The sequence below is a fragment of the Aurantibrevibacter litoralis genome (assembly GCF_034651555.1).
In the GTDB taxonomy this organism is placed as follows: Bacteria; Bacteroidota; Bacteroidia; order Flavobacteriales; family Flavobacteriaceae; genus Aurantibrevibacter; species Aurantibrevibacter litoralis.
Genome location: NZ_JAYEEQ010000009.1, coordinates 1 through 57,671 on the forward strand (window position 1 = coordinate 1; position 57,671 = coordinate 57,671).

Below are 57,671 nucleotides of genomic sequence, written 5' to 3' on the forward strand. Positions count from 1 at the left end.
CAACCTAATGCAGAGGATGGTGCAGGCACAACCTTGTTATATCAAAAATATTAGTAATTAAATGCCTAAGTCAATAAATAAAATAGACGAATTTTGTAAAGGGATTATTTTCTGAACTATTGGCGAAAGTGAACCCGAAAAGATACCTAAAAAGAATTTTTATGAGTTTTCTTACATTTGGAGAGATTATGCTGAGGTTGACGCCACAAGAAAAAAGTATAAAATTGGGAGATACCGATCAATTTTTAGCGGGTTATGCGGGCTCAGAATCTAATGTAGCCAGTTCGTTGGCTATCTTGGGAAATACAGTAGATTTTATAACCAAACTACCGAACAATGCGTTAGGTAACGCTGCAATTAAATCCTTACTCCAGTACGGAATTGGCATAGAGGGCATTGCAAGAGGTGGCCAACGTATAGGCACCTATTTTATTGAGTTGGGCCATTCTATACGGCCTTCGAGCGTACTGTACGATCGTGCTCATTCGGCGATCAGCAACATAAAAATGGGGGAATTTCATTGGGATACGCTGCTAAAAGATACATCCTGGGTTTTTGTTTCCGGCATTACGCCAGCCCTTTCCAATAGTTGTGCAGAGGAAACCATTCTATTGGTAGAAACCGCTAAAAAACTGGGTGTAAACGTAAGTTTCGATTTTAATTTCAGAAGGTCTTTATGGACAAGTACCGTGAAGGCAAGAAAGATTTTCGATCAAATTTTAGCTTCTACAGATCTATTATTTGCCAATACGGGTGCATTGTCAGACGTGTACGGTTACACCTATAAAGTCGCAAACACTACCGACCAAACCATGGAAGCCATCGATAAAATTAAAGCCGATTACGGCGTTAAAAATATGGCATTTACCATACGAGATCATACCTCGGCTACGCATAATACGCTAAGTGCCGTTTACCAAACCGAAAATAATCGGGAAATAGCTTCTTCTTATTCGGTAACAGTTTTAGATCGGTTTGGTACCGGAGATGCTTTTGCAGCCGCATTTTTACATGGATTAGAAAAGAAGTGGCCTCCGAAAAAAATAATCGATTTTGCCACTGCGGCGTTTGCATTAAAGCATACCGTAAAAGGAGATCAACATACAAGCAGTGAAACCGAAATTTTATCCATAATGGATGGGCATACATCCGGACACGTCATACGATGAGAACAGCAATTGTAACACGCATAACGCAGGCAAAACTAATCGGTATTATTCGGCTATCCGATCGTGCCAAAATAGAAGGCATACTACACACCTTGTTTCACGCCGGAATTAAGGTGTTGGAAATAACGAGCAATACACCTCAATATGCGGAAGAAATAACGAAGGCACGAAAGCGTCTGCCGGATGCCCTTATAGGTGCCGGAACCATTATAAACGAGGATATGGCTCGGGAAGCTATCCAATCCGGGGCTCAATTTTTAGTATCCCCGAACGTGAATTTAAACGTTATTTTGGCAGCGCACCAAGCAAATATTCCCGTTTTAACCGGAGCGTTAACGCCTACAGAAATTGCGACAGCCCTAATCTACAAAGCCGATATCATAAAACTTTTTCCCGCAGGAACAATGGGTATCAACTATTTAAAATTGATTAAAGGACCCTTTGACACCGTTCCTTTTTTTGCCGTTGGTGGTATTAGCGATCACAATGCAGCGGAGTGGCTTAATGCAGGAGCCGCAGGAATTGGTATTGGCGGAGCCTTAACTAAAGGCAGCTTGAGTGAGATTAAATTCCTAGCCGAGAAATTGGTGAAATTAGTAGCAACCGAAAAATGAATAATTTAGCTACGACTGTCGTCTATTATCATTTATCTTATCATTTGAACCTAAAAAAAAACCCTTAAACCTGTAGTTTAAGGGCTGCTTTCAAAAAAAGTATAGGATTATGTCTTCATTAAATCCGATCTAATATGCCATTAAAACTGCTGCTAGGACGCATGGCATTTTTAAGAAGGTTGGGGTCGGGGCTATAGTAGCCACCAAGATCCTGAGCATGTCCTTGCGTTGCATCGATTTCTGAAAGAATGACAGCCTCTTTTTCTGCAAGTTCTTGATATACTCTAGAAAATTGCGATTTTAAGCTGGCATCTTCATCCTGTTCTGAAATACCTTGCGCCCAATATAAGGCAAGGTAAAAATGGCTTCCTCTCACATCAAGTTCGCCAACTTTTCTAGATGGAGATTTATTGTTGTCTAAAAATTTCTCTGTGGCTTTGTCAAGCGCATCAGCTAATATTAAAGCCTTTTTATTATTGTTTTTTTCAGCATAAAATTCTAAAGAAACACCTAACGCCAGAAATTCACCAAGGGAATCCCAACGTAAATGCCCCTCTTCTACAAATTGCTCTACGTGTTTTGGGGCAGAGCCTCCTGCGCCGGTTTCAAACAATCCCCCACCATTCATAAGAGGTACTATGGACAACATTTTTGCACTAGTACCAACTTCCAGAATGGGAAATAAATCCGTTAAATAATCGCGTAAGACATTACCCGTTACAGAAATGGTATCTTGACCCTCCTTCAATCGTTTTAAAGTGAATACCGTGGCGTCTGATGGCGATAAGATTTGTATATCGAGGCCTTTTGTATCATACGAGGGGAGATACATTTGTACCTTTTTGATAATTTCTCGATCGTGTGCTCTATTTTCATCCAACCAAAACAGGGTAGGGGTTTCTGTTGCTTTTGCTCTTAAAACGGCAAGTTTGATCCAATCTTGTATGGCGGCATCCTTTACCTGACACATTCTCCAAATATCGCCTTGTGCTACAGGATGTGCTAACAACACCTCGTTGGTATCGGTATCTACAACTTTAACGGTTCCGGCAGCTTGCAGTTCAAAAGTTTTATCATGAGAGCCGTATTCTTCCGCTTTCTGAGCCATAAGCCCTACGTTGGGTACCGTACCCATTGTTTTTGGATCGAATGCGCCATGAGTTTTGCAAAAATCGATGGTAGCCTGATATACGCTAGCGTAACTGCTATCGGGAAGAATAGCCTTTGTGTCTCTTGAAACACCAAATTTATCCCACATTTGACCCGAATTGCGAATCATTGCAGGCATGGAAGCATCTACAATAATATCGCTTGGCACATGAAGATTCGTAATCCCTTTGTCCGAGTTTACCATGGCCAAGTCCGGACCATTGGAAATAATGTCTTCAATTTCCTTTTCTATTTCCTTGCGCGTTACCTCCGGTAATTCTTGAAGTTTGGTAAACAAATTTTCTAACCCATCATTAGGACTTACGCCCAAGGTTTCAAAAGTGAGTTTGTGATTTTTAAACAACCTTTCAAAATACACTTCTACCGCATGTCCAAAAATAATAGGATCGGAAACCTTCATCATGGTTGCTTTTAGGTGAAGTGAGAACAACACCCCTTGTTTTTTGGCATCCTCTATTTCCTCCTTTAAAAATGCAATCAATGCCTTTTTGCTCATTACGGTTGCATCGATAATTTCACCGGCTTGTACACTTATTTTTTCTTTCAGTACTTCCGATGTTCCATCGGTTTTTTCTAGTACGATACGCACTTGAGTTGCCGCCGAAACGGTTACCGATTTTTCATTGGATCTAAAATCGCCATGGCGCATGGTAGCCACATGGGTTTTGGAATTGGACGACCAAGCCCCCATGGAATGCGGATTTTTTTTGGCGTAATTCTTTACTGCACGGGGTGCCCGGCGATCCGAATTTCCCTCTCGCAACACCGGATTTACGGCGCTTCCTTTAATTTTGTCGTATTTCGATTTAATTTCCTTTTCTGCTTCCGTCGCAGGTTCATCAGGGTAATTTGGCAATGCATAGCCCTTGGCCTGCAATTCTTTTATAGCCTCTTTTAATTGTGGAATAGAAGCACTGATATTGGGTAATTTTATGATATTGGCTTCCGGAGTTACGGCCAATTTTCCTAAAAGCGTAAGATCGTCTTCTACGCGCTGATTGGCGCTTAAAAATTCCGGGAATGTAGCTATAATTCTTCCGGCAAGTGAAATGTCCTTCGTTTCAATTGCAATACCAGAACTCTTGGTGAACGCCTCAACAATAGGCAGGAAAGATTGGGTGGCTAAAGCGGGTGCTTCGTCAGTTTTGGTGTAATAAATTTTTGGCATTCGTTGTTATATTTAAATGAGCGCTGCAAATATACGATTTTATGCGTCCTACGAAAACTTAGGTAATCATCTCCAGACGTTACCTAAAAAAAGCATATTTTTTTTACAACGCATTTTTGAGACTTTGTCGTAAAGAGGAAGCCCGCATTTCTAATTTTACGATTCTTTTCTGAAAACACGTATAACTTGATACAAGACGGCTTTAAAAAAGATTCTTATTTTAAAGATACCACAACGCCTAGATAGGGGAGTAGCGTGAGTTCCGATTCGCTTTGTGTGAGTTTGGGATAATTATTCATAAGAACCGTTTGAATATTAGAAGCTTCTGCAAGGGAAATACGCGATTTTTTATCGGTAAAATTAAGGACAATGAGCATTTTTGAATCCCCTAATGTTCTGGTATACGCGTAAATGTCGTGGTGTTCGGCTTGCAACAGGGCATAATCGCCATAGATTAAAACGGGATTATTCTTGCGGAGTGCTACCATGGATCTAAAATGATTGAGTACCGAATTTGGATCGGAATCTTGGCGTGCTACATTAATGGTTTTAAAGTTTTCGTTTACAGGAATCCATGGTGTTCCGGTGCTAAAATTGGCGTTTTCGGAAGCATCCCATTGCATGGGGGTTCGGCCATTATCTCGGGAAGAAAATTTGAGATCCGACATATATTTTTCCAAATCTCCGCCGGAATTCAAAACTTTTTTATATCCATTAATGGCGGCAATATCTTGGTATTCTTCAATGGTTTCAAAACCGATATTGGTCATGCCTAACTCATCACCGTAATAACAGTAGGGCGTACCTCGCATACTTAAGATAAAGGTGTTTAGCATTTTGGCCGAGGAACTCCGAAATTCGGGAGAATCATTTCCCCAGCGGCTTACCATACGTGCTTGGTCGTGATTAGACAGGAAAATAGACAGCCAGCCTTTTTTAGAAAATTCGGCATCCCAACGCGAAAAAACTTCTTTAAAGTGTAAAATATCGTACCCCTCGGGTTTGGCAATGTCTACGCCTTCAAAGGCATAGGCCATATTGAGTTCTTCTCGGTCTTCATCTACTAAATTATGAGCATCCTCAAAATTATTTCCTGCACCTTCGGCTACACTCATTACCGGATACTTGCTAAAAACCTCCCTGTGCATTTCTCGTAAGTAGTCATGCAAATCCCCTTGTACGGAGTAATACTGATTAAAATCTTTTTCCCAGCCTTCCGGATACGCTGGGAAGGTTGTGTCTTTAGCGGCAAATTGGAAGGCATCCAATCGAAAACCGTCTACCCCTTTTTCTGCCCAAAATTTCATAATATCATGTACTTCTTTGCGCACCTTCGGGTTTTCCCAATTCAGATCGGGCTGCTTTTTAGAAAAATAATGGAGGTAATAGGCATCGGTAAGGGAATCGTATTGCCAAGCATCGCCTTTTTCATCAAAAAGACTGTAACGGTAATTGGGTTTCCCTTTTTCGGCAGGCCACCAATGATAATAATTGCGATAGGGGTTATCTCGTGCGCTTCTGGATTGTTGAAACCATTCGTGTTCGTCACTACTGTGATTTACCACAATGTCCATAATTAACTTTATCCCTCTTTCATGCATACCTTGTAGCATGGTATCAAAATCTTCCATAATGCCAAAGTCTTGCATGATGTTTCTGTAATCGCTGACATCATACCCATTGTCATCATTTGGCGAACTGTAAATGGGGTTTAACCAAACCGCAGTTACCCCCAAACTTGAAATATAATCTAACTGCGAAATAATTCCTTTTAGATCGCCAATACCATCGCCATCAGAATCTTTGAAACTACGAGGGTATATTTGGTAGATTATAAGTTCTTTCCACCATTTTCCTCCAGGAATGGGTGTTGTTTTTTGAACTTCCTTTGGATTCGTGCAAGCGGCTATGATAAGGCTTAACATTACGATTAGGATTTTGTTCATGTGGTTGGTTTTAATTTATTCATAAGAAGGTAAAAGGCCATTTCCTTGGCAGTATCACATTTCGTTAAAATAATTTCAAAATAGAAATTCTAATTTAAAGGTGCAACATCTCGTCAACGCATTTTAACAATCACTCAAGTATACTCCAACAGCCAACCCTCCGGTAGACGTTTCTTTGTATTTTGTACTCATGTCCTTGGCTGTTTCCCACATGGTGTGTACCACATGATCTAAAGACACTTTGGCATTAGCAGGATTAGCATCCATAGCCAGTTCTGCAGCATTGATGGCTTTAATGGCACCCATAGAATTTCTTTCTATACAGGGAACTTGCACAAGTCCACCAATAGGATCGCAAGTAAGTCCCAAATGATGTTCCATGGCTATTTCGGCAGCCATGAGTGCCTGCGCAGGCGTGCCACCCATAAGTTCGGTAAGGGCTCCGGCTGCCATGGCAGAAGAAACCCCAATTTCGGCTTGGCATCCGCCCATAGCGGCAGAAATGGTGGCACCTTTTTTAAAGATACTGCCTATTTCACCGGCTACGAGCAGAAACTTTTTAATGTGGTTAAAATTGGCTTTATGATTCTCTATAACCAAATAATACATGAGCACTGCAGGGATAACCCCGGCACTTCCGTTGGTGGGTGCGGTTACAACGCGCCCTAGAGAGGCATTTACCTCATTTACAGAAAGGGCAAAACAACTGACCCATTTTAGAATTTCGCGAAATTTTACCTCGGTTTTTCGTATGGTTTCTAGCCATTCTTGTGGTGTGTAATAGGGAATGTTGCCTTTTAGTTGCAAATGCGTATCATATGATCTTCGCCGTACATTAAGACCTCCCGGTAAATTACCTTCGGTATGGCACCCGGTGTACATGCATTCTAACATGGTATCCCAAATACGTTTTAGGCCCTGGTCTATTTCGGATTCGGAACGCAAAGCGCATTCGTTTTTCCAAACAATTTCCGAAATGCTTTTATTCTCTTGCTTGCAAAAATTAAGGAGTTGTGCGCCATTTTCTACAGGAAAAGGGAAATTACAAAATACCTCCAAATTTCGTTTTGCACGTTTTCGTTCTTCTTTTACCACAAAGCCACCGCCGATAGAATAATAAGTGGAAGCCACCTTTTTAGTGGAATTTAAGGTAGCGATAAAACGAATCCCATTGGCATGAAAAGGCAAAAAGGTCTTTTGAAACACAATATGCTGCTCGGGGTCAAAAAATAATTTTTGTTCGTTGTTTACGCTGAGGGTTTTCGTCTTTTTAATGTGAGCTACAAGGCGATGTATGTTCGCTATAGGAACATATTCCGGATCTTCCCCGCTTAGCCCCAACAAAATGGCGTAGTCGGTAGCATGTCCCTTTCCTGTTAGGGACAAAGAGCCAAAGAGATGCACCTCAATGGTTGTTACATGCATAAAAAGCTGTTCTTCCTTTAATTCTGCGATCCACTGCAGCGCAGCACGCCAAGGCCCCAAGGTGTGAGAACTAGATGGGCCGACACCTATTTTTAGCATATCAAATACACTGATACATTCCATGGTTGCAGTTCCTTATGCGATCCTATAAATATAGGATAATATTCCGTATAGTATCCTAATGGCACCCATAACTACTTTTTTGATAGAAGCCGCTTATTTTTTTTGAAACTGCCACCTTGTCATATTTTAGTTCATGGCACAATCATTGAAATCTACAGAAAAAATTAAAAAGAATTTCAATTTTATAAAACCATTAAAATGAGTAAGATTATAGGTATAGATTTAGGAACTACCAACTCTTGTGTTTCCGTAATGGAAGGTAATGAGCCCGTGGTGATCCCAAATGCAGAAGGTAAAAGAACTACCCCTTCCGTTATTGCGTTTGTGGAAGGTGGCGAAATAAAGGTGGGCGATCCGGCCAAAAGACAAGCCGTAACGAATCCGCACAAAACCATTTATTCCATAAAACGTTTTATGGGGAATAAATATTCGGAGTCTTCCAAAGAGGTAGGTAGAGTTCCTTATAAAGTAGTAAAAGGAGATAATGATACTTCGCGTGTAGATATTGACGGTCGTTTGTACTCTCCGCAAGAATTGTCTGCCATGATTCTTCAGAAAATGAAGAAAACCGCAGAGGATTATTTGGGACAAACCGTTACACGTGCCGTAATAACCGTACCTGCCTACTTTAACGATGCACAGCGACAGGCTACCAAAGAAGCCGGAGAAATTGCGGGCCTAACAGTAGAGCGTATTATAAACGAACCTACGGCAGCCTCCTTGGCTTACGGATTGGATAAAAAACAGAAAGATCAAAAAATAGTTGTTTTCGATTTTGGTGGTGGTACGCATGATGTTTCCATTTTAGAGTTAGGGGATGGTGTTTTTGAAGTATTGTCTACCGATGGGGATACGCATTTGGGTGGAGACGATGTAGATCAAAAAATCATCGATTGGTTGGCAGATGAGTTCAATAAAGAAGAAAGTATTGATTTACGCAAAGACGCCATGGCATTGCAGCGTTTAAGAGAAGCCGCCGAAAAAGCGAAAATAGAATTGTCTTCTTCCGCGCAAACCGAAATTAACTTGCCTTATGTAACGGCTACTGCGACAGGACCCAAGCATTTGGTGCGCAGCTTAACGCGAGCCAAATTTGAGCAATTAATAGAGGATTTGGTAAAGCGCACGATTGCGCCTTGTCAAAACGCATTGAAAGCTGCGGGACTTTCCAAAAGTGATATTGATGAAATTATTTTAGTGGGAGGATCTACTAGAATTCCGGCCGTACAAGAGGCTGTAGAGCAATTTTTCGGTAAAAAACCATCTAAAGGTGTAAATCCGGATGAAGTAGTTGCTGTAGGAGCCGCAATTCAAGGTGGTGTACTTACCGGAGATGTAAAAGATGTATTGTTGTTAGATGTAACTCCACTATCTCTAGGTATAGAAACTATGGGTGGGGTAATGACCAAATTAATAGAAGCAAATACAACCATTCCGACTAAAAAATCACAAGTATTTTCCACAGCGGCAGACAATCAACCCTCAGTAGAAATTCATGTGCTTCAAGGGGAAAGACCCATGGCAACAGATAACAAAACCATTGGTCGCTTCCACTTAGACGGTATTCCACCTGCACAAAGAGGCACACCACAGATAGAGGTTACTTTTGACATTGATGCCAACGGAATCATTAAGGTATCTGCAACAGACAAAGCAACGAATAAATCGCAAGACATCCGTATAGAAGCATCATCGGGCCTCACCGAAGAAGAAATTAAACGTATGAAAGCTGAGGCCGAGGCCAACGCCGAAGCGGATAAAAAAGCAAAGGAAACCGCAGATAAATTGAATGAGGCAGACAGTATGATTTTTCAAACAGAAAAACAATTAAAAGAGTTTGGTGAAAAATTGTCTGCCGACAAGAAAAAACCTATTGAAGAGGCTTTAGAACAACTAAAAACGGCTCATGCTAGTAAAGATTTGGCTGCCATTACTGTAGCATTAGACAAAATAAACGAAGCATGGAAATTGGCTTCTGAAGAAATGTATAAGGCTCAGGCCGAAGGCCAACAGGGTGCCCCGCAAGAGGGTGCAGATACGGCTTCTTCTGGAGGAACCAAAGAAGGTGATAACGTTGAAGATGTTGATTTTGAAGAGGTAAAATAACCTTTTAGAAATCTTTTGATACCAAAAAAGGGCAGAAATTTCTGCCCTTTTTGATGTTCTACATCCAAATTATTTCAATTTTGAGGCAATATAACGTAATTTTGAACTTTGATGGCCTCTCAAAGAGGGCACGTACAAGTGACCCTTTTTTGTGAACTCGATTCGGGAGAAAAAAAACCAAAAAATGGTGCTCATACGATTTTTACAAACGGTAAACGACCTGAAATTAAATTTTTAACTTAAACTTCTTGGAGTGAATAGGATTCCTATATGTTTGCCGCTTACCTCTTTTATAGCGATCCTGTGTTCGGTATCTATGGTATGGACGCAAGAGGCGCCACGAATTTTTACGATTGCCGATTTTGATTTGGCGGGTGCTGTAAAATCGTGCCTTGTGCGTACAAATTACGGCAAGGAAACGTACGATTTCAACGAAAAAGGGGTCTTAACCAAAGCGGTTACACGCTTTAATGATGCAGATTACGATATTACCTATTACAAATACGCGCACGGAGAACTTTCTGAAAAAAGAGTAGAGAATTACCGAGATAACATATTTGACAGAGCCACTTCGTACGCCAATATCTATGCCTTAGACACCCTTTCTGGAAAAAAGGTTTCGGAACAAATTATTTCGTACAGTAAGGAGTTTTTAGGGCAGAACGAATATCATTTTGATGACCAAGGAAATCTCGTCCTAATTCGGCATGCAGATAATGAAGGTATAGACGAAATACGACTAGAATATACCACTTATAAAGGCGAGTCTACAGTGACTTACCTGAGAGATGAGGTGGTACAAAAAACCATTCGGACATCGCAAAAGAAAGGAAAAGCGAACAGCCTTCACGAGGTGCGTCTCACCAAGGAGTTTATCAATGGAGAACCAAGCAAAGCCTTAGAACAAGTGTATAATGAGGAGGGTCATCTAATTTCTGAAATAAAATTCAAAGCTGCCGATAAAACCAAAAAATTTCAGCCCGAAGAAGAGGTGTCTTATACGTACGATGCCTTGGGGCATGTTATAGAAATGCGCACTAAAAAGCAAGACAAGGTGGTGGTGAAAAAGTATATCTACCAGTTTGATGATGGCGATGCAGGGAATTGGATTAAACAAATTGTGACCCCGGATAATACTTATATCAGTCGGACTATTAGCTATTATCCAAATCCGGAAAAAGCGGAGTAAGAAGGTGTATACATATGTTGCTATGCTACACTATTTTCCCATTCGCTTCGCAATACGCCATAACAACAGGTATTTCTCTTAAAACCATCGGGCAAATACACATTTTGGCGTAAGATACCTTCTAACTGTGCCCCTAATTTTTCTACAGCCTTTCGTGAGCGTATATTACGCTCATCGATTCTAAATTCCACTTTTTCAAACCCTAAAACCGCAAAAGCATAGTGGAGCATAAGTTGTTTCACGGCACTATTAAGACCACTACCCTGAAAGTCGGTTCCGATCCAAGTAGATCCAATTTCGAGTACTTTATGATGCCAGTCGATATTCATAAAACGCGTACTTCCGGCATAGCGCGCTACCCGCTTATCAAAAATAATAAATGGAATTGCAGTATTATTTTTGTGGTTTTCCAGCGCGGTTTCTACATAATTTTTAAGCGCAACGGGGGTAGCAATATCCGACGGAGAATACTGTACCAATTTGGGTTCAGAAGCCACGGAAAGCAGGTTTTGGTAATTGTTTAACCCCAGTTCCGAGAGTCTTACACTATTATTTTCGAGGGTAGGAATGGGTATTGGCATGTTTTTATCATACGGTTTAACAGAAATGAAATTGAATTTCAGCAACGGTTTTGTGTTGGTAATGATTATTTTTACCAAAAATAACGGTTATGGATGATGTGAAGGAAAAAATCCTAAAAATATGCAATGAAACGTGTAAAGGGACGCTCATGGAAACCTTGGATATCGAATATGTTGGGGTAGGCGAAAACTTTTTAGTGGGGCGTATGCCTGTGACCTCAAGAGTGTACCAACCCGATGGAGTACTGCACGGCGGCGCAACCGTGGCACTGGCCGAAAGTGTAGGCAGTGCGGCCTCGTATATTTTTCTAAACGCTCAGGAATTTGCGATTAGGGGTATAGAAATTTCTGCCAATCACGTGAAAAGTATAAGCGAAGGGTTTGTGTATGCCAAGGCTACCATAGTTCACAAAGGGAGAACCACTCAATTGTGGGAAATACGCATTACCAATGAGCAAGAACAGTTAATTTCGTTATGTAAACTTACTACCATTGCCTTATCCAAAAAATAAAGAAGGGTCTCAGTTTTGGGATATCGTAAAAGCGCAGCATCAAAAAGAGCTTCCTTTTGTAGTGTACAGAAAGCCTAACGAGGATCAACTCTATTTTATGGGTCAGCACTGCGATACCCTCGTGCAAACCACTCAATATACGGAAATAGGCTTTGTTTTTGCGCCCTTTAAACCCGGAACCCCGGCTGTCCTATTGCCTCCGGATATTGTTGCCAAGACAAATTTTATTGCTCAAAATAAGACGTCCACAACGCTGCCAACCCAAGCAGCACCTGTGCCGCGTGCCAAAGAAAAGCACCTCCAATTAATAGCTAAAGGAATAGACCACATTCGTTCGGGCGGATTGACTAAAGTAGTGCTCGCCAGAACCATAACACAGCCTTTTTCTGGCGATGTATTTCTATTGTTTCAGCGAATAGCAAGTAGATACCCTTCTGCCTTATGTTACCTTTGGTATCATCCAAAGGTTGGCCTTTGGCTGGGAGCCACCCCCGAACTTTTGCTAAAACTCAATGGCCATACGTTTACCACCATGTCATTGGCAGGCACCAAAAATTATATGATGGGTACACTACCGAGTTGGGGGCAGAAGGAATTGCAGGAGCAGGCTTTAGTTACAGACTATATTTTGGAACGCCTAAAATCTGAAGTCACCGATGTGGTTGCAGGTTCTTTGGAATCTGTTAGAGCAGGCAATTTATGGCATTTACAGACGATTCTGAAAGGCAACTTAAAATCGAATAAAATCGAAGAAGTACTAGCAGCACTGCATCCAACTCCGGCTATTTGCGGGGTACCCAAAGCAGCGGCACTACATTTTATTTTAGAACAAGAACCTTACGATAGGGCATTTTATGCAGGGTTTTTAGGAGAGCTTAATTTTCCGTCTACTAAAGGGAACAAAACCGCACTTTATGTAAACCTAAGATGCCTGCAACTACAGAATGAGGAAGCCTTACTCTATGTAGGAGGTGGCATTACCAAAGATTCGATACCCGAAAAAGAATGGGAGGAAACAGTTGCCAAAAGTAAAACGCTTTTGCAAGTTCTTGCCAACCCAGCGTAATTTTAGAAAAAAAGTAAGGCAAAGCGATGCTTCCGTTGTATTTTTGAGGCCTTGAAACCAGTGTTGATAGGGTAGTTTAAGCAATCCTACGATAAGTAAGTAAAATGAAATTCGACAGTAAAAAGGACGTATTGTTCACAATGATCATGCTCGGAATAAATGCATTTCTGATTGGAATCACTATTACAGGGATTTGGAATGGAGAAATGGTAAAAGATGAATATTGGGCGCTAATTCCGGTTTTGGCACTTGTTGGGCTGCTCCTTTGGTTGTATTTTGGCACCGGTTATGAATTATCCAAAGAAAACGGCTTGGTATACAAAAGCGGGCCTTTTAATGGAAAAATTAAGGTGGAACGAATAACCGAAATTATCAAGGGAAAAACGCTTTGGGTTGGCTTTAGGCCGGCTACTTCAAGAAAAGGACTGATTATAAAATACGACAGGTACAACGATCTTTACATTAGTCCAAAAACAAACGAATCGTTTATTGAGAAAATATTGGAACTAAATGCAGATATAAAAATTACGGAATGATAAGAATACCCAAAACATACTGCAATCGCAATGATGATAGATTACACTATATTTTGCTTTTAGTGGAGGCAATTTAAGCAACCATATAAGGCGATGCTTCCAACTTTGCAAAATTAAAAAAGTACAAACCTCACAATTTAAAAAATTGACATATCAACTATTAATCTCGCCAATGTGTATTTTGTATTGGAGGGATTTTTTTACGCAGGATAACTGAGTTTGTAATCTATGAAAAAAGTTTTTAAATCTTTATGAAATATTCAACTATTCCGGCAGCACAATCTGTTGTAGATCATTGTAAGGCCAATGCACTTACCAACATTGTAATTTCGCCCGGATCGCGCAACGCTCCTTTGATCATCGCATTTACCGAAGATCCGTATTTTAATTGCTTTAGTATTGTTGATGAGCGCTGTGCTGCTTTTTTTGCGCTGGGAATCGCCCAACAACAGCGAAAACCCGTGGCCTTGGTTTGTACATCGGGTAGTGCAGTGGTAAATTACTACCCAGCAGTTACCGAAGCCTTTTATAGTGATATTCCCCTAGTGATTTTGTCTGCGGACAGGCCCTTTTATATGGTTGATATAGGAGATGGACAAACCATACGTCAAAATGGAGTATTTAATACGCATATAGGATATGCTACGCATTTAAAGTTAGATGCGATACATGCCACCGATAAAATTAAAGCATACGCACCCCAACTATTGTCATCCGGAACGCCAGAAGCATGTCAGGCAGCGATACAGCAGTATAACGATACAGAATTAAACAGGGCCTTCCGGGTACTCAGGGATACAGAGCAACCCGTACATATCAATATCCCTTTTGAAGAGCCGTTATATAACATACAGCGTACAAAAACCGTTCATACATCCATTGAAATTGGTTGTAAAAAGCCAATAGAAACGAATGAATCGCTTGCCGAGTTTTCGACTATTTGGAACACATCTGCCAAAAAAATGGTGCTTATAGGCACCTTAAATCCCGATAGTATAGAAGCACATTATTTAGAAAAACTTGGCGGAGATCCTTCTGTATTGGTGTTTACAGAGACGACGTCGAACGTGCACCACCCTCATTTTTTTCCTAGTATAGACAGTATTATAGCTCCCATAGAGAAATCTACCGAAAAAGAGGAATTATTTAAAAAACTGCAACCCGAGGTGTTGCTCACTTTTGGTGGACTTATTGTTTCAAAAAAAATTAAGGCCTTTTTGAGGCAGTATCAACCCAAAGCACATTGGCATGTGCATGAGTACCGAGCAAACGACACCTTTTTTTCGCTAACCAAACATTTTAAAAGAAATATCAATTCATTTCTCTCAGATTTTTTAAAGGGCGTGGAGGACTATGAATCCACCTACTTTTCTTATTGGAACAAGGTTAAACTAGATTATGAGCAAAAACGTAAGCATTATGTAGCCACGATTCCTTTTTCAGACATGTCCGTTTTTAATAGTGTATTGCAAAGTATTCCTGATGCATATCAACTGCAATTGGCCAATAGTTCCACCGTGCGCTATTCGCAATTATTTCCCATAGCACCATCGGTTCAAGTGTATTGCAACAGAGGTACCAGTGGTATAGACGGAAGTACATCAACGGCTATTGGCAGTGCTTGGTATGCTAAAACGCCAACCCTATTCATTACAGGTGATCTAAGTTTTTTCTACGATAGCAATGGTTTATGGAACAGGTATATACGATCAGATTTTAGAATTATACTCATTAATAATCAAGGCGGCGGTATCTTTCGTATTCTACCAGGAAAAGAAGACACCGCGCGTTTTGAAACCTTTTTTGAAACAACGCACACCCTTGACGCCTCTCAGCTTTGCGCTATGCATAAAATAGCCTATTACCGTGCAGATAATAGCACAGAATTATCCTCCATATTAGATGTGTTTTACACGGAATCTGGGCAACCTAAGTTGCTCGAAATACATACACCTCGATTAATAAATAATAAAATTTTGCTCGGTTATTTTGATTTTATATCTTAGACCACATAACTTTAAAGAAAACCTTTCATTATGAGTAAAAGAGATGAACTTATCGAGAAGTATGCTTCGGAAATCCAAAGTAAATTTGGAGAAAAAGCGGATTTAGATTTATTGACCAAAGTAACCATTGGTCTAGGGCCTTCTATTTACAATGCGGATTCTTCCAAAGTGTCCGGCAGTGATGACAAGGAACTGGCAACCGTAAAAAACAATTTTTTAATTAAAAAGTTGGGTTTAAGCGATGGACCGCAGTTAGACGAAGCCATACATGCCGTCATAACTCAGTATGGAACTTCAGAGAAAAACAAGTACAGAGCCATAGTGTATTACTTTTTGGTAAAACATTTTAAAAAGGAATCTGTGTACAATTAATTTTGGGTTCTAACTCTTTAAGCCGATCTTTTTTAGAACGGCTTTTTTTTTGCGGTTTTTTTAAATGTACTTTTGTGCTATGATTGCATTAGGAAAATACAATGAGTTAGAAATACTCCGAGATACGAGTGTGGGTCTTTTTTTGGGCGACGATGAAAATAATGACATCTTATTGCCCAATAAATATGTGCCGGAAATCTTTGAAATAGGGGATAAAATTAGGGTGTTCTGCTATTTAGACCACGATGAGCGCCCGGTGGCAACGACATTAACCCCTTATATTACCGCCGATGATTTTCACCTGTTACGAGTAGAAGAAGTGAATGATTTTGGGGCTTTTTTAGATTGGGGGTTAGAAAAGCATCTTTTAGTTCCTTTTCGAGAACAAAGATCCAAAATGATTGAAAACCAATGGTATGTAGTGCATTGTTATGTAGATGAGAAGACGAACAGACTGGTAGGATCTAATAAATTAGACAAATTTTTAAGCAATGAAAATGTAACACTCAAGGCCTTAGATGAAGTGCATATTCTGGTAACCAGAGCAACGGATTTAGGGTGGGAAGTTATCGTTAATAACAAGCACAAAGGCCTGATCTACGCCAACGAAGTGTATAAAAAGATAGCCGTTGGCGATAAAATGAAGGCGTATGTAAAGACCGTAAGACCAGATCATAAAATCGATATCTCTTTACAGCCTTTGGGGGTTAAAAGTCTAGAGCCTGCCGCACAAATTATTTATGAGAAACTGCTTGCTTCAAATGGATATCTCAATGTACATGATAAATCGGATCCCGAGGCCATAAGAGAAATTTTTCAGATGAGTAAAAAGGTATTTAAAAAAGGAATAGGCAGTTTGTATAAAGAACGGAAAATTGAAATTAAAGAAGACGGAATTTATCTGATCAAGTAAAACATTGCCTAGAGACCTTCAATACGATGTAAATCAACCAAATAAACATCAAAAACTCCGTTTTTGTTTTTTAAATCGCTTTATATCTGCTACTTTTGCGTTTTGTAGCAGGTTAGGTTGCACATTAGTACCTTTTTTTTAACTTTAACTGTAAAAACTTCCTAAAAACACATATATGCCATTTATTGAAGAAAGTGATTTGCTGGAATTGCATAAGGATATTGATAAAGCTCAAATTATTAATGAACGGCTTTTAGATCAGATAAAATTCAAAAATAAAGAGTTAAAACGCAGTAAAGTGCAGCGCAATATACTTGCTGGGGTAACTGGGTTATTCTTGATTGGAACACTCGCTATTATTTCATTTACAGCAGGTTTAAGTCGATCTTCTAGTTTTGATAAGCACGATAATTTGTTGGTTTCTATAGATAGCTTAGAAGCAATTAAAGGACGTATCGACAATCTTAAAAAGCAAAATGAAGAATTGAGTTTGGTAAAAGAATTTTATTTGGCCAAGAACTTTTTGGAAAAAGAAACGATTTACTCTGTCCAGATAAAATCGTTTGTAGACAATAACTTAACCCTTTCCGCAGAAGCACTCAACAATACATTATTTGTAAAAACTAATCCGTTTTACTCTTATTCACTGGGAAATTTTCAAACCCTATCTGAAGCACAATCATTTCGTTATCAATTAGTAAAAATGGGGTTTGATGATGCTTTCGTAGCCTCCTATAAAGATGGAAAACGAATTAAAATAGAGGATCCCTATTAATTTTGACAAAATTCAAGGCTTGGATTAGTGCAGCTCGTTTACGCACCTTACCACTTTCTCTTTCAGGGATAATTACCGGAACCGCTATGGCTAATTTTTGGGGTTATGAAAATAACATCCTTTTTTTTCTAGCATTACTAACTACCGTCGGTTTTCAAATTACCTCCAATTTCGCCAACGATTATGGCGATGGTATTAAGGGTACCGATAATGAACATAGAATTGGGCCTAAAAGAGCATTTCAAAGTGGCGCTTTATCTCGAATAGAGCTCAAATGGGGAATTGCCTCAAGTATCGCACTAAGTTTAGTATTGGCTTTTGTTTTAATTTACACTGCTTTTGGGTCTCAAAATTTGCTATACATCGCACTATTTGGGTTTTTAGGAGTGTTAAGTGTATGGGCAGCAGTAACCTATACCGTGGGCGATGCCGCTTATGGGTACAAAGGATTGGGCGATGTATTTGTGTTTGTTTTCTTTGGATGGGTGGCCGTTCTTGGAACGCTGTTTTTGTACACTCAAAACCTTACATTTTCTGCCGTGTTACCTGCAACAGGCATCGGACTTTTGAGTGCTGCAGTTCTCAATCTAAATAACCTGCGAGATCACGAATCGGACAAAATAACCCATAAAAACACCTTGGTGGTTAAAATGGGGTATGCTGCGGCCACAAAATACCATAGCTTTCTTTTAATTGGTGCTTTTGTGTGTTTTCTATTTTTTGTGCTGTATTCTAAGGAGAATTATAGTCACCTACTGCCACTCATAGCCTTTATTCCCATTTTTTTACATCTCAGACGCGTTATGTATAATCGCAATCTTTCGGCATTGGATCCCGAACTAAAAAAATTGGCATTAAGTACTTTTCTCTTGTCGCTGTTGTTTTACATAAGTTTTAATAATTTTTTGTAATTTTGAAGGCATAACCATCTAAGCCTAACGTACTTTGGAACAGCCCATAAGAATCCTTATCGTAGAAGACAATGTAATCATTGCGGATGACATGCAATCCATGCTGGAAGAAATCGGTTATGAAATAGTAGACAATGTCATTGTTTATGAACAAGCCGAGGAAGTGCTAAAAACCAAAGAGGTAGATCTAGTGCTCATAGATATTATTCTGGCCTCCAGCAAAACCGGAATTGATTTGGGTAAACATATTCGCGAAAAATATAACATTCCTTTTATTTTTGTTACGTCAAACTCCGATAGAGCTACCGTAGAAAACGCCAAAACAGTAAAACCCAACGGATATTTAGTAAAACCTTTTGAGCAACAGGACCTATACACTTCTATAGAAATTGCACTATCTAATTTTAATTATTTAGAAAAATCGGATGGTACCGAACGGGAGAATGATACTACAGAGCGACTTATGTCGAACTCCATTCTAAAGGATTCTATTTTTGTTAAAAAGCAGAATCTTTACTACCGCATTCAATTTGAGGACATTCAATTCATAAAGGCAGACAATGTGTATTTGGAAGTAAACACCAAGGACAAGAAATTTTTGGTTCGGTCACCACTCAAGGATTATTTAGAAAAACTTCCTTCCAATAAATTTTACAGGGCGCACAAATCGTACATTGTAAATGTAGATCATATCGATGCCATCAATTCTAAGGATATTATGGTAAATAATACCCTTATCCCTATATCCAAAGAATTCAAAGATTTTATCATTTCTGCCATGAATTCATAATCACTTTTTTAGTGGTTTTTGGCAGAATTTCGATTCTTCTCTAATAGTAATCTTACACTTTCGGTAGTGGCGAACTCTTTTATATAAAATCTGCTTTTTAGGTCTTAAATCTTAGAAAAGGAGATTACCTTATTTTCACCACATAAAAAGGACGTTACACAACATTTTTAAGGAGGTAACGATGGGAAACTTTATTTTTGATGCAAAGTTTATGAGATCCCAAATCTTACCTTTTACATGTTTAATCTTTAAATAAAGGCTGTGCATTGTTGTACAGCCTTTTTATTTTAATTGGTATGATGCGCATTCCGAATAGTGAAAAAAAGAGGAAGATATTGCAATTGGATAGCGTTTTTAAATGATATCCGTTTTTAGCTCTAAAGGCAACATACGGCACAAAGGAAGCTATGAATAGCAAAAACTAAAAGAGATGCTAACACCAAGAATACCATTAAACGCTTGCATAATGGTAGCAAACGCAAAGAAGGAAATGTTGCACTTAAATTTAGTTGTGTGAAAAGAGTTCTGCACCAGGTAGTACAATATGGCTTTCTCATCTTGAGCACGCTAAGTTTTACTTTGGCACAAGACAGCCTGTCGTACGAACAACTTATACAGGAGTATAGGATCTCGCAAAGTGCAGAAGAACGTTTTTCTTTATTTTTTAACACGCCCAATCGCTACAGCGAAAATTCGGCTTATGACTGGTTAGATGCTACTACGGAATATCGCAATCAAGCGCAAAAAAAGGGTGCAGTTTTAGAAACTCAATATTACAAACTCATCCAATCGCAAATTTATTATGATCTGGGCGATTATGATAAAAGTATTGCTATTGCCAATGAACTGTATAAGGAGGGCAAGCAACTGGAACTTGAATTTAAGAAAAGGCTTCTCGATCTTATGGATAACGCGTACGCGCAATTGCAGCTTTTTGATAAGGAGTTGGAAATACGTAGAGAAAAAAAGGAATTAGGATTCACCGAAAACATTGCCTTTTATGATATTTATTCCCAACTAGGACTTCACCGAAAAGCCATGGAAGATTATATCATGGAAATGAAAAAAACCGTGAAGGAAGACGATTATTACAGTTTGGCAAAATACCACAATACTATTGGCAATTATCTGCGGTTAGACAAATCTACTTCGGTTGCCTTAACCAAATTTAAGGAAGCTAAAGGCTATATAGATGTATATCTTAATAATTTGGCGATTGTAAAAACGGAATTGGATATCAACAACAGCCATCTTCTTCGAGGCATCATAGAAGGCAATATTGGACGATGTTATGTAGCGCTTAGGCAGTTTGATGAGGCTATACCCTATTTAGAACAAGGCAGTGCGGCAATTAAAGAATATAATACAGGGGTCTTTTCCTCGGAATTAATAGATTACCAACTGGATTTGGCAGAATGTTATTTACAGCTCGAAAATTACGAGATGGCGCAATCCTATTTATCAGAAAACAGTAAACCGGTAAAAATTCAGAATGTCCTGCGAAAAAATAGATTATTGGCAACCTATTTTGATAAAACGGAAGATTATCAAAATGCCACGGTATATTTAAAACGAAATGCTTTAATACGCGATTCGCTTAGCAATAATGATACCGCTATAAAAAAGCAGCAGTTGGCCGCTGTGTTTGGGCAAGACTTGGCCAATACGAGAACCATGATCGATGAACAAAAAGAGGCTCTAGAACGATCTAGAAACGAAATGCAAGCCAAGGATGAGCGCATTAATTTTGTTTTCATTTCCTTGGTTTTTACGCTTTTAGGTTTTGCGGGAATGTTCTACGCCTATTTGCGCAGTATAAAAACCCAACGTCTTATTGCCGAACAAAAGCATATTATTGAAAATTCGCTCGTAGAAAAAGATTCTTTGCTTAAAGAAATACACCATCGCGTAAAGAACAATTTGCAAATGGTATCTAGTTTGCTAAGCCTTCAAACCAAAAACACTAAAAGTAAAGCGGCTATAGAAGCATTGGAGGAAGGTAAGAGCAGGGTAAAAGCCATGGCATTAATCCATCAGAAGTTATATCAAAACGATGATCTTTCGGTCATAGAAATGCAGAGCTATATTGAAAGTTTAATTAATAGTATCCAATCGGTGTACAAAAAGGGGGGACATAACATCAATATAACCATAGATGCAGAAGGGGTGGAGCTCGATATTGATAGGGCTATTCCGTTTGGTTTGGTGCTTAATGAGCTGGTTTCCAACTCTTTTAAATATGCGTTCCCCGAGGGCGACGAAAACGGCAAAATTTACATCCATATCCGCAAAAATGGCGAACAAGGATTTTTTGAATATACCGATAATGGTATTGGTTTACCCGCCGATACAGACGATCGGGCGAATGCCTCAATGGGCATCCGATTAATGAACAGACTTGTAAATCAATTACAATCGAATCTAAATATCGATAAAACAGCTGAAGGTGTTCGTTTTTGGTTCAATTTTAAATAAATTTGATACACAAAATAGCAACGTAAAAACAAAAGAACTCAGCACGCTAAGATTCTAATGTAGGTATACGTTCTTCTAAATTCCTATATCGATGAAAATAAAATACTTAGGTCACGCTGCTTTTTTAATTGAAACTGCGGATCATTCTTTATTGGTAGACCCTTTTATCTCTGGAAATCCGAAAAACGACGGTAAAATAGATCTTGCAGATCTACATCCAGATTTCATTTTGGTTACCCATGCCCATCAGGATCATACTTTAGATGTGGAAGTCATTGCAAAAAAGAGTGGAGCCATCATCATCAGCAATTACGAAATTGTGACGCATTATCAACAGAAAGGGTTGCAAGGACACCCTATGAACCATGGGGGTGCTTGGAAATTCTCCTTCGGAAGTTTAAAGTACGTAAATGCTGTACATACCTCCTCATTTCCGGATGGCTCCTATGGCGGGCAACCCGGAGGTTTTATACTTTCGGCAGACGGTAAAGAAATCTATATTGCCGGTGATACCGCCCTAACTATGGATATGAAACTGATACCCATAACCACACAATTAGATTTGGCGATTTTACCCATTGGCGATAATTTTACAATGGGGATAAAAGATGCGCTCCTAGCTTCCGATTTTGTGTCTTGCAAAACGGTTTTGGGCTGCCATTACGACACTTTTGGCTATATTGAAATAGATCATGAAGTCGCAACAAAAACCTTTGCAGCAGCCGGAAAGCAATTGCATCTTTTAGATATTGGTGCCGTTTTAGAATTGTAGCAAAAGGCATTTACACCACCTTGCTTTTCAGGACAATTTTGTGCAAGAGTTTGGGAAAAAATCGCTTTAAATAGATGCCCATAACTTCCTTTTTACCAATATACACCTCAAACTTTTCGCGCTCCATGGCGCCAATCATTTTTTGTGTAAAATCATCCACGGGTAGCCCGTTGGCTGTAGCACCATCATCTATCAATTGTGGAGTGCCATCGGCCGAGAGCGCATTCATGGCCACCTTAGTCTTTACAAAACCCGGACAAATGAGCGTCACCTTAAGACCGTCTTTTTCGTGTTCCATACGCAATACATCAAAAAAACCATGTAACGCATGCTTTGCCCCGCAATACCCGGAACGGTAAGGTGTTCCAAATTTACCCATGAGACTAGTAATAGTGACTATATGACCCGATTTCTGTTTCAAAAAATAAGGTAGCAGTGCCTTAGTTAAACCAATGGTGCCTAAATAATTAACGTCTATAAGTTTTTTAAATACTTCAAAACTTGCGTCTTTAATAAGCGACCGTTGGCTCATACCACCATTGTTTACCAAGATGTCAATTTTACCAAAGGCAGCAATGGCCACATTTGCCTTTGCTTCCATGGCATCAAATGCAGCTAAATCTAGGGGTAATACAAATACCAAATCCGGATGTAAACAACGGTGTTTTACTCTTAGGAGTTCTTTTTCATTCCGGGAAGAAATAATTAATTGGCAACCCTTACGGTTCAGTTTGTATGTTAAAGCTTCCCCTATACCCGATGAGGCGCCGGTAATCCATACCGTTTTTCCATCAATTCTTGTCATTACTTCCCTTTTTAGATGTAAAATATAGCTATTTTTGACATAGTACTATGAAGTTACGCTACAAAAAATATAAGTTACATTTTAAAAGACCCAGTGGCACCTCGCGGGGCATTTTGAATTCTAAGGAAACATGGTTCTTTATATTAGAGGAAAATGGTAGGTTTGGAATTGGAGAATGCGGTCTTTTGCGAGGATTAAGTACAGACGATGTACCAGATTATGAAGACCGACTGAAATGGGTGTGTCATAACATCCATAAAGAATTTGATGATCTATGGCATAAGTTGCGCTTGTATCCCAGTATTCAATTTGGGTTAGAACAAGCGTTCATGTCGCTAAAATCTCAGGATTCTTTTGTACTTTTTGATTCTGACTTTGTTCATCGTGGTGCCTCTATTCCTATAAATGGCTTAGTGTGGATGGGCGACCTTGGCTTTATGCAAGCGCAGCTCGCGCAAAAGGTAGTGGAAGGTTTTAATTGTATCAAACTAAAAATTGGAGCTATCGATTTTAATTCTGAAATAGAACTATTAACTGCTGCACGTGCCCGTTACAGTCGCTACCAGATAGAATTACGGGTAGATGCCAATGGAGGGTTTTCAACCCATGATGCGTTGGAAAAACTACAACGTTTGGCACATTTAGATATTCATTCTATAGAGCAACCCATAAAACAAGGACAATGGGGCGCAATGGCTAGGTTGTGCAAGGAATCGCCAATACCTATTGCATTGGATGAAGAACTCATTGGAGTTTACGACCCAGCCGAGAAGGAAGCCTTATTGCAAGAAATTAAGCCGCATTATGTCATTTTAAAACCGAGCTTAATTGGCGGTTTTAGAGGAAGCAACGAATGGATTGCGCTAGCCGAAAAATATAATATAGGATGGTGGGTTACCAGCGCCTTAGAAAGTAATGTGGGGCTTAATGCCATAGCCCAGTGGACCTATACCCTTAACAATACGTTGCCTCAAGGACTAGGAACAGGGGCATTGTACGTCAATAATGTGGAAAGTCCCCTCACTGTTACTCAGGGAGCGTTGCTGTATGATACTACTAAAGATTGGAACATAAATTTAATTTTAGATTAATGTATATAGAGCAAGTGTATAAAGGCCTTACCGACAGTTGGCGTTATGTGGTAAGCATCATCTTAATTTTTGTAGGATGGCAAGTTTTCGGTGGATTACCCCTTATCGCTGCCGTAGTCTTGAAATCGGATTCATTGGCAGTGCTAGCTTCGGGCGATTTAGGCCTTATGGCGCAAACGTTAGGAAGCAATTTGTTTTTGTTCTTTATGTTGTTGTCATTCGTCATAGGACTGGTATTTTTACTAATAGCCATAAAATTCGTTCATAAACAACCCTTTCTTGCGCTAACCACATCCCGAAAAAAAATAGATTGGAAACGTATTTTTTTCGCCTTTGCGCTATGGGGGATGGTTTCTATAGCCCTAACCGCGATTGGCATTTATCTGGCACCAGAAGATTATGTTTTTAATTTTGAACCTATTCCTTTTTTTATTTTAGTAGTCATTGGAATTCTTTTTATACCCTTACAAACCAGTTTTGAAGAATATTTGTTTCGAGGTTATCTCATGCAAGGAATAGGTCTTTGGGCTAAAAACAAATGGATGCCTTTGGTGATTACCTCGCTTGTATTTGGCCTGTTGCATATCGCTAATCCGGAAGTAGGGAAATTGGGCTATGGCATTATGGTATTTTATATCGGAACCGGATTATTTTTAGGAGTGATCACCCTTATGGATGATGGACTTGAGTTGGCTTTGGGCTTCCACGCAGCTAATAATCTATTTACAGCCCTTTTAGTTACTGCCGATTGGACAGCCTTTCAGACCCATTCGCTCTATCGGGATGTTTCCGAACCTAAATTGGGTTGGGATGTTTTTATTCCGGTTTTAATTATTTATCCTATCTTACTTTATCTTTTCTCAAAAAAATACAAATGGAATCAATGGCGAGAACGTCTTACGGCAAAGATTCTTGCTAAAAATGAATTTAATGCGCACGGCGAGCTGCATTTAACCGAAGTACAACATAAAAACACAATGTAAATCAGAAACACTATGGAGACAACCTATAAGAACATACACCCTTATTTTAAGTTAAACGGGTTTTCGCTATCCAAGGAAGAACTTAGAGAAGTGGCCTATAGTCTTATAAAAGAAGGAGAGCCCTTCGAAAATGGTATGGGCGATTTTTTACTAGATTGGCTTACTGAAAAAGACACGCTATCTGTTCGTACTTCCGGATCTACGGGGACACCTAAAAAGATCATCTTAAAAAAGCAACAGATGGTAAATTCGGCATTAGCTACCGGAGCTTTTTTTGACTTAGGGTATACTACCAACGCACTACTTTGTCTTTCTGCCGATTATATTGCCGGAAAAATGATGTTTGTACGGGCCATGACCTTGGGATGGAATTTAGACTATGTGGCACCGTCTTCAAGTCCTTTGGATGTTGCCACCAAAAAATATGATTTTGTGGCTATGGTTCCTTTACAGGCGCAAAATTCGCTTCAGAAATTACATTTAGTAAAGATTTTAATTGTCGGGGGAGCTCCCATATCACTTCCATTACGAAGAGATCTTGAACAAGTAAATTCGGTAGTGTATGAAACCTTTGGGATGACGGAAACCATCTCGCACATTGCCCTAAAAAAAATTGAAAAAGGAGCAAAAGAAACATGCTTTACGGTACTTCCTAATGTCACCGTTGCCACAGATGCCCGCGAATGTCTTGTGGTACATGCCCCCGAAATAACAAACCAAGCGGTAGTAACAAATGACGTGGTACGCCTGATCTCTGAGAACCAATTTGAGTGGTTGGGTAGGTACGATACCATACTTAATTCGGGTGGAATTAAACTACATCCGGAGGCTATTGAGAAAAAACTGGAAGTAGTGATTCCCGTTCCCTTTTTCGTGGCAGGAATTCCGGATACCGTTTTAGGTCAAAAATTAATCGTAATTATCGAAGGTGAAGCCGATAAAGCTTTATTGTCTAAATTAAACGCCTTAAAATCGCTAGAGAAATTTGAAATTCCAAAAGAGGTGTATTGTGTCCCCAAATTTGCACTGGGCAGTAATGGTAAATTAAATCGAAAAGCAACGCTAGATACTTTGTTCCATACTAAAATGAAATGAAAGCCTAAGCGGTACTACCGAATTTCTTAAAACGGAATATCTCCGAGGCAAGCCCTAGAGGTACCTATTCGACAAATACCTTACGGATTTTATCAAGGTATTCATGGCAGGTTTCGGTAGTTTTATTTTGACCTGAAGGTAAAACTGAAATTCATTATTTTACCTCACCCGAAACTGCCATGGTAGTTTCGGCCGCTCCAAAGGAGCGCTGAATACAGTAACCCCGGGGCATACTCCGGGAATTCTTTAGCATACAACTAAAAAAACAAAAAACTAATGAAAACGGCACTTAAAACACTTCTTTTAACTTGTATAACAAGCCTTTGCTGGGGGCAACAGATCTTGCCGGAAAGGGAACGAGCGCAAATAATAGATGAAATTTTGGAAGAACGCTTTAACCTTCTTCTTCCAAAATTAATGGATACCTCTGATATAGACATGTGGGTAGTTATTTCTAGAGAATATAATGAAGACCCGGTACTAAAAACCATGTTACCGGCCACATGGTTAAATGCCAGAAGAAGAACCATCCTGCTTTTTTATAGAGATAAGAAAAAGAATACGATTGAAAAATTGGCCGTGGCAAGGTATGATGTAGGAAAAAGCATAAAATCGGCTTGGAACAAAGAAAAAGAACCCGACCAATGGAAACGGTTAATGCAATTAATAGAGGAGCGCAATCCAACGAATATTGGACTCAATTTTTCAAAAGATCATAATATTGCGGACGGGTTAGCTAAAACCGATTTTGAGGAATTTATGGCGTACTTACCTAAAAAATGGCACGCAAAGGTGGTTTCTGCCGAACCGTTGGCGGTACGTTGGATTGAAACACGCACAGAACGAGAAATGGCTATATATAGCCAGTTGGTAACGATTACACACGATATTATTTCCGAAGCATTTTCCGAAAAAGTAATTACACCCGGCATTACTACTACGACAGATGTAGAATGGTGGATGCGTCAAAAAGTAACCGATTTAGGATTAGAAACCTGGTTTCATCCCACCGTAGATGTTCAACGCAGCAATGAAGCATTGGTGAGTCATCTCTATTCCTTTTCAGGTCGCCCGGATGATACGGTTATTGTTCCGGGAGATTTGCTGCATTGCGATTTTGGAATTACCTATCTTCGACTAAATACAGATTGCCAAGAACTGGCCTATGTTCTAAAACCTGAAGAAAAAGCTGCACCAACCTTTTTAGTAAACGCATTACATAACGGAAACAAGGTTCAGGATTTTTTAACTACAAATATGAAAAAGGGTAAAACAGGAAATGAAATTCTGGCTACTGCTTTGGATCACGCAAAGCGTGCCGGACTACGCCCCGCTATTTATACGCATCCTTTAGGCTCTTACGGGCATTCGGCAGGAACTACCATCGGGATGTGGGATGCGCAAGATGGCGTTATGAAGGATGATGGAGAAAATTATCCCCTCAATCCCAATACCGTGTACGCTATAGAGCTAAATACCACTGTAACAATACCCGAATGGCAACGCGATATTCGGATTATGTTAGAAGAAGCCGGTTACTTTGGAGAAAAGGGTTTTAGGTACGTCAACGGTAGGCAAACCGAATTATTATTGATACCAAGAGTTACAGAGCATCAAGGAAATTAGTAGCATCAGCTAAGAAAAATAATACATTTTTTATAAGATAACTATTTAAAACTTATATTTAAACTTGGATTTGTTTCAAAAACTACCTAGAAGTTACGTTTTAAAATAGCAATCTAAGACATGAAATACTATCTAACTTATTGTGTACTGTGTATCGCTTTTGTAGGTCTGTCGCAACAGCGAATTACGGGAGTGGTTACCAATGAAAATATACCTTTAAGGAATGTTCATATCGCTGTACAAAACTCGGACGAAATAGTACTTACCGATGAAAATGGCAGCTACAGTATCAATGCTTCCCCCAGAGATATTCTAGTTTTTAAACATTTAGGAATGGAAACAGTTGAAATTGTCGTAGAAGATGTTACACGAATTCTAAATATAAAAATGGTACCCAAGTTTGATGAATTGGATGAGGTAGTGGTGGTTAAAAGCAAAAGAAAGAGCCAGAAAGATTTGGTTCGAGAATACCATACAAATCCAAATTTAATAAAAACAAGCTTTGGAATACTGGACAAGGAAACGGCTAGTTTCGCTATGCATGTCATAGACGGTTCAGACCTTACCATTGGCGCTGTAGATTTCATACAAGCTATACAATTTAAATTACCCGGCCTTCGCGTAGTTAGATCACCTTCGGATCCAACTCGTCCACAGATTTTTATGGGTAGAGCGGGGAGTATTAATAATAATACCCCACTGGTTTTTGAGGTTGATGGTGCTTTGGTAGGTGATGCCCCGACGTATTTAGATGTAGCTACCATAGAGCGTATTGCGCTTTTACCCGGTTTAATTTCGGCGGCGCGTTATGGTACCATTGCCGCTGGAGGTGTCATAGTGATAAACACTAAATTGGGTAATAATCGAATTGATCCTGAAACAAATGAGCCTTTCGATTACGCACTTGTTCGTAACAATCTTTTTGAGGGACAGGCCTTAAGTGCGTCCGAAGTACTAAAAAACGAAGCCGAATATGTAAAAGAAATGGCGACAGCCACTACGGTAAACGAGGCACAAAGTATGTATAAAAAATATCTGAATACATACGAAAGTTCTGCTTATTTTTTACTTGATGCGATACACTACTTCCACAATATATGGTTCGAAAATTCATTTGCAGACTCTATTGTTCAAGAACATTGGAATCTGTTTAACGATAATCCGGTTGCGTTAAAAGCGCTGGCATATATTTATCAAGAAGGATCTAATTGGGCCGCCGCCAACGAGATTTATAAGGAAGTTCTAAAATTAAGACCGCATTATGCCCAATCCTATCTGGATTTAGCCACAAGTTATAGGGAATTAAAAAAGTACCAAAAAGCACTGGCTATCTTTTCAAGATATGACTATTTGGTAGCAGAGGGGATGATGAGGACTGAGGAAGAAAATTTTGAGCCATTAATGAAAAGGGAGCAAAATAATCTTTTGTATGTACATGGAAAAGATCTCATTTCCGATCAAGGTATGAAAAATTTAGAAGTAATAGATGATGCCATGGGTACCCGGCTCGTATTTGAATGGAATGATAGCGAGGCCGAATTTACACTTCAATTTGTAAACCCTCAAAAGCGCTATTTTGTTTGGCCACATCGCCTTTCTGAAATACCAGATCGCATTAAAAATGAAAAATTAGTGGGATTCGCAACGGAAGAGTACATCATAGATGATTCTCTAAATGGTCATTGGCAAGTGAATACTGTTTATCACGGCAATAAAAGCCTTACGCCAACGTACCTTAAAGTGTCTATTTATAACAATTATGGAACTCCAAAACAAAGCAAGGTTATCAAGGTTTTTAAATTAAGTCTCAAAGAAGTGAACCAAAAGTTGTTCACCTTTAACAATGTTTCCCTTGTAACATCAAATTAATTTGTCTCTAAACCTGCAAAACCCCCATATTAAATTGCTTTTCAATCGGTGCGTGGTTGGCCGCTTCAATACCCATGGAAATCCATTTTCGAGTGTCTAAGGGGTCTATGATCGCATCTGTCCATAAACGGGCAGCTGCGTAATAAGGCGATATTTGATGATCATATCGCTCTTTTATTTCGTTAAAAAGTGCATCTTCCTTTTCCTGAGTAATTTTTTCTCCTTTTTTAACCAAGGATGCCTTTTCTATTTGAAGCAAAACTTTTGCTGCAGAATTACCACTCATTACCGCAAGTTCCGCGCTAGGCCAAGCTACAATGAATCTAGGATCAAAGGCTTTGCCACACATGGCATAATTTCCTGCACCATAACTGTTTCCAATAACAACCGTGAATTTGGGCACTACTGAATTACTTACTGCATTTACCATCTTAGCGCCATCTTTAATGATACCTCCATGCTCGCTTTTACTACCCACCATAAATCCGGTAACATCTTGCAAAAAGACCAGCGGAATTTTCTTCTGATTACAATTGGCTATAAATCGGGTCGCCTTATCTGCAGAGTCCGAATAGATTACACCGCCAAATTGCATCTCCCCTTTTTGCGTTTTTACTACTTTTCTTTGATTGGCAACAATACCAACGGCCCAGCCATCTATGCGCGCATAACCGGTTAATATTGTTTTTCCATAGCCTTCTTTGTATTGTTCAAACTGCGACTCATCAACAATTCGTTTTATAATTTCCAACATGTCATAGGGTTCTGATCGGGATTTCGGCACTAAACCATAGAGTTCCTTCATTTTTCCCTCAGGCAATTTCGACGGCCTTCTGTTAAAACCTGCCTTTTCAAAATCACCTATTTTATCCATGATCTTTTTAATGGTATCTAAGGCTTCCTTATCATCCTTAGACTTATAATCAATAACCCCACTTATTTCACTATGCGTAGTTGCCCCACCTAAGGTTTCGTTGTCAATGCTTTCTCCAATAGCCGCTTTCACCAAATAACTGCCGGCTAAGAAAATACTTCCGGTCTTATCAACAATCAAAGCCTCGTCGCTCATAATGGGTAAATAGGCGCCTCCGGCCACACAACTACCCATAACTGCTGCAATTTGGGTAATGCCCATGGCACTCATAATGGCATTATTTCTAAAAATCCGTCCAAAGTGTTCCTTATCCGGAAAAATCTCATCCTGTAAGGGTAGGTACACTCCGGCACTATCCACCAAATAAATAATAGGCAATCGGTTTTCAATAGCAATCTCTTGGGCTCTTAGGTTTTTTTTGGCCGTAATCGGAAACCAGGCACCGGCTTTCACCGTAGCGTCATTGGCCACCACAACACATAGTTTCCCAGATACATAACCTAATTTTACGACTACGCCGCCAGATGGACACCCGCCATGTGCTAAATACATACCTTCTCCGGCAAAAGCGCCAATTTCTACAACATCCTTTTCATCGTCCAAAACATACGCAATTCGCTCCCGAGCGGTCATTTTCCCAAGGGTGTGCTGTTTTTCTATACGATCTTTACCGCCGCCTAAACTAATTTTGGTACCTCTATTATTGAGCTCGGACAACAACAATTTATTGTACTCCTCATTTTTGTTAAACTTTAGGCTCATAGCTTTATGTTTCGTTTCTGTGCTAAAGATAAGCAGTAAAATTGATTACATTTGGGTAAACATCAAAATGATTATGAAAGAAACGATACGCTGGGGCATTGTGGGTCCGGGTAAAATTGCGCAGTCTTTTGCCAAAGATTTGGCTTTCGTGCCAGAAGGCAGACTCGTAGCAGTGGCCTCGCGAAGTATGGAAAGAGCAACGGCATTTGCACAGGAATATGGAGCAGATAAAGCCTATGGCAGCTATGAGGCACTTTTTAAAAGTAAAGAGGTAGATGTGGTTTATATTGCTACCCCACATAATTCGCATGAGGCACTTAGTATTGCCGCTATGGAGCATGGCAAGCATGTGCTATGCGAGAAACCTATGGGAGTTACGCGTACCCAAGTGGAACGCATGGTGGCTTCATCTGTTAAGAATGGTGTTTTCTTAATGGAAGCCTTATGGAGCAGATTCAATCCTTCTATTCAAAAAGTAAAAGAACTTGTCGAGAATGGAAAAATAGGTGTTATTGGTCATCTTCGTGCCGATTTCGCATTTTACGCGCTGGATCGAAGTGAAGACGGGCGACTACTAAATCCGAATTTGGCAGGCGGGTCATTATTAGACATTGGTATCTACCCTGCTTTTCTAGCCTATCTTATGTTAGGGATGCCTAAAAAGATTTTATCTGCCGCTAATTTTTATAAAACAGGAGTTGAAATGCAGACCGCTATGATTTTTGAATATGAAACGTGCCAAGCATTGCTATATAGTGGTTTAAATGCCACCTCGGAGATGCGCGCCGAGATTGCCGGAAGTAAAGGTACCGCTTATTTACACCCAAGATGGCATGAAGCACCGGGGTATAGCTTGGCAATGGATGATGTTGTGGAAGATATTCTTTTGCCCGTAACAGGGAAAGGCTATGCACATGAAATTGAAGAAGTACATTACTGTCTTCGCAATGGAAAAATACAAAGCGATCTATGGAGCCATCAGAACAGTATCGATTTAATCACCATTTTAGATTCGGTTAGAAATCAAAATAACATTAAATTTACATTCGAAAAATAAGCCGAGTCAATCGAGTCTTACTTTGCGTTAATTTTTTGTAAATTTTATCGCTTTTAAACAAAAGAATATGGGTATGAACAAAAACACGGTGCTCGCTTGGGCCACTTTTATCATGATTATTGTAGGTCTTGGTCTAATTGCCCTAGGTGCATTTCGTTACAATGAGGTTGCAGGTTGGGGATTTGCTGCCGTGGGAATTGGTTTTTTTGCAATTGCATGGGTTTTTAATGCGTTAAAGGGCAGGGTGTAGCTATTTTTTTCACTAGTATAAAACTATTTTAAGGAACATGTCTGACGATAAAAAAGTGATTTTCTCCATGTCTGGAGTCACCAAAACCTACAAAACAGCAAACGTACCTGTTTTAAAAAATATTTATTTAAGTTTCTTTTACGGGGCAAAAATAGGCATCCTTGGGCTCAATGGCTCAGGAAAATCAACACTTCTAAAAATCATTGCAGGCGTTGATAAAAATTATCAGGGCGATGTTGTGTTTTCACCGGGGTATAAAGTAGGCTATTTGGAACAAGAGCCGAAACTGGATGATGCAAAAACGGTATTGGATATCGTAAAAGAAGGTGTAGCCGATACGGTAGCCGTTTTAGACGAATACAACAAAATAAATGATATGTTCGGTTTGCCTGAAATTTACGAGGATGCCGATAAAATGCAGAAATTGATGGATAGGCAGGCGGTGCTACAGGATCAGATTGATGCCTCCAATGCGTGGGAACTCGATACAAAATTAGAAATTGCAATGGACGCCCTGAGAACTCCGGAACCCGATCAGAAAATAGGAGTTTTATCGGGCGGCGAACGCCGGAGGGTAGCCCTCTGCCGCTTGCTCTTACAAGAACCTGATATTTTATTGTTAGATGAACCTACGAATCATTTGGATGCGGAGTCGGTACATTGGTTAGAACACCATTTGGCGAATTATAAAGGAACCGTCATTGCGGTGACGCACGATCGCTACTTTTTGGATAATGTGGCGGGATGGATTCTAGAATTGGATAGGGGTGAAGGTATTCCGTGGAAAGGCAATTACTCTGGTTGGCTAGATCAAAAATCGAAGCGTCTGGCGCAAGAGAGCAAAACAGCTTCCAAGCGACAAAAAACACTGGAACGGGAATTGGAATGGGTGCGCCAAGGCGCAAAAGGAAGACAAACCAAGCAAAAGGCGCGTTTAAATAACTATGACAAATTATTGAGTCAAGATCAAAAACAGTTGGATGAAAAATTGGAAATTTATATTCCCAATGGACCTCGTTTAGGTACCAATGTTATTGAAGCTAAAGGCGTTAGTAAAGCCTTTGGAGACAAATTGCTTTATGAAGATCTTAATTTTAAATTGCCTCAGGCAGGTATCGTTGGGATTATTGGCCCCAATGGTGCCGGAAAAACGACCATATTTAAAATGATTATGGGCGAGCAAAAACCCGATAAGGGCGAATTTTTGGTGGGTGATACTGCAAAAATAGCCTATGTAGATCAGAGTCATTCTAATATTGTACCCGAGAAAACCATTTGGGAAAATTTTAGTGAGGGTCATGAACTTATTCTAATGGGTGGAAAACAAGTGAATTCAAGAGCCTATCTAAGTAGATTTAATTTTTCGGGAAGTGAGCAAAATAAAAGGGTAGATATGCTTTCTGGCGGTGAGCGTAATCGCTTGCATTTAGCGATGACCTTAAAAGAAGAAGGAAACGTTTTGCTTTTAGATGAACCTACAAATGACCTCGACGTAAATACATTGCGGGCATTGGAAGAGGGACTAGAAAACTTTGCAGGTTGTGCCGTCATTATTTCCCATGACCGTTGGTTTTTAGATAGGATATGTACTCATATCCTTGCCTTTGAAGGCGATTCTCAAGTGTATTTCTTTGAGGGTTCTTTTTCTGATTACGAAGAAAACAAGCAAAAAAGGCTGGGTGGCGACCAAACACCCAAACGCATTCGATATAAAAAATTGGTGCGTTAGAGTAGCAGGGCAAACCTATGTCATGGTCTTTGCAATAGCTGTGGTTTAACTGCATTTCAAAAACGCTTTTTCTGGACAAAAAGTTGAAAAAATAGTACTTTTTTTGAAAAGTACTGCCTATCACTATGGTTTTTCATGGATTTTAATCCCGCGCATCGTTTAAGAAACAAAATCAAAAAAACGTTTCATTAATACGATTCCCCGGGGTACCAGTCCAACTGCACCACTTCGATAGCTGCGTTGCCGGCATTGACTAAAGTCTTAAATTCAGCTACATTGCTAACATCCGGATTGCCTCTGTAATGATAGGGGTATATTTGTTTGGGCTTAAATTCTAAGACGGCATCCGCAGCGTTCTGTACGGTCATGGTATACGGCAAATTCATACATACAAAAGCTTTATCTATATTTTTTAACGCTCTCATTTCCGGTATATCTTCGGTATCGCCAGAAAAATAAATACGCTGACCGCCAATAGTAAGGACATATCCATTACCTCGTCCTTTGGTGTGGAATTGCAATGCATCTTCTCTAAGATTGTACATAGGAATAGCTTCTACGGTAATCCCGTATCGTTCTTTGGTTTCGCCATTCTGCAAAACATCAATTTGCGGAACAAACGTATCGGGCATTTTTTCGGCCACAGCAGGAGGTACAATAATTTTAGCCTTTTGGGTATTCAAAGCCTCTAAGGTTTCTAAATTAAAATGATCGCCATGAATATCGGTAATTAGAATAAGATCCGGTATGCGTTGTCCCTCAAAAGCCGTTTCGCCTCCGGTAGGATCTATATAAATCGTTAGGTTCTCCCATTCTACAATAGCCGTGGCGTGAGCAATAGGGATAATTTTTATATCGGCCACTTCCGGATCAGGCGCAGATACCTCATTGCTTGGAGTACCTACATCTGCGGTGTCTTTCTTATTTTCCTTACAGGCCATCAATGTTAAGACAATGAAAAGCGAATACATTACTTCTTTCACAGCAATTAAATTACGGTTAAACATAGTATTTTACGTGTATATAGCATTATGATACTCAAACCTTATATTATTTTCTCGTCCAAGTATGAGTATCCATGAGATTGTACTCCATTTTAATATTGCTTCTAAGATAAGGTATATCTTTTTCTAATGCTACTTCTGTAAAACCAAATTTTGTATATATGTAAAGCGCGTTTACCAATTTGGTGTTAGAATAAAGTATTATTTTTTTCCAGCCCTTCGCTTTAGCAAAGGCAATAGCAAATTGCAGCAGCGACTGGCCTATTTTTAAACCCTGGTAGTTGGGATCCACAGCCATTTTTCCCAATTCAAACACAAATTGATCTATTTTTAAAAAAGAAAAGCAACCGACAATTTTAGCATCCCATTGTGCAAAAAATATATACCCGCCTTGGGCAATAATGTTTTCTTCGCAATGGTCCAATAGCAATTCGTCTTTAGGTTCAACTTCAAAATAACGTTGAAGCCATTGCACATTTAGATGCTTAAAGTGTACAGACAAATGAGATTCAAAGGGGATGATGTGTACAATTGTATTCTGCATTGCAGCTTAATTTTGGTACTTCTAAAAGTACAATAACTCGCTAAGATGGAACCCCACATTTATTTTTTGTCCTAAAAAAATCTAAAAGTGAATGTAAAACGTACATATATCAGTGAAAACAAATTATTTAAAAAAAGATTTAATTTTTATATTATGACTGAAACAAAGAGTAACAACGGATTGAAAGTGATTGCCGGCTTACTCGGTGTAGTATTATTAGGAACGATTATCTACACCGTAAGCCTTTATCAAGACAAAAAGAAGACGACAGAAGCCCTTACCCAACAAAAAGCCCTTGTTGTTGAAGACTTAAATAGTTTAAAGTCCGAGTACGACAAAGCCATTTTGGAAAGCAATGCCACTAACGAAGAATTGGTGAGTGCCAGAGATCGCATTGCACAGTACATCGATTCTGTAAATACAATGAAGGCCGATATTTCTGCCTTGTATCGTTACAGAAATCAAGTAAATGTGTTGAAAAAGGAAAGAGAAGAGTTGCTCACTAAGATTGATGAGTTAACAAAATCTAATGCCTTGATCGCCATGCAGCGCGACAGTACTTTTGTGGAATTGGAAAAACAAACTGTTTTTAATGATTCCTTGGTAGTACAAAACACGCAGTTGGCAAGCGTGGTAGAAAAAGGGTCTGCCCTTAACCTGTCTAAATTCAGTGTTGATGCCGTAAAAGAGCGCAACAGTGGTAAATTGGTATCCACCTCTAGAGCTGGGAATACCGACAAATTCAAGGTGTGTTTTACGGTAGCCGATAACGTGATTGCTCAAGCGGGTGACAGAGAATTTTTCTTAGAAATTTTAGATCCGCAAGGAAACGTGGTAGGCGAAGGTCAGTCCAAAACGTCTGAAGAAGGAGCCTCTGTAACCTATAGTAAGGGTACCAACTTCTACTATGAAAATAAAGCGTTGGATGTTTGTGATTATATTAATAAACCTGCCGGTGATTTCAAAAAAGGAAATTATATGGTAAATGTCTATGATGACAAATTAAAATTATTGGGAACTTCCAAATTCACTTTAAAGTAATAAACACTATACATCAACAAAAAGGGGGCGATCTTTACAGATCGACCCTTTTTTTATAAGATGAATTTTTATTTTAAAGAACCCACCATTTCTTCTGGGCGCACCCAAGCATCATATTCTTCTGCGGTAACATAGCCTAGGTTAATAGCCTCTTCTTTTAAAGTCGTACCGTTTTTATGGGCAGTATTTGCTATTTCTGCTGCTTTATAATACCCGATTTTGGTATTTAGTGCGGTAACAAGCATTAAGGAATTATTAAGCAATTGGGTTATAACACTGTGGTTGGGCGCTATTCCTTGTGCACAATGCAGATCAAAACTTTGTGCAGCATCACCTAAAAGCTGAGCCGATTGCAGTATATTGGCCGCCATCATGGGCTTAAATACATTAAGTTCGTAATGCCCTTGAGTACCCCCAACACTAATGGCAACATCATTGCCAATAACCTGAGCACAAACCATGGTAAGTGCTTCGCATTGGGTAGGATTTACCTTTCCGGGCATTATAGAACTCCCCGGTTCATTTGCAGGAATGATGATTTCACCTATACCCGATCGAGGGCCTGAGGCCAACATCCGAATGTCGTTGGCAATTTTATTAAGTGAAACCGCCAGTTGTTTAAGAGCCCCATGACTACTAACAATAGCATCATGTGCTGCTAAGGCTTCAAATTTGTTGTGGGCGGTTATAAAGGGCAGACCCGTAAATTGCGCAATATGGTGGGCTACCAATACATCATACCCCTTAGGAGCGTTCAAACCAGTGCCCACTGCCGTACCACCCAAAGCGAGCTCACTTAAATGAGTCAACGTATTCGTTAATGCTTTTAGGCCATGATCTAATTGAGATACATATCCGGAGAATTCTTGTCCGAGCGTTAGGGGTGTGGCATCCATAAGATGGGTGCGTCCAATCTTTACTACCTTAGAAAACTCTTCAGATTTTTTATGCAAGGTATTTCGTAAGGCAGTTATTCCTGGGATGGTTACTTCCATAATCTTCTTATACGCTGCAATGTGCATGGCCGTTGGGAAAGTATCATTAGAGGATTGCGATTTGTTAACGTCGTCATTGGGTTGAAGTGCCTTTTCACCTTCGCCTATTTTTCTTCCGACCACCACCTGAGCTCTATTGGCAATTACTTCGTTGACATTCATATTGCTTTGTGTGCCAGAACCTGTTTGCCAAATAACCAAGGGAAATTGCTCGTCTAGTTTTCCTGCTAATATTTCATCGCAGACCTGAGCTATAAGATTCCTTTTTTCATCGGAAAGCACTCCTAATTCGCAATTGGTATAAGCGGCTGCTTTTTTTAAATATGCAAAACCATAAACAATATCTAGGGGCATGGATGCTGAAGGTCCAATTTTAAAGTTGTTTCTAGATCGTTCAGTTTGGGCACCCCAATATTTATCTGCCGGTACCTGTACTTCGCCCATGGTGTCTTTTTCAATTCTAAAACTCATAATTACCTTTTTTTGATTCAAACAAAAGTAAGGCATTGCAGAAATATTTCCATTTTTTTTAATTTTGATTTGTTGTATTTACCTATTTCAAAGTATCTTTGTTGTAATAAACAATGTCTATTATGTTTGATTTTGACCAATATTTAGGTTTTTTAGCTTTTTTGACCATTCTTACTATAGGGTTTTGGTTAATGATTTTTTTATTGCTATTTGTAGTACCCTACTGGTTAGGAGGTAATTTGCTTGAAATTTGGAAAGAGAAACGCGAAGCAAAAAGAGCTAAGCGAGAAATATAAAAAAAGAAGCCAAATGGCTTCTTTTTTAGTTATAACATACGTTCCTCAATTTTTAAAATTCCCCATCCCCATCGTCATTTCCGTTTGGTCTTTGTTGTCTGCCACGTTCTTTAGGTTGGTTAAATCGGTATAAAAATGACAAGGTAAATTGTCTTTCTCTCCATTGAAACTCACTTTCCGAAGTAAAGAAAGCTGTTTCTGTAAAGGATCTTCTTTTTCTGGAGTTAAATACATCGCTTACATTAAAGGAGATGGTACCCTTGTCTTTCATCACATCTTTACTAAAGGCGAAATCTAAAGAGAAAATGCCTTCGTTTCTTGTTTGTGCATTTTCAGAAGGACCTCTGTAAAAAGCGTTGGTTTGCCACTCTATTTTAGCGGGCAAGCTTACCTTAGAGCTAAACCGCGAAAACCAACTGGTGTTTGAGGCGCCAAAATCAACACCATTAAAAAATCCCTCTTTTTCAAACACAAAAAAGTTAAAGCTCCCGTTTAATCGCAACCATTTTGTAGGATTGTACAAAATACCTGCTTCACCGCCGTAGCGTTCGTTGGTAGATAAGTTGATGGGGATAGAGCGTATAATTTGGATGCCATCGGAAGTGAGCTGACCGGTTTCTTCCTGAACCCTCTCAAAAGAATTGGTTTCCTTTTGATAGTAGATGGAAGCCGTTAGGGTAAGTTCCTTCCATCGTTTTAGATAACCTATGTCATACGCATTGGCAAAGGCAGGATCTAAATCCGGATTCCCTTGAAAAATATTGGTTCTACTAGATCTAGATGGAAATGGGTTAATGAAAAAGCCTCTTGGCCGGTTAATTCTTCGGTTGTAACCTAGTGTTATATTTTCATTTTCTGCCAATTCATAGATGAGGTTTACGGTAGGAAAAAGACCTAAAAAGTTTTTATCAAAATTTACATCGATATCGGGGCCTAGTATTTCTTGAAGTGCTTCTTCATCAAATTCCGAGTCCACTTTTCCTTTCTGTTCGGTATTTTCTAAACGCAACCCAAAGAGGAAGGAGAATTTACCATATTTATTACCGTATTGGGTATATACTGCATGTACGTTTTCGTCATACGTAAAAGTATTGGTAAGATTTCTGTTCGTCTCAAAAATTCCTGAATTTTGGTTAAGGGTATCTAATTTAAACCCTGTGATGGTTTCTTCTAAGGTACTCCGAAATCCCGCTTCAAACTGGGCATCGCCCAAAGGCAACACATAATCTGCTTGAATGAGGTACTCATTTTCGATCTCTGTTTGAAGTACATTTTCTAAAGCTAAGAGTTGTGTGTTGGGAAACACGTTGTTCTCCTCGATGATCTGAAATTCTTCCTCATCGCCTTTTGAGTATTGAAAGTCTGCATTTAATTTGTGACCATTGTCGTCAAAATTATTAATGTAGTTTAAAGCAACTTGGTAGGTCTTGTCGTCTTCTGTCTCTAATTCTGTTCGTAACGTTCTACTGTCTAATGTAGTGCCAACAAAACGTCGGCTGTCGTTAGAGGTAAGATCTTCATCATCAGACAATCGGGTAAAAAAACTTCCTGTAATAGATGATTTTTCGGTAATGAAATACTCCATCCCAAGATTTATATTAAAGGAATTGGTTTTTCTTTCAATATCCCTGTCTTCAATAATGCGCGAAAAATCTCCTACGGTAAATGTGTTGTCGAAAAGACCGTTCCCGGGCGGTTCTCGATAAGAATAACTAAACGTAGTAAAAATATTAAATTTATCGGTACGCAAATTAAGGTTGCTCGTAATTTGAGCGGCCTCCGGATACCCTATGCTTGTGTTTACGGTACCGTTGAAGCCTAGCGTCTTTTCCTTTTTAAGAATTATATTTAAAATTCCGGCGGTGCCTTCTGCATCGTAACGGGCCGAAGGACTGGTAATAACTTCTACCTTTTCTATGGCATCTGCGGGTAACTGCCGTAGCGCATCCGTAGAACCAAATCCGGCAAGAGCAGAAGGTCTTCCGTTAATCAAGATACGCACGTTATCGTTACCTCTTAAACTGATAACACCTTCCACATCAACAGTAACCGATGGTACATTGCTTAAGGCATCGCTAATAGTGGCACCACTGGTGGTAAGATCCTTACCAATATTGTATATTTTTTTATCCAATCGTACTTCTACGGTCGTTTTTTCTCCAACAACCTCAACAGCTTCTAACTGTTCTACATTGGGTGAAAGGCGAATGGTTCCTAAATCTTTGGATTCATTTAAGGTTTGATTGTCCAAGGTATATGAGTTGTAGGATATATATTCAACACGAATATTATACACTCCCGCCATGGTCTCTACACTAAATTTTCCATCGGCATCGGTAATACCTCCTGTTATTCTTTCTGGATCTCGAACACTTTGAAGTACTAAGGTGGCATACTCTAGGGGTACACCGTATTCTTGATCTAAAACTGTTCCTGTTAACGTGATTAATTTAGGGCCTTGTCCTCCGAATCCCTGACCTCCAGGTCGTTGTGCAGTTAATATAAATGGGATAGTAAATAGGGTTAACAGGATCAGTTTTTTCATGCGTTACGATTTTGTTTTCTTCTTTTGCTTTTTCTTTTTGGTTTTTTTGAAACCGTTTTTTTGTAATTCTTCTAACTTTTCAAATTTCTCAGCAGGCAAACTGGCCTTTAATTCCTCATTTTGCCTTTTAGTGATGCTTTCAATACCTTCTCTTGTCTTTTCAGGACTCAATTTCAGTAATTGTAATTCTATACCTTCTTGTACATATTTAACAAGTGTGCTTCTTAGAACAGCATTTTCAAATTCGTTAAGCTCCAGTTCTTCCGATAAGAAAGGCATTTCGCCATCTACAATTTGTTCTGCCGTTTTTGGCTCTACTTTTTTCTCTGGCTCTGGGGTTCGTGGCACGGCACTTTGTCTTCTGCCATAATTTCCATTTCCATATCCATATTGGGCTTGTAAAAGGGGTAAAGTGAGTAAGGCTATTGCCAAGGTTAAAAAAAACTTGTTTTGTGTTTTCATGATGTTTTACGGTATTAAGATTAAAAATCGAAAATAAGGTTTAACCGTTATTGGTTAAATGTATGTTAAATAGATTATGGTTTGCCATTCAAATGTCCTAGCCCATTTCGCTTAAAATAGGGCATATTAATGTTTTAGCACATATTACAACCTTTCTCTCTGACCGGTAGCCATAAGAAATGCTTTTAAAAACAAATCGAGATCTCCGTTCATAACAGCCTCCACATTACCGGTTTCGGCACCGGTGCGCACGTCTTTAATTAGTTTATAAGGATGCATGACATAATTCCGTATTTGCGAGCCCCATTCTATTTTCATTTTAGCGGCCTCTATGTCTTCTCTTGCCGCCATTTTTTTTCGCAGTTCTATTTCATAAAGTTGCGATTTTAAAAGTTTCATGGCGTTTTCTCGGTTTTCCAGTTGGGATCGGGTTTCGGAATTATGAATTACAATACCCGTAGGGTGATGGGTTAAAATAGCTTTGGTCTCTACTTTATTTACATTCTGCCCACCTGCACCTCCAGAACGCGCAAAGGCCCAAGAAATATCGGAAGCACTAATGGCGATATCTATAGTGTCATCTACCAGAGGGTACACATATACAGAAGCAAAAGAGGTATGCCGTTTGGCATTGCTATCGAATGGGGAAATACGCACCAATCGATGCACGCCATTTTCTCCTTTTAACCAACCGAAAGCATAGGCACCGTCAATTTCTAACGTAACTGTTTTTACGCCGGCGACATCGCCTTCCTGATAATTTATTTCTTTAACTTTAAATCCATTTTTTTCACTCCACATCAGATACATTCTCATAAGCATGGCAGCCCAATCACAACTTTCGGTACCCCCTGCACCGGCCGTTATTTGTATAATAGCTGGCAAATCGTCGCCTTCCTCGGAAAGCATGTTCCGAAACTCTAAATCCTCAATGGAAGCAAGCGCCTTGGTGTAGGCATTTTCTACTTCTTCTTCCCCAATCGCGCCGTCTTTCAGAAACTCCAATAACACCTCCACATCGCCTACTTGTTCTTTAGCGGCGTTGAAATCATCTACCCATTTTTTTTTGGATTGAATGGTTTTAATGTGAGCTTGTGCTTTCTCAGGATAATCCCAAAAATCCGGGGCGAGCGTTTTTTCTTCCTCGTTCTCTATTTCTATACACTTGTTGTCCAAGTCAAAGATACCTCCTTAACGCACCAAGGCGCTCAAGAAGATCTTTGGTAAGATCTGTAGTTATCATAGCTTCTAAATTTTGTCAAAAATAAGGTTATTTTCTGTGGATTGATAGGTTTAAATCTCAATTATTGTTGTGCTATAACCTGAACGGAATGTTTCGTTTCGTTTTTACCTATTCCATAGATAACACCTTTTAACGGAGCACAATCATTATAATCTTTACCATGTGCTATTTTTAAATGATCGGATGACGCTAAAATACGATTGGTAGGGTCGAAACCTATCCACCCTACAAGAGGCACATACGCTTCTACCCAAGCATGCATTTGAGAATCCCCGAAATAACCCAGCCCTTGATGTAGGTATCCCGATACATACCGTACAGGAATGCCATTTTGTCTGGAAATAGCCGAGAATAAATGAGCGTAATCTTGACAAACGCCCTGCCTTTTTAAAAAGAGTTCATGTAATTCGGTATCTACATGGGTTACTCCCGCTTTAAAATGGATAAACTCTGAAACCCAAGTATTTAATTTTTGTAAATTGGTAAAGATCGATTGGGTATCATCAAAAAGAAATATCGTTTCGTTTTCGGGTGGAAGGGTTGTAAACTTGGTACGCTTCAAAAAGGGTTCAAAATCGATTTTAAAATCTAAACTATTGCGTATGGCATATTCTTTTTCAGGACTGTTGAAAGTATTGAAATCAAACGGATTTATATCGTTTTTTAAAACTTTGAATGTTGCCTTTAGCGCAAATTCAGTAAACTTATGTACACATCTTATTCGCAATGTTTGAAATCCATACCCATTTACAGAAAACTGATGGTCAGCTCCTAAGGAATTCTCATAATACGACGAAATAAGCTCCTGATCGGCATTGTTCTCCGGTAAGATCAGAAACTGCCAATCAGCCTTATGTACCCCATCTTGGTAATGGTTTGTAGTAGTGTAAGTTACCGTATATTCTAGAGGCATCGATGTTATTTTTGGTACAAGTTTAAACATTTTTGGATAAGGGTATAGCGCTAGTGTGCCCTATGAAAATTGGGTGAAATAGTTTAGAATTAACCGGCATAACGAATTAAAGCAGGAAAGGGTAAAAGTAAGGATTAGTAATTAAAAAATTCTTTTTCCATTTTATTACCAATGAGCATTAAATTAGACAATATATTTTCGATAAAGCCTTGCACATTTTCTTCTATTTCTTCCGCATATTTATGTTCACATTCGGCCTTTACCTTGCTTACTAAAAAAGAGGTCGAATTTTTAGAGGGGTTTTTGTGTTGATCTAAAACCCTGATATGCTTGTGCACCTGATTTAAACTATTCATTACCGATCTGGGACAATCAGGATTTAGAACTAAAAATTCTAGGGTTGAAATACTATTGGGTGTTTTTTTGTAAAAGCGACGCATCATATCATACGATTCGGCGCATTTAAGCAGGGTGATCCATTCAAAACTATTGGCAATTTGGTCTCCGTAACTACCTCTTGCTTTTAACGCATCGTTATATTTCGCATTGATGATACGAATAATTTGAGTGGCACGCTCAATGTTCAATCCCATCATTATTATGGCATATACCTCATCATGTAAGAGGGTTCCTCTAATTTTACCTCTTAATATAGCGGTCATTTCGGTAACATTTACCGTAAAATCATACAACCCCCTTTTGGTAAATGTTTCTATATCGTAGTTTAATACAAAATGGTAAAATTTGTTTATGGATTCGTACAATTCTGTAGAGATGACATCGCGAGCACTATTGGCATTTTCTCGAACGTATTTTACATTGCTGATTATTGAATAGGGCATTTGCGGGTTTAAACCGATATCATACAGGACTTTTTCCTCATTTAGAACCTGCGAATCATCATGCTCAGGTTCCCCAATCATAAAAAGCATTGACCTTAAAACAAATTGCCGGGACTGCGATACTTGGTTAGGGGCATCTAAGGACGAAAAATAATTTACGTTTAAATAACGGGCTATGTGTTCCGTACGTTCTATATACCGTCCCATCCAAAAAAGATTATTTGCTACTCGTGCTAACATAAGATCGATTTATTTTTTTAAAACCCAGGTGTCTTTGGATCCGCCTCCTTGTGATGAATTTACTACTAAATTACCTCGTTGTAACGCAACACGCGTTAAACCGCCTTTTAAGACAAAATCCTTGTCTTTTCCCAGTAGGGTAAACATCCTGAGGTCTACATGACGTTGCTCAAAAGATTCGGTCTCGTCTATGTACGTCGGATGCACGGAAAGAGACATTATAGGCTGCGCTATATATTTTCGTGGTTGTTGTATGATTTGTTTTTTTACGACTTCAATTTCAGAGGTGCTTAGTTTGTTTCCTATAGAAATGCCGTAACCACCAGATTCGTCTACCGGTTTTATGACCAATTCGGCAATATGTTCCAATACATATTTAAGTTCGTCGGGCCTACTGCAATGATAGGTGTGCACATTGTTGAGAATAGGTTTTTCATCTAAATAATATTTTATAATTTCTGGCATATACGTGTACACCGCCTTATCATCTGCAACACCGGTACCTGGGGCATTGGCCAAACATACGTTCCCTTTTTTGTACGCGGCAAAAAGTCCGGGAACACCACAGGCAGAGTCGGGTCTAAATTCTAAAGGATCTAGAAACGGATCATCAATTCGCCTGTAAATGACATCAACTTTCTCCGGTCCGCGGATGGTTTTCATATACACAAAATCATTTTCTACAAATAAATCCCGGCCTTCCACCAATTCTACGCCCATCGCCTTGGCCAAATAAGAATGTTCGTAATAGGCCGAGTTATAAATACCGGGGGTAATAACGACGCAGGTAGGCACATCTACGCCATGTGGTTTTACACTTTCTAAAATGTCTAATAAATTTTCGGCATAATTAGTTACCGTATGGGTATGGTAATGATTAAAAACACCAAAGAGGGCTCTTTTTAAAGCGGTACGGTTGCAAATGACATAGCTTACACCGGAAGGACAACGAATGTTGTCCTCTAAAACATAGTAACGACCATCCGCATGTTTAATAATATCAGTACCGGAAATATGATTATATATACCGCCTGGCGGATCTAAGCCAATCATTTGATCCAGATAATTGACCGAAGAACCTATTAAATCCATAGGGACGATCTTGTCTTTAATGATTTTTTTGTCGTGATAAATATCCCACAGAAAAAGATTTAGTGCCCGACTTCGTTGAATGGCTCCGGTTTCAATAATTTCCCATTCGTTCGGCGCAATGATCCTAGGGAAAAGATCAAAAGGAAATATTTTTTCTTTTGTTTCTTGTTCCCCATATACCTGAAAGGTTATGCCCTGATTAAAAAAGGAGGCTTTTGCTTTGTTGTTCAATTGCACATAGTCCTTTATAGAATGATCCCCATAAAGATCAAAAAGTGTTTGATACACTTCTTTAGAAGCACCATTAGGATCAAAAACCTCATCAAAAAGAGATTCGTTTTTTTGGTAGGAAGAAAAAATTGATTTTTCGGAATTCGTATTCATAACGTTTTATAATAAGAGTGAAATCGCATTTGTTTTTAGCGCTTCATAAAGTAGACCTGCTTCATAACTGCCCAAAAACGCATTGAAGTTGAAACACTTGTTCAACTAATGATTCTTAAGGTACGCATTTTTAGGCAACAAAAGAAAATTTACACAGCAATCTGGGTCTTGTTTTGTAGCCTAGCTAATTATAAGCCTGTATTTTTATCATTTCCCTTATTTTGGTGCCAAAAATATATGGAGAAATTTTTTATACCTTTAAAATTCAAAAACCACTCACAATGAAACATACCGTTACCTACCTCTTTTTTCTTTTGTTTTGTTTAGGAAAAGGATATTCCCAATTTTTTGAAAAGAGTTCAGGTTTTCAAAAATTTCAAGGCCTCTACACCTTTTATTATGACGAAAAAAAAGACAAGATTTATTTAGAAGTACCTCGTTTAGGCGAGGAGCTGCTTTATGTCTATTCCTTAAGCAGTGGTATTGGCAGTAATGATATTGGTCTGGATCGGGGTCAATTGGGCAATGAGCAAGTGGTCTATTTTCAAAAGGCAGGTACTAAATTGCTTTTGGTACAGCCCAATTTAATGTACAGAGCACATACCGAAAATGCCTTGGAGAAAAAATCGGTAACACAAGCCTTTGCCAAGTCAGTTCTTTTTGGCTTTCCTATAGAGGAAGAGAAAAACGGCACCTACATTATAGACCTTACCGATTTTTTGATGCAAGATGTTCATGGTGTCGCCAAACGATTAAAAGATAACGATCAGGGAAGTTATAGTTTAGATAAATACAAAAGTGCCCTAGCATTAGACCGAACAAAAGCGTTCCCTAAAAACATTGAGTTCGATGTAACCCTTACCTTTAGTGGAGAGGCCAAAGGAGCGCATATTAAATCGGTGACACCAAATCCCAATTTAGTTACCGTAGCGCAGCATCATTCATTTATAGCTTTACCCGATAGCAATTTTGAGCAGCGTGTTTTTGACCCCAGAAGCGGTTCTTATCCTTTTTCGTACTATGATTATGCCACCCCGGTGCAAGAACCTATTCTAAAACGATTTATTACAAGACATCGTCTAAAAAAGAAAGATCCGGAAGCTGCATTGAGTGAAGCGGTAGCGCCTATAGTGTATTATTTAGATAACGGAACTCCGGAGCCTGTGCGTTCTGCATTAATAGAGGGTGGAAAATGGTGGAATGAGGCCTTCGAAGCCATCGGTTACAAAGACGCCTTTCAGATAAAAATACTTCCGGACGATGCAGATCCTTTAGATGTGCGCTACAATGTAATTCAGTGGGTACACCGTTCTACTAGAGGTTGGAGCTATGGAAGCAGCATCACCGATCCGCGTACAGGAGAAATTTTGAAAGGTCACGTGAGTCTCGGAAGTCTTCGTATTCGTCAAGATTTTCTTATTGCACAGGCGTTAATGAATAAACCCTTTGCCAAAAATGATGACAATTACAGCCCCATGCTAGAGCTTGCTTTAGCCCGAATTCGCCAACTTTCTGCTCATGAAATTGGGCATACTCTAGGATTCTCACATAATTTCGCGGCCAGTACCAATAATAGGGCTTCGGTAATGGATTATCCACATCCTATGGTTACCCTAAAAAACGGCCACATCGATTTTTCTAAAGCATATAGCACAGGCATAGGGGCATGGGACAAAGTAACGGTAGCATATTCCTATTCCGAATTTAAAAAAGACAGGAACGAAAGAGAAGCTCTAAATAAGTTGTTAGTGGAGGCACAAGAGGCAGGGCTACGGTACATTTCCGATCGGGATGCACGCCCGCAAGGTGGTGCGCACGCTTTGGCTCATTTATGGGACAACGGTGCAGATGCCATATCTAACTTAGACGAAATGCTTCAATTACGTACCGTGGCCATTCGCAATTTTTCGATGGATAATATTCGCCAAAATGAACCATATTCCGTTTTAGAGGATGTTTTTGTTCCTTTATATTTTTTTCACAGATACCAAACTGAAGCTGTTGCCAAAGTTATTGGAGGGCTAGATTATAATTATGCTGTTAAAGGTGATGGCCAAATGACGGTTACAGGAATTGCGAAAACAACCCAAGTAAACGCCTTACAAACCATCTTGAAAACACTAGATGCCGAAACTTTAGCTATTCCGGAAGATAAACTTTTTCTCTTTCCGCCCAGAGCAATCGGCTATGATCGCAGTAGAGAGTCTTTTAAAGGAAAGACCGGGGTTGCTTTTGATGCCCTTTCTGCTCCAGAGACGGCGGCAGACATGACACTTGCCCTACTATTGCATCCGGAGCGGGCCTCCCGACTGGTACAACAAAAAAGTCTAGATACCAAACAACTTGGCTTGGACGAGGTTTTAGATGAGCTCCTTCAACATACGATTGAAAAAAATCATAAGAATCCTTACCACAGCGAAGTACAGCAAAACATTAATTTTCGGGTCTTGTTTCATATCATGAATTTGGTAGCTTCGGATAAGGTACATCCGCAAGTGAATGCCATTGCCAATGAAAAATTAAAAAATTCAAAAAGCCTGCTATTCGCTCGGAAAACGGGCATAGCACAAGAGATGATTCGCAGAATAGATAATTTTTACAATCACCCGGAACTGTTCAAGGTGGTTCCCGCACCCATAATTCCAGACGGTTCGCCTATTGGAATGGATTGTTTCGATTAATTTAGGGCGATGGAAATAAATCTGATTAGCGATACGGTAACCAAGCCTACCAAAGATATGCTTCGCGCAATGATGAGGGCAGAAGTGGGAGATGATGTCTTTAAGAATGATCCGTCGGTAAATGCATTAGAAACCAAATTGGCGGCATTTTTCGGGATGGATGCAGCCCTATTTTTTCCAAGTGGCACCATGGCCAACCAAACTGCTATAAAGTTACATACCCAACCCGGCGAACAACTCATTTGTGATACGTATGCACATGTGTACAATTATGAAGGTGGAGGCGTTAGCTTTAATAGTGGAGTATCGTGCAAATTGGTTGTTGGGCATCGCGGTATGATGACGGCCGAACAGGTGCAAGCCGCAATTAATCCACCTGATTTTTATCACAGTCCTTTAACCTCTTTAGTTTGCATCGAAAATACAACGAACAAGGGTGGTGGTGCGTGCTGGGATGTGGCAGAGTTAACGCGAATTAAAAAGGTTTGCGCAACCAACGGATTGTCATTTCATTTAGATGGCGCCCGCTTGTGGAATGCCTTGGTTGCCACACGAGAATCGCCCAAAACCTTCGGAGCACTATTCGATACCATAAGTGTATGCCTCAGCAAGGGGTTAGGCTGTCCTGTAGGTTCTGTTCTTTTAGGAAATTCCGAGATGATGAAAAACGCTCTACGAGTACGTAAGGTATTGGGCGGAGGTATGCGGCAAGCAGGATATTTGGCCGCTGCAGGAATCTATGCACTGGAGCATCACGTAGATCGCTTAATCGAAGACCATGAACGAGCCGCAGAAATTGGTGCCACACTCCAAACACTTCACTATGTAAAAAAGGTTGAACCTATAGAAACAAATATCATTATTTTCGAAATTGATGAAAAGGTATTTACGGAAGCCTTGTTTCTTCAGAAATTAAAGGAACACCAGATTCAAATCATTGGAATGGGACAAGGGAAATGGCGCATGGTAACGCATTTAGATTACACAGACGATAAGCACAAAACCCTTCTTGCCATTCTAAAGCAACTGTAACCTAAACCCTATGGCAATATACTAACCGAGAGCTGATTTAAAATTTTTAATTCCATTTTCTAAACCAGGCTCAGAATCGTATAAATTACCATGACCCACAATGTGCCCGAGATTATTTTTAAGTGTGAAAAAAAATTGGCCATGATGATCTGTGTGTCGATCTACATAAAAACTATCCTCAAAAGAAGTATTCAATTTTTCAATGAGTTCATTCACTTCTTCTTCGGAGCGGTACGTGGTGCTAGAAAATAAGATGCCGCCCGTTTTAGTCCTTATACTAAAACCGTAATTACCATGTCCTTCCTTACGTAGTACAACCATAAAACACCTTTAAGAGTTCTTCTAAGTACCGTATTATACTATGATCTAAAATTACTAGTGATGCGTTAACTTTTTAAAATTTTGTTCAATCCCTTTATACACGGGAAATTAAAAGCGTTCTTTGATTTTTTGATTTGATTTGGCCGATATCTTGGCGGTTTGTTAAACTGACCGTCATGAATTCTGGAAAATATGTTTTTGCCCAACTCCTTGAGTATATAAGCAGGTACGAGTTCGAGAAATGTGTAAAAAGGCACAACGGAGATTACAGGGCCCGGGATTTCAACTGTTGGAACCAGTTCATCCAGTTGTTCTTCGGACAGCTGACTTCCAGGAATTCCCTAAGGGACATCGCGACCTGCCTCAGGGCCCACAGGAACAAACTCTACCACCTCGGCTTTAGTGGACATGTCAACCAATCGTCGCTGTCGCGTGCCAACGAGCGACGGGACTGGAGGATATTCGCGGAATTCGGACAGTACCTTGTGGACCTGGTCCGGCCAATGTATGCCCATAGTCAGGTCCCCAATGTCAAACTGGACAACGAGGTCTTCGCATTGGATTCCACCACGATTTTCCTTAGCCTTGCGCTGTTCCGATGGGCGCCCGGGAAATATTCAAGGGGAGCCGTTAAGGTCCATGCGCTGTTGGATCTGAGGGGGAACATCCCGTCCTTTATACTGGTGAGCGATGGAAAGTACCACGATAGCAACGTTCTCGACCTATTAGTGCCCGTACCCGGTGCGGTCTATCTCATGGACAAGGCCTACGTCGACTTCGAGGCGCTTTACCGAATGGATACGGCCGGGGCCTTTTTCGTCTCAAGGGCGAAGTCCAACATGGACTACAGCGTTGTGGAACAGAACTACAACATCGATCCGGCATCAGGTCTGAGAACGGACAGGACCGTGGCCCTTAACGGGCATAGGTCGAAAAAGCTCTACCCCGGACCCCTTAGGCTCGTGGAATACCATGACCAGGAAAGCGATGTCGATCTCCTTTTCCTGACCAACAACATGGAAGTGTCCGCTCTCGAGGTCGCCAAACTGTACCGCAACAGATGGCAGACAGAGACCTTCTTCAAATGGATCAAGCAGAACCTGGCCATAAAGAAACTTTGGGGGCACTCGGAAAATGCCGTCAACATCCATATCTGGGTAGCGATCTGCACTTATTTGGTAGTGGCACACGTAAAACATTCCTTAAAAAGCGAGCTGTCCATTTATGAGATAATCCAAATATTAGGTATCTCCGCCATAGACAAGACTCCTTTGCAGGAGTTGCTCACCGAGCCGAAATCAAATCAAAATGTCAATGAACAGATGAATTTATTTAGCGATTAAATTTTAACGCATCAGTACTAATCTAAAATTAATAAACCAAAGAAGATGTACTTAAATTGCGATTCTATTTGAAAAAAGTGTCCAAACCCGGAATTTGGGGCATACCTTCCTTTGCTATGGCACCAAGTTCTGCCTCATTACGTTTTCTTGCCTTGGCTAGTGCCTTGTTCAATACTAGGTTCAAGGATGCTTCTAAGGCCACTTTATCTGTAAGCAGGCTATCGGCAATATGAATTTGCGTTATAACACTATTTGCGGTAAGCCTTACCTTAAGAAGACCGTTGGCATCTTGTTCCTCAATACAGACATGGTCTAAGCTATCTTTTGTTTTCTGAATTTTTGCTTGGGTCTCTTTTATTTTACCCATCATTCCCATTAAATCGCCTAACATATGTTTCTTTTTTTTTCTTGTTTAAAAATACTAATTTGCCGAATACTAACGAAGTAATTATGTATACGATATGCAAAATTGCAACTGTTTTTTTATTTAGTCTTATTTTCGCACTTTCTTGCACAAACCCTAAAAATAGCGATTTGCAGATGAGCGCACCCAAGGCCAAAAAAATCCCGAAGGAATTAAGAACGCATAACGACCTTAGAATTGATCATTATTTTTGGCTTAAGGATCGAGAAGACCCTGAGGTAATTGCCTATCTCAATGAGGAAAATGCATATTTTGAAGCGAAAACAAGCCATACAAAAGATTTTCAGGCAGCCCTTTTTGAAGAAATGAAATCCCGAATAAAAGAGGACGATGCCTCTGTACCATACAAACACAATGGATATTGGTATGCTACTCGGTATGAATTGGGTGGAGAATATCCCATTTACGCCAGACATAAGGAAAAAGTGGATGCCCCCGAAGAAATTATGTTCAATTGTAACGCTTTGGCCAAGGATCAGGAGTATTTCAATTTAGGAGGGCTAAACATTAGCCGAGATAACGAACTGGCCGCTTTTGGTGTAGATACCGTTGGTAGGCGACAGTATTATATTCAAATCAAGAATTTACAAACCGGAGAACTATATCCGGATAAGATAGATGATACCACGGGAGGTTCTGTATGGGCAGATGACCACAAGACACTCTTCTACACAAGAAAGGATCCGGTTACCTTGCGTTCAGATAAAATATACAAACATATCTTGGGTACACCTACTGAAGAGGATCAATTGGTGTATCATGAAGAAGACGAAACTTTCGATACCTTTATTTACCGTTCAAAGTCGGAGAAATACCTTATCATAGGATCAACAAGTACACTAACTTCGGAGTATCGTTTAGCGCGCACAGACGATCCATCCTTTACCTTCAAAATTTTTTCTCCAAGAGAAAGAGGTCTGGAGTATTCCATTTCGCACTATAAAAAGGAATTTTATATTTTGACGAATAAGGACGGAGCTACGAATTTTAAGTTGATGCAAGCCACGGAAAACCAGACCGAAGCTATACATTGGAAGGAGTTTATACCGCATCGGGAAGATGTTTTGTTGGAAGATATCGACATTTTTAAAGATCATTATGTGCTTTCTGAAAGGGAAAATGGGCTGTCCAAACTAAAAATTGCGCGTTGGGATAGAAAAGAAACCTATTACCTTCCTTTTAATAATGAAACGTACAACGCCTATGTGGGAACCAATCCTGATTTTGATACGGAGATATTGCGATATGGGTATAATTCCCTTACAACGCCAAGTTCTGTAATCGACTTTAACATGCGTACCCGGGAGAAAGAGATAAAGAAGGAGCAAGAAGTCTTGGGAGGTACATTTAAAAAAGAAAATTACGTATCCGAACGCATTTGGGCTACAGCGCGCGATGGAGTAAAGATACCTATGTCTTTAGTATACCATAGAGACACTAAACGAGACGGTACTAGCCCGTTATTGCAATACGCCTACGGCTCCTATGGATATACCGTAGACCCTTCTTTTTCTACCGTTCGCCTAAGTTTGTTAGATAGGGGGTTTATTTATGTTATTGCGCATGTACGAGGTGGAGAATATTTAGGGCGAAAGTGGTACGAGGAAGGGAAATTATTAAAAAAGAAAAATAGCTTTACCGATTTTATAGATTGCTCCCAATTTCTAATTAATCAAAAATACACCTCCCCCAATCACTTGTATGCCATGGGGGGCTCGGCTGGAGGTTTACTCATGGGTGCTGTTATGAACATGGCTCCTGAACTTTACAATGGCGTTATTGCGGCTGTTCCTTTTGTAGATGTGGTAACCACAATGCTCGACGAGTCTATACCCTTAACTACCGGAGAATATGATGAATGGGGCAATCCAAATGATAAAATATACTATGAGTATATGAAATCGTATTCACCCTATGACAATGTGGCGGCCTTGAAGTATCCAAACACTTTGGTTACTACAGGATTGCACGATTCTCAAGTGCAATACTTTGAACCCGCCAAATGGGTGGCCAAGTTAAGAGCACTGAAAACAGGAGACACTATGATATTGCTTCATGTTAATATGGATGCCGGACATGGAGGCGCATCAGGACGTTTTGAATCGCTTAAAGAAGTGGCGAAGGAGTACACTTTTTTACTAGATTTGGAGGGCAAAGTCGATTAATTAAAAAAAAAGCTTAATTTTGTTGCGGGTTTTTTGTTTTTTATCCTAATAAAAAGCCCTCCATAAACTAGAAAAGCCTATATGGAACATACGATAAACGCTTACAATAATATCCTTGAACTTATAGGAAATACCCCACTAGTACGACTTAATAATATAACAGCAGCCCTTTCAGGTAATTTTTTCGCAAAAATGGAATCTTGTAATCCCGGTCATTCCTCAAAAGACAGGATTGCGGCATACATTATTGAAGATGCGGAACAAAAAGGCATTTTAACCAAAGGCAATACCATTATTGAAACCACTTCCGGAAATACCGGATTTAGCATTGCAATGGTGAGTATCATAAAGGGATACGACTGTATTTTAGCAGTAAGTTCTAAGTCTTCACAAGATAAGATAGACATGCTCCGCACCATGGGTGCCAAAGTGTATGTTTGTCCTGCCCATGTTAGCGCAGATGATCCAAGATCATATTATCAGGTAGCGAAAAGGTTGCACGAAGAAACAAAGGGTTCAGTATACATCAACCAATATTTTAATGCGCTAAATAGTGAGGCGCACTACAAAACTACAGGTCCTGAAATTTGGGAGCAAACCAATGGTCATATTACCCATTTGGTAACTTGTAGTGGCACAGGTGGTACCATATCCGGAACCGGCAAGTTTTTAAAGGAACAAAATCCAAATATCCGAATCATTGGTGTAGATGCCTTCGGTTCGGTGTTAAAAAAATATCATGAAACCGGCGAATTTGATTCCAATGAAATATATCCTTATCGCATTGAAGGCTTAGGAAAAAACCTCATTCCGGGTACCACAGATTTTGATGTTATTGATGAATTTATTAAAGTATCTGATGAAGATAGTGCCCATAGTGCCCGTGAATTATGTAGAACCGAAGGTATTTTTGCGGGTTATACCAGTGGTGCCGTCATTCAAGCAGTAAAGCAATTAAGTGCCGAAGGTGAGTTTCATAAGAATAGTAATGTCGTTGTAATACTTCCCGATCACGGATCGCGGTATATGAGTAAAATTTATAGCGATCAGTGGATGAACAATCAAGGCTTTTTCGATGTGAAAAATGTGGAAGAGAAGCAGCAAGTTCAATTTATAAAGTAGGTAGGTGATACGTACCTATAAGAATAAAATAAAAGCAAGAACCAACAACCATTAGTTTCTTCTCTAAATAAATATGCGCAATACAATTCAAAAATGCATATTTTTGCTTTAAAATCAATCCTGGTTACATGAGAGACTTATTTGATAGAATTATTGAAAATAAAGGTCCTTTAGGCAAATGGGCTTCACAAGCAGAAGGTTATTTTGTTTTTCCCAAACTAGAAGGTCCTATTTCTAATAGAATGAAATTCCAAGGTAAAGATGTCATTACCTGGAGCATAAACGATTATCTTGGACTTGCCAGCCTGCCTGAAATTAAAAAAGTGGATGGCGAAGCAGCCATGGAACACGGTGCCGCTTACCCTATGGGCGCGCGGATGATGAGTGGCCATACCGATTTTCATGAGCAATTAGAAAATGAATTGGCCGCTTTTGTAAATAAAGAGGCCGCTTACCTTTTAAATTTTGGCTATCAGGGTATTATGTCGGCTATTGATGCCTTAGTTGCCAAAGACGATATTATCGTATACGATGTAGATTCTCATGCCTGTATTATAGATGGGGTTAGACTTCACATGGGCAAACGCTTTACCTTTAAGCACAACGATGTGGAGAGTTTAGAAAAAAATCTCGATCGGGCAACTAAAATGGCGGAACAAACCGGTGGTGGAATTTTAGTAATTACCGAAGGTGTTTTTGGAATGCGTGGCGAGCAAGGAAAACTTAGAGAGATAGTAGCCTTAAAAGAAAAGTTTCAGTTTCGTCTTTTGGTAGATGATGCTCATGGTTTTGGAACCTTAGGAAAAACAGGCGCAGGAGCAGGGGAGGAGCAAGGTGTACAAGATGGTATTGATGTGTATTTTGCCACTTTTGCGAAATCCATGGCGGGTATTGGTGCTTTTTTAGCAGCCGACAAGGAAGTTATCAATTATTTAAAATACAATTTGCGTTCTCAAATGTTTGCCAAATCGCTCCCTATGATTTTTGTAAAGGGTGCGCTAAAACGGTTAGATATGTTGCGTTCCATGCCAGAGTTAAAAGCCAAACTATGGGAGAACGTAAACGCATTGCAAAATGGTTTAAAAAGCAAAGGATTTAACATAGGAAATACTAATACCTGTGTTACCCCGGTGTACCTTAATGGAAGCATCCCGGAAGCCATGGCATTGGTAAAAGATTTACGAGAAAACTTTGGTATTTTTTGTTCTATTGTGGTGTACCCCGTTATTCCTAAAGGACTTATTCTCCTTAGAATGATACCGACCGCAACTCATACCATAGAAGATATTACCATTACGTTAGACGCCTTTTCTGCAATTCGCGATCGTTTAGAGAACGGAACATACAAAAGACTTTCTGCGGCGGTTGCGGCTGCCATGGGCGAATAACATAAATTCGTAGTTAAAATTAAATCCCAACCGCAACGTTGGGATTTTTTTATTTTAAGGACGGATGCTATTCCAGATTCTCCCGTTTTGTTGTAATTCACCACAAGTAAACCCTTTGTATGCTTAGATTTAATAACGCAAATAAGGATTCCTGACACGCATGGCGGGTCTAACAAATTCCACTAAAAAGGGAGGTATATATTCTTTTAAGCAAAAAACCATATCAATCTGATATTTAGATTAATATGGTTTTTAAATGCGGAGGAAGAGGGATTCGAACCCCCGGAGGTGTGACCCTCAACAGTTTTCAAGACTGCCGCAATCGACCACTCTGCCATTCCTCCAAAATAAGTCCAAAGGGTA

48 protein-coding genes and 1 tRNA gene are annotated in these 57,671 nt (G+C 39.6%); 31 read left to right on the forward strand and 18 right to left on the reverse strand.

Going from position 1 to position 57,671, the window contains the following annotated elements:
- Positions 1 to 161 precede the first annotated feature (161 nt).
- Together U1E44_RS09095 and U1E44_RS09100 are read left to right on the forward strand one after the other, a co-directional pair.
- A complete protein-coding gene (locus U1E44_RS09095; protein ID WP_322930761.1) occupies positions 162 to 1,169 on the forward strand; it encodes a sugar kinase in 1,008 nt (335 codons plus the stop codon).
- Positions 1,166 to 1,783: a bifunctional 4-hydroxy-2-oxoglutarate aldolase/2-dehydro-3-deoxy-phosphogluconate aldolase gene (locus U1E44_RS09100; protein WP_322930762.1), complete on the forward strand. Its 618-nt coding sequence runs from the start codon at positions 1,166 to 1,168 to the stop codon at positions 1,781 to 1,783. Before U1E44_RS09095 ends, U1E44_RS09100 begins: the two co-directional genes overlap by 4 nt.
- A gap of 118 nt (positions 1,784 to 1,901) precedes the next feature.
- Here the strand turns inward: U1E44_RS09100 and U1E44_RS09105 are convergent, their stop codons facing one another.
- From U1E44_RS09105 to U1E44_RS09115, 3 genes are all read right to left on the reverse strand, one after another.
- Positions 1,902 to 4,121 (reverse strand): NADP-dependent isocitrate dehydrogenase, encoded by a 2,220-nt coding sequence (locus U1E44_RS09105; RefSeq protein ID WP_322930763.1) that lies wholly within the window; start codon positions 4,119 to 4,121, stop codon positions 1,902 to 1,904.
- Between the two features lie 215 nt (positions 4,122 to 4,336).
- A complete protein-coding gene (locus U1E44_RS09110) occupies positions 4,337 to 6,067 on the reverse strand; it encodes a glycoside hydrolase family 13 protein (RefSeq protein WP_322930764.1) in 1,731 nt (576 codons plus the stop codon).
- 123 nt (positions 6,068 to 6,190) lie between these two features.
- The gene (locus tag U1E44_RS09115; protein ID WP_322930765.1) at positions 6,191 to 7,615 is read right to left on the reverse strand and encodes an L-serine ammonia-lyase; all 1,425 of its coding nucleotides are present in this window, start codon (positions 7,613 to 7,615) and stop codon (positions 6,191 to 6,193) included.
- Positions 7,616 to 7,813: 198 nt separating this feature from the next.
- Here U1E44_RS09115 and dnaK point away from each other — a divergent pair, with 198 nt between their 5' ends.
- Both dnaK and U1E44_RS09125 read left to right on the forward strand, forming a co-directional pair.
- A complete protein-coding gene (gene dnaK, locus U1E44_RS09120; RefSeq protein WP_322930766.1) occupies positions 7,814 to 9,721 on the forward strand; it encodes a molecular chaperone DnaK in 1,908 nt (635 codons plus the stop codon).
- 253 nt (positions 9,722 to 9,974) lie between these two features.
- Entirely contained in the window at positions 9,975 to 10,910 is a 936-nt protein-coding gene (locus tag U1E44_RS09125) for a hypothetical protein (protein ID WP_322930767.1), read from the forward strand.
- A 20-nt stretch (positions 10,911 to 10,930) separates the two neighbouring features.
- Here U1E44_RS09125 and U1E44_RS09130 read toward each other — a convergent pair whose 3' ends face one another.
- Complete coding sequence (locus U1E44_RS09130) at positions 10,931 to 11,491, reverse strand: GNAT family N-acetyltransferase (RefSeq protein ID WP_322930768.1); 561 nt, start codon at positions 11,489 to 11,491, stop codon at positions 10,931 to 10,933.
- 89 nt (positions 11,492 to 11,580) lie between these two features.
- On the opposite strand from U1E44_RS09130, the gene U1E44_RS09135 reads away from it, so the two are divergent.
- From U1E44_RS09135 to U1E44_RS09185, 11 genes are all read left to right on the forward strand, one after another.
- Positions 11,581 to 12,003 carry a PaaI family thioesterase gene (locus U1E44_RS09135; protein ID WP_322930769.1) on the forward strand — a complete coding sequence of 141 codons (423 nt, stop codon included), beginning with the start codon at positions 11,581 to 11,583 and terminating at the stop codon, positions 12,001 to 12,003.
- The gene (locus tag U1E44_RS09140) at positions 11,984 to 13,069 is read left to right on the forward strand and encodes a chorismate-binding protein (protein WP_322930770.1); all 1,086 of its coding nucleotides are present in this window, start codon (positions 11,984 to 11,986) and stop codon (positions 13,067 to 13,069) included. Before U1E44_RS09135 ends, U1E44_RS09140 begins: the two co-directional genes overlap by 20 nt.
- A gap of 104 nt (positions 13,070 to 13,173) precedes the next feature.
- Positions 13,174 to 13,605, forward strand: a complete 432-nt coding sequence (locus tag U1E44_RS09145) for a PH domain-containing protein (RefSeq protein WP_322930771.1) — start codon at positions 13,174 to 13,176, stop codon at positions 13,603 to 13,605.
- A 251-nt stretch (positions 13,606 to 13,856) separates the two neighbouring features.
- Entirely contained in the window at positions 13,857 to 15,611 is a 1,755-nt protein-coding gene (gene menD / locus U1E44_RS09150) for a 2-succinyl-5-enolpyruvyl-6-hydroxy-3-cyclohexene-1-carboxylic-acid synthase (RefSeq protein WP_322930772.1), read from the forward strand.
- A gap of 30 nt (positions 15,612 to 15,641) precedes the next feature.
- Complete coding sequence (locus U1E44_RS09155) at positions 15,642 to 15,983, forward strand: DUF2853 family protein (RefSeq protein ID WP_322930773.1); 342 nt, start codon at positions 15,642 to 15,644, stop codon at positions 15,981 to 15,983.
- A gap of 79 nt (positions 15,984 to 16,062) precedes the next feature.
- On the forward strand, positions 16,063 to 16,896 hold the full coding sequence (locus U1E44_RS09160) for a CvfB family protein (RefSeq protein ID WP_322930774.1): 834 nt from the start codon (positions 16,063 to 16,065) through the stop codon (positions 16,894 to 16,896).
- A gap of 175 nt (positions 16,897 to 17,071) precedes the next feature.
- Positions 17,072 to 17,671 (forward strand): hypothetical protein, encoded by a 600-nt coding sequence (locus U1E44_RS09165; protein ID WP_322930775.1) that lies wholly within the window; start codon positions 17,072 to 17,074, stop codon positions 17,669 to 17,671.
- 2 nt (positions 17,672 to 17,673) lie between these two features.
- Positions 17,674 to 18,582: a 1,4-dihydroxy-2-naphthoate octaprenyltransferase gene (menA, locus tag U1E44_RS09170; protein WP_322930776.1), complete on the forward strand. Its 909-nt coding sequence runs from the start codon at positions 17,674 to 17,676 to the stop codon at positions 18,580 to 18,582.
- A 34-nt stretch (positions 18,583 to 18,616) separates the two neighbouring features.
- Positions 18,617 to 19,372 carry a LytR/AlgR family response regulator transcription factor gene (locus U1E44_RS09175; protein ID WP_322930777.1) on the forward strand — a complete coding sequence of 252 codons (756 nt, stop codon included), beginning with the start codon at positions 18,617 to 18,619 and terminating at the stop codon, positions 19,370 to 19,372.
- A 513-nt stretch (positions 19,373 to 19,885) separates the two neighbouring features.
- Complete coding sequence (locus U1E44_RS09180) at positions 19,886 to 21,847, forward strand: histidine kinase dimerization/phosphoacceptor domain -containing protein (protein WP_322930778.1); 1,962 nt, start codon at positions 19,886 to 19,888, stop codon at positions 21,845 to 21,847.
- Positions 21,848 to 21,938: 91 nt separating this feature from the next.
- Positions 21,939 to 22,619 carry a metal-dependent hydrolase gene (locus U1E44_RS09185; RefSeq protein WP_322930779.1) on the forward strand — a complete coding sequence of 227 codons (681 nt, stop codon included), beginning with the start codon at positions 21,939 to 21,941 and terminating at the stop codon, positions 22,617 to 22,619.
- Between the two features lie 10 nt (positions 22,620 to 22,629).
- Here the strand turns inward: U1E44_RS09185 and U1E44_RS09190 are convergent, their stop codons facing one another.
- A complete protein-coding gene (locus tag U1E44_RS09190) occupies positions 22,630 to 23,424 on the reverse strand; it encodes an SDR family oxidoreductase (protein ID WP_322930780.1) in 795 nt (264 codons plus the stop codon).
- Between the two features lie 47 nt (positions 23,425 to 23,471).
- On the opposite strand from U1E44_RS09190, the gene U1E44_RS09195 reads away from it, so the two are divergent.
- The 5 genes from U1E44_RS09195 to U1E44_RS09215 all read left to right on the forward strand — a co-directional run bounded on the left by U1E44_RS09195 (position 23,472) and on the right by U1E44_RS09215 (position 30,088).
- Positions 23,472 to 24,515 carry an o-succinylbenzoate synthase gene (locus tag U1E44_RS09195; RefSeq protein ID WP_322930781.1) on the forward strand — a complete coding sequence of 348 codons (1,044 nt, stop codon included), beginning with the start codon at positions 23,472 to 23,474 and terminating at the stop codon, positions 24,513 to 24,515.
- Positions 24,515 to 25,498, forward strand: coding sequence for a CPBP family intramembrane glutamic endopeptidase (locus U1E44_RS09200; RefSeq protein ID WP_322930782.1), 984 nt, complete (start codon positions 24,515 to 24,517; stop codon positions 25,496 to 25,498). The genes U1E44_RS09195 and U1E44_RS09200 overlap by 1 nt, the downstream gene beginning before the upstream one ends.
- A gap of 12 nt (positions 25,499 to 25,510) precedes the next feature.
- Complete coding sequence (locus U1E44_RS09205; RefSeq protein ID WP_322930783.1) at positions 25,511 to 26,593, forward strand: AMP-binding protein; 1,083 nt, start codon at positions 25,511 to 25,513, stop codon at positions 26,591 to 26,593.
- A 276-nt stretch (positions 26,594 to 26,869) separates the two neighbouring features.
- A complete protein-coding gene (locus tag U1E44_RS09210) occupies positions 26,870 to 28,219 on the forward strand; it encodes a M24 family metallopeptidase (RefSeq protein ID WP_322930784.1) in 1,350 nt (449 codons plus the stop codon).
- A gap of 120 nt (positions 28,220 to 28,339) precedes the next feature.
- On the forward strand, positions 28,340 to 30,088 hold the full coding sequence (locus tag U1E44_RS09215; protein ID WP_322930785.1) for a carboxypeptidase-like regulatory domain-containing protein: 1,749 nt from the start codon (positions 28,340 to 28,342) through the stop codon (positions 30,086 to 30,088).
- Between the two features lie 7 nt (positions 30,089 to 30,095).
- On the opposite strand, the gene U1E44_RS09220 is transcribed toward U1E44_RS09215, so the two are convergent.
- Positions 30,096 to 31,724 carry an acyl-CoA carboxylase subunit beta gene (locus tag U1E44_RS09220; protein WP_322930786.1) on the reverse strand — a complete coding sequence of 543 codons (1,629 nt, stop codon included), beginning with the start codon at positions 31,722 to 31,724 and terminating at the stop codon, positions 30,096 to 30,098.
- 73 nt (positions 31,725 to 31,797) lie between these two features.
- Here U1E44_RS09220 and U1E44_RS09225 point away from each other — a divergent pair, with 73 nt between their 5' ends.
- From U1E44_RS09225 to ettA, 3 genes are all read left to right on the forward strand, one after another.
- Positions 31,798 to 32,781 (forward strand): Gfo/Idh/MocA family protein, encoded by a 984-nt coding sequence (locus U1E44_RS09225; protein ID WP_322930787.1) that lies wholly within the window; start codon positions 31,798 to 31,800, stop codon positions 32,779 to 32,781.
- A gap of 67 nt (positions 32,782 to 32,848) precedes the next feature.
- Positions 32,849 to 33,031, forward strand: coding sequence for a CAL67264 family membrane protein (locus U1E44_RS09230; protein WP_323673870.1), 183 nt, complete (start codon positions 32,849 to 32,851; stop codon positions 33,029 to 33,031).
- A 37-nt stretch (positions 33,032 to 33,068) separates the two neighbouring features.
- The gene (gene ettA, locus U1E44_RS09235) at positions 33,069 to 34,760 is read left to right on the forward strand and encodes an energy-dependent translational throttle protein EttA (protein ID WP_322930788.1); all 1,692 of its coding nucleotides are present in this window, start codon (positions 33,069 to 33,071) and stop codon (positions 34,758 to 34,760) included.
- Between the two features lie 188 nt (positions 34,761 to 34,948).
- Here the strand turns inward: ettA and U1E44_RS09240 are convergent, their stop codons facing one another.
- Both U1E44_RS09240 and U1E44_RS09245 read right to left on the reverse strand, forming a co-directional pair.
- The gene (locus tag U1E44_RS09240; protein ID WP_322930789.1) at positions 34,949 to 35,767 is read right to left on the reverse strand and encodes an MBL fold metallo-hydrolase; all 819 of its coding nucleotides are present in this window, start codon (positions 35,765 to 35,767) and stop codon (positions 34,949 to 34,951) included.
- 43 nt (positions 35,768 to 35,810) lie between these two features.
- Positions 35,811 to 36,308: a GNAT family N-acetyltransferase gene (locus tag U1E44_RS09245; protein ID WP_322930790.1), complete on the reverse strand. Its 498-nt coding sequence runs from the start codon at positions 36,306 to 36,308 to the stop codon at positions 35,811 to 35,813.
- A gap of 153 nt (positions 36,309 to 36,461) precedes the next feature.
- On the opposite strand from U1E44_RS09245, the gene U1E44_RS09250 reads away from it, so the two are divergent.
- Positions 36,462 to 37,349, forward strand: coding sequence for a hypothetical protein (locus tag U1E44_RS09250; protein WP_322930791.1), 888 nt, complete (start codon positions 36,462 to 36,464; stop codon positions 37,347 to 37,349).
- A gap of 68 nt (positions 37,350 to 37,417) precedes the next feature.
- On the opposite strand, the gene fumC is transcribed toward U1E44_RS09250, so the two are convergent.
- Positions 37,418 to 38,815, reverse strand: coding sequence for a class II fumarate hydratase (gene fumC, locus U1E44_RS09255; RefSeq protein WP_322930792.1), 1,398 nt, complete (start codon positions 38,813 to 38,815; stop codon positions 37,418 to 37,420).
- 122 nt (positions 38,816 to 38,937) lie between these two features.
- Between fumC and U1E44_RS09260 the strand changes: the two genes are divergently transcribed.
- Positions 38,938 to 39,111, forward strand: coding sequence for a hypothetical protein (locus U1E44_RS09260; RefSeq protein ID WP_322930793.1), 174 nt, complete (start codon positions 38,938 to 38,940; stop codon positions 39,109 to 39,111).
- Positions 39,112 to 39,163: 52 nt separating this feature from the next.
- On the opposite strand, the gene U1E44_RS09265 is transcribed toward U1E44_RS09260, so the two are convergent.
- From U1E44_RS09265 to U1E44_RS09290, 6 genes are all read right to left on the reverse strand, one after another.
- The gene (locus tag U1E44_RS09265) at positions 39,164 to 41,656 is read right to left on the reverse strand and encodes a TonB-dependent receptor (protein WP_322930794.1); all 2,493 of its coding nucleotides are present in this window, start codon (positions 41,654 to 41,656) and stop codon (positions 39,164 to 39,166) included.
- Between the two features lie 3 nt (positions 41,657 to 41,659).
- On the reverse strand, positions 41,660 to 42,118 hold the full coding sequence (locus tag U1E44_RS09270; protein WP_322930795.1) for a hypothetical protein: 459 nt from the start codon (positions 42,116 to 42,118) through the stop codon (positions 41,660 to 41,662).
- Positions 42,119 to 42,262: 144 nt separating this feature from the next.
- Positions 42,263 to 43,361, reverse strand: a protein-coding gene (gene prfB, locus U1E44_RS09275; RefSeq protein WP_323673871.1) for a peptide chain release factor 2 whose coding sequence is annotated in 2 segments (ribosomal slippage) — positions 42,263 to 43,297 and positions 43,299 to 43,361 — 1,098 coding nt in all. Because the reading frame shifts where the segments join, the coding sequence is not laid out codon by codon here.
- Between the two features lie 61 nt (positions 43,362 to 43,422).
- The gene (locus tag U1E44_RS09280) at positions 43,423 to 44,274 is read right to left on the reverse strand and encodes a transglutaminase-like domain-containing protein (RefSeq protein WP_322930797.1); all 852 of its coding nucleotides are present in this window, start codon (positions 44,272 to 44,274) and stop codon (positions 43,423 to 43,425) included.
- A 134-nt stretch (positions 44,275 to 44,408) separates the two neighbouring features.
- On the reverse strand, positions 44,409 to 45,356 hold the full coding sequence (locus U1E44_RS09285; RefSeq protein ID WP_322930798.1) for an alpha-E domain-containing protein: 948 nt from the start codon (positions 45,354 to 45,356) through the stop codon (positions 44,409 to 44,411).
- 9 nt (positions 45,357 to 45,365) lie between these two features.
- A complete protein-coding gene (locus U1E44_RS09290; protein WP_322930799.1) occupies positions 45,366 to 46,832 on the reverse strand; it encodes a circularly permuted type 2 ATP-grasp protein in 1,467 nt (488 codons plus the stop codon).
- Between the two features lie 281 nt (positions 46,833 to 47,113).
- Between U1E44_RS09290 and U1E44_RS09295 the strand changes: the two genes are divergently transcribed.
- Together U1E44_RS09295 and U1E44_RS09300 are read left to right on the forward strand one after the other, a co-directional pair.
- The gene (locus U1E44_RS09295; RefSeq protein ID WP_322930800.1) at positions 47,114 to 49,513 is read left to right on the forward strand and encodes a zinc-dependent metalloprotease; all 2,400 of its coding nucleotides are present in this window, start codon (positions 47,114 to 47,116) and stop codon (positions 49,511 to 49,513) included.
- A gap of 9 nt (positions 49,514 to 49,522) precedes the next feature.
- The gene (locus U1E44_RS09300; RefSeq protein ID WP_322930801.1) at positions 49,523 to 50,545 is read left to right on the forward strand and encodes a threonine aldolase family protein; all 1,023 of its coding nucleotides are present in this window, start codon (positions 49,523 to 49,525) and stop codon (positions 50,543 to 50,545) included.
- Positions 50,546 to 50,566: 21 nt separating this feature from the next.
- Here the strand turns inward: U1E44_RS09300 and U1E44_RS09305 are convergent, their stop codons facing one another.
- Entirely contained in the window at positions 50,567 to 50,866 is a 300-nt protein-coding gene (locus U1E44_RS09305; RefSeq protein WP_322930802.1) for a YegP family protein, read from the reverse strand.
- A gap of 176 nt (positions 50,867 to 51,042) precedes the next feature.
- On the opposite strand from U1E44_RS09305, the gene U1E44_RS09310 reads away from it, so the two are divergent.
- Positions 51,043 to 52,209, forward strand: coding sequence for an IS4 family transposase (locus U1E44_RS09310; RefSeq protein ID WP_322930803.1), 1,167 nt, complete (start codon positions 51,043 to 51,045; stop codon positions 52,207 to 52,209).
- Between the two features lie 64 nt (positions 52,210 to 52,273).
- On the opposite strand, the gene U1E44_RS09315 is transcribed toward U1E44_RS09310, so the two are convergent.
- Complete coding sequence (locus tag U1E44_RS09315) at positions 52,274 to 52,600, reverse strand: YbaB/EbfC family nucleoid-associated protein (protein WP_322930804.1); 327 nt, start codon at positions 52,598 to 52,600, stop codon at positions 52,274 to 52,276.
- A gap of 59 nt (positions 52,601 to 52,659) precedes the next feature.
- Here U1E44_RS09315 and U1E44_RS09320 point away from each other — a divergent pair, with 59 nt between their 5' ends.
- The 3 genes from U1E44_RS09320 to U1E44_RS09330 all read left to right on the forward strand — a co-directional run bounded on the left by U1E44_RS09320 (position 52,660) and on the right by U1E44_RS09330 (position 57,308).
- Positions 52,660 to 54,798, forward strand: coding sequence for a S9 family peptidase (locus U1E44_RS09320; RefSeq protein WP_416242052.1), 2,139 nt, complete (start codon positions 52,660 to 52,662; stop codon positions 54,796 to 54,798).
- An 81-nt stretch (positions 54,799 to 54,879) separates the two neighbouring features.
- Positions 54,880 to 55,920 (forward strand): PLP-dependent cysteine synthase family protein, encoded by a 1,041-nt coding sequence (locus U1E44_RS09325; protein ID WP_322930806.1) that lies wholly within the window; start codon positions 54,880 to 54,882, stop codon positions 55,918 to 55,920.
- A 128-nt stretch (positions 55,921 to 56,048) separates the two neighbouring features.
- Positions 56,049 to 57,308 (forward strand): aminotransferase class I/II-fold pyridoxal phosphate-dependent enzyme, encoded by a 1,260-nt coding sequence (locus U1E44_RS09330; protein WP_322930807.1) that lies wholly within the window; start codon positions 56,049 to 56,051, stop codon positions 57,306 to 57,308.
- A 259-nt stretch (positions 57,309 to 57,567) separates the two neighbouring features.
- On the opposite strand, the gene U1E44_RS09335 is transcribed toward U1E44_RS09330, so the two are convergent.
- A tRNA-Ser gene (locus U1E44_RS09335) sits at positions 57,568 to 57,652 on the reverse strand.
- Between the last annotated feature and the right edge of the window lie 19 nt (positions 57,653 to 57,671).

What these genes read in the sequence shown, in the direction of transcription:
- U1E44_RS09225 (WP_322930787.1), top strand. Translation starts at nt 31,798, where the DNA reads ATGAAAGAAACGATACGCTGGGGCATTGTGGGTCCGGGTAAAATTGCG.
- U1E44_RS09240 (WP_322930789.1), bottom strand. Translation starts at nt 35,767, where the DNA reads ATGTTTAACCGTAATTTAATTGCTGTGAAAGAAGTAATGTATTCGCTT.
- fumC (WP_322930792.1), bottom strand. Translation starts at nt 38,815, where the DNA reads ATGAGTTTTAGAATTGAAAAAGACACCATGGGCGAAGTACAGGTACCG.
- U1E44_RS09185 (WP_322930779.1), top strand. Translation starts at nt 21,939, where the DNA reads ATGAAAATAAAATACTTAGGTCACGCTGCTTTTTTAATTGAAACTGCG.
- U1E44_RS09205 (WP_322930783.1), top strand. Translation starts at nt 25,511, where the DNA reads ATGGAGACAACCTATAAGAACATACACCCTTATTTTAAGTTAAACGGG.
- U1E44_RS09195 (WP_322930781.1), top strand. Translation starts at nt 23,472, where the DNA reads ATGAAGTTACGCTACAAAAAATATAAGTTACATTTTAAAAGACCCAGT.
- U1E44_RS09155 (WP_322930773.1), top strand. Translation starts at nt 15,642, where the DNA reads ATGAGTAAAAGAGATGAACTTATCGAGAAGTATGCTTCGGAAATCCAA.
- U1E44_RS09300 (WP_322930801.1), top strand. Translation starts at nt 49,523, where the DNA reads ATGGAAATAAATCTGATTAGCGATACGGTAACCAAGCCTACCAAAGAT.
- U1E44_RS09210 (WP_322930784.1), top strand. Translation starts at nt 26,870, where the DNA reads ATGAAAACGGCACTTAAAACACTTCTTTTAACTTGTATAACAAGCCTT.
- U1E44_RS09285 (WP_322930798.1), bottom strand. Translation starts at nt 45,356, where the DNA reads ATGTTAGCACGAGTAGCAAATAATCTTTTTTGGATGGGACGGTATATA.
- U1E44_RS09105 (WP_322930763.1), bottom strand. Translation starts at nt 4,121, where the DNA reads ATGCCAAAAATTTATTACACCAAAACTGACGAAGCACCCGCTTTAGCC.
- U1E44_RS09160 (WP_322930774.1), top strand. Translation starts at nt 16,063, where the DNA reads ATGATTGCATTAGGAAAATACAATGAGTTAGAAATACTCCGAGATACG.
- U1E44_RS09115 (WP_322930765.1), bottom strand. Translation starts at nt 7,615, where the DNA reads ATGGAATGTATCAGTGTATTTGATATGCTAAAAATAGGTGTCGGCCCA.
- U1E44_RS09220 (WP_322930786.1), bottom strand. Translation starts at nt 31,724, where the DNA reads ATGAGCCTAAAGTTTAACAAAAATGAGGAGTACAATAAATTGTTGTTG.
- U1E44_RS09100 (WP_322930762.1), top strand. Translation starts at nt 1,166, where the DNA reads ATGAGAACAGCAATTGTAACACGCATAACGCAGGCAAAACTAATCGGT.
- U1E44_RS09230 (WP_323673870.1), top strand. Translation starts at nt 32,849, where the DNA reads ATGGGTATGAACAAAAACACGGTGCTCGCTTGGGCCACTTTTATCATG.
- U1E44_RS09290 (WP_322930799.1), bottom strand. Translation starts at nt 46,832, where the DNA reads ATGAATACGAATTCCGAAAAATCAATTTTTTCTTCCTACCAAAAAAAC.
- U1E44_RS09145 (WP_322930771.1), top strand. Translation starts at nt 13,174, where the DNA reads ATGAAATTCGACAGTAAAAAGGACGTATTGTTCACAATGATCATGCTC.
- U1E44_RS09095 (WP_322930761.1), top strand. Translation starts at nt 162, where the DNA reads ATGAGTTTTCTTACATTTGGAGAGATTATGCTGAGGTTGACGCCACAA.
- U1E44_RS09330 (WP_322930807.1), top strand. Translation starts at nt 56,049, where the DNA reads ATGAGAGACTTATTTGATAGAATTATTGAAAATAAAGGTCCTTTAGGC.
- ettA (WP_322930788.1), top strand. Translation starts at nt 33,069, where the DNA reads ATGTCTGACGATAAAAAAGTGATTTTCTCCATGTCTGGAGTCACCAAA.
- U1E44_RS09250 (WP_322930791.1), top strand. Translation starts at nt 36,462, where the DNA reads ATGACTGAAACAAAGAGTAACAACGGATTGAAAGTGATTGCCGGCTTA.
- U1E44_RS09295 (WP_322930800.1), top strand. Translation starts at nt 47,114, where the DNA reads ATGAAACATACCGTTACCTACCTCTTTTTTCTTTTGTTTTGTTTAGGA.
- menD (WP_322930772.1), top strand. Translation starts at nt 13,857, where the DNA reads ATGAAATATTCAACTATTCCGGCAGCACAATCTGTTGTAGATCATTGT.
- U1E44_RS09215 (WP_322930785.1), top strand. Translation starts at nt 28,340, where the DNA reads ATGAAATACTATCTAACTTATTGTGTACTGTGTATCGCTTTTGTAGGT.
- U1E44_RS09305 (WP_322930802.1), bottom strand. Translation starts at nt 50,866, where the DNA reads ATGGTTGTACTACGTAAGGAAGGACATGGTAATTACGGTTTTAGTATA.
- U1E44_RS09280 (WP_322930797.1), bottom strand. Translation starts at nt 44,274, where the DNA reads ATGCCTCTAGAATATACGGTAACTTACACTACTACAAACCATTACCAA.
- U1E44_RS09320 (WP_416242052.1), top strand. Translation starts at nt 52,660, where the DNA reads ATGTATACGATATGCAAAATTGCAACTGTTTTTTTATTTAGTCTTATT.
- U1E44_RS09270 (WP_322930795.1), bottom strand. Translation starts at nt 42,118, where the DNA reads ATGAAAACACAAAACAAGTTTTTTTTAACCTTGGCAATAGCCTTACTC.
- dnaK (WP_322930766.1), top strand. Translation starts at nt 7,814, where the DNA reads ATGAGTAAGATTATAGGTATAGATTTAGGAACTACCAACTCTTGTGTT.
- U1E44_RS09165 (WP_322930775.1), top strand. Translation starts at nt 17,072, where the DNA reads ATGCCATTTATTGAAGAAAGTGATTTGCTGGAATTGCATAAGGATATT.
- U1E44_RS09190 (WP_322930780.1), bottom strand. Translation starts at nt 23,424, where the DNA reads ATGACAAGAATTGATGGAAAAACGGTATGGATTACCGGCGCCTCATCG.
- U1E44_RS09315 (WP_322930804.1), bottom strand. Translation starts at nt 52,600, where the DNA reads ATGTTAGGCGATTTAATGGGAATGATGGGTAAAATAAAAGAGACCCAA.
- U1E44_RS09260 (WP_322930793.1), top strand. Translation starts at nt 38,938, where the DNA reads ATGTTTGATTTTGACCAATATTTAGGTTTTTTAGCTTTTTTGACCATT.
- U1E44_RS09135 (WP_322930769.1), top strand. Translation starts at nt 11,581, where the DNA reads ATGGATGATGTGAAGGAAAAAATCCTAAAAATATGCAATGAAACGTGT.
- U1E44_RS09265 (WP_322930794.1), bottom strand. Translation starts at nt 41,656, where the DNA reads ATGAAAAAACTGATCCTGTTAACCCTATTTACTATCCCATTTATATTA.
- U1E44_RS09245 (WP_322930790.1), bottom strand. Translation starts at nt 36,308, where the DNA reads ATGCAGAATACAATTGTACACATCATCCCCTTTGAATCTCATTTGTCT.
- U1E44_RS09110 (WP_322930764.1), bottom strand. Translation starts at nt 6,067, where the DNA reads ATGAACAAAATCCTAATCGTAATGTTAAGCCTTATCATAGCCGCTTGC.
- U1E44_RS09130 (WP_322930768.1), bottom strand. Translation starts at nt 11,491, where the DNA reads ATGCCAATACCCATTCCTACCCTCGAAAATAATAGTGTAAGACTCTCG.
- U1E44_RS09200 (WP_322930782.1), top strand. Translation starts at nt 24,515, where the DNA reads ATGTATATAGAGCAAGTGTATAAAGGCCTTACCGACAGTTGGCGTTAT.
- U1E44_RS09310 (WP_322930803.1), top strand. Translation starts at nt 51,043, where the DNA reads ATGAATTCTGGAAAATATGTTTTTGCCCAACTCCTTGAGTATATAAGC.
- U1E44_RS09325 (WP_322930806.1), top strand. Translation starts at nt 54,880, where the DNA reads ATGGAACATACGATAAACGCTTACAATAATATCCTTGAACTTATAGGA.